Source organism: Micromonospora sp. NPDC007220, assembly GCF_040634035.1.
In the GTDB taxonomy this organism is placed as follows: Bacteria; Actinomycetota; Actinomycetes; order Mycobacteriales; family Micromonosporaceae; genus Micromonospora; species Micromonospora reichwaldensis.
The window spans coordinates 1-57671 of record NZ_JBEYEU010000001.1 but is presented as its reverse complement, the minus strand read 5'-3'; the positions used below and the strand labels follow the sequence as shown (position 1 = coordinate 57671).

The window sequence follows — 57671 nt, the reverse complement described above, 5'->3', positions numbered from 1 at the left end:
TGGCGGCCGAGGGCGACAAGTCCGGCGCCGGCACCGCCACCTTCCAGCTCGGCGTCAAGGGCCGGGCCCAGCCGTCCCAGCCGCCCCAGACGCAGACCGTCAAGTCGGTCTCCGGCAAGGTGGTCGTGCAGGCGAACGGCAAGGCCGTGCCGAACGCCGTGGTCATGCTCCAGGACGGCGCCGGCAAGAAGATCGACACGATCAGCGACGACGACGGCAACTTCCGCTTCTCCGGCAACAGCGAGAAGCCGATCGCGCCCGGCCGGCTCGCCATCGGTGCCAGTGTCGGTGAGGTCTACGCCACCAAGAGCTTCGACGCGTCCGCCGGGCAGAGCGTCACCGGCCAGCGCATCGCGCTGGCGATCAAGGTCGAGACGACCCCGAGCCCCACCCCGTCGGCCAGCGAGGAGCCGCTCCCCTCCGACGAGCCCGTCGAGGAGACGCCCGAGGAGAGCACCGAGGCGACCCCGGGCGCGGCGGCCAACGCCAGCAACGAGGACTCCGGCGGCATGGGCTCCTGGCTGATCATCCTGCTCGGCGGCCTGCTCGTCGCCGCCGGTGTCGGCACCATCGTGCTGCTCCTGATGCGGCGCAAGGACAACGGCGACGAGGCCGACGACGACGCCCCGGCGGGTGCCGCGGCCGGTGCGGTCCCGGCGGCTCGCGGGGCGTTCCGCGGCGCGGACGACCAGACCCGGGTGGTCAACCGGGTCGGCACCACGCCGGATCCGACGATGGTGGGCGGCGCCGCGCTCAGCGACGCCCCGACGATGATGCACCGCCCCGTGGTCGACGACGTGCCGCCGGACCCGTACGGCGCTCCCCCGCAGCCCTACGGCGCGGCGGGCAACCAGCAGGGCTGGGGCGGCAGCGGCTACGGCGACGAGCCGGCCGGCGCGGGTGGCTACGGCGGTGCCGGCTACGGCAACGCTCCCGCTTCCGGCGGCGGCTACGGCAGCGGCGGCTACGGCAACGCGCCCTCGTCCGGGGGCGGCTACGGCAACGCTCCCGCCTCGGGCGGCGGCTACGGCAGCAACGACTACGGCGCTCCGGCAGGTGCGGCCGGCACGGCGGGTGCCGCGGGCTACCCGCCGGCGGGCGGCGGCCGGGGCCACGGCGAGCGGTACGACGAGCCGACCGGCCGCTACACCGGCGACGCCACCCAGTACCCGGCCCCGGCCGACCCGTACGCCACCGGCGTCTACCAGCCGGAGCAGGGTCAGGGCTACGGCCAGTCCGACCCGGGCGCGTACGGCCGGGGCGGCGAGCAGACCGGCGGTTACGACCAACCGGGCGGCGGCTACGAGCGGGGCGGCTACGGCCAGCCCGGTGGCTACGGCGGCCAGGAGCCCCCGGCGCCACGCGGCGGCTACGGCCAGCCGGGCGGCTACGACCAGCCCACCTCGTACGACAACCAGGGCGGCTACGGCCAGGGCGGCTACGGTCAGGAGCCCCCGCAGCAGCGCGGCGGCTACGAGGACCGCGACGGCTACGGCCAGGGTGGCTACGGCCAGCCGGGCGGCTACGACGACCCGCAGACCGGTCGCGGTCGCCCGGACGGCCCACCGCAGCAGGACCGGGGTGGCCGCCGGCTGGACTGGCTGGACGACTGACCCGCTCGGGGGCCGGCCCCCCACGACAGCACCACGGCGAGGGCCGTCCGGATCTCCGGGCGGCCCTCGCGCCGTTCCGGCCCGCCCCGACCGGGTCGGACGCGCGGTCGCGGGGAGGTCAGGCGGCGGAGAAGACGCCCTGCCGCAGCACCGGGACCACGTCCGAGACGCCGACCCGGACGGCGACCTCCACGTCCCCGGCGAAGCCACCCTCGATGAGCTCCCGGCCGGACACGCTGCCGCAGACTGCGGCGGGCACGTCGGGGGTGCTGGCGAGCGCGGCCAGGGCCACGGCCGCCTCCACGGAGAGGCCGCCGGGCACACCCGACAGGGCGTCCAGCACGCAGGCCGCCCCGAGCTGGTCCTCCACGCAGGGGCGCAGGGAGCCGTCCGGCCAGCGCTCGCCCGAGGCGATCACGCCGATCGGCGCGTCCGTCGAGCCGTACCCCTGCTGGTCGAGCCAACGGCCGACGGCTTGCGCGTTGCGCAGGCAGGCCGCGACCACCGGCAGCCCGGTGGCGCTGGCCGCCGCGCTGATCGCCGACCCGTTCGGCGACGGCAGCACCAGGTCGGCGACGACCGGCGCGGTGGTCAGCGCCGCCGACGAGAGCGACCACGGATGTTCCGGGGTCGTCTGCCGGCGGCCCACCGCCGCGACCGCGCCGACCCGCCGCGCGTAGTCGGCGGCCTGCTCGCCCCACGGGAACGGGTGCACCCGCATGCCGCGCCCGACCGCGACGTCCACGGCGGTGGTGAACGACAGCACGTCCACCACCACCAGCACCGCGCACACCCGGCCCAGCTCGGCCGCCCCCGTCAACCCCCAGTCGAAGCGAGCGCCTGAACCGGGTTGGACGTGGACGGCCGCGGCCACCGCCTCAGCGCCGACCAGGCTCGGTGTCGCCGGGCTCGGGAGCCGACGCCCCGCCGGCCTCGGCCGGCGGGTCTGCGGCCTCGGCCGCCGGCTGCTCCGGGCCGGGCGCGACGGCCTCCGCCGGGGCTGCCGCCTCGGCCGGGGCCACCGGCTCGACGGCGCCGGTCGACGGGACCGGCCCGGCCGACGCGATCGGCTCGCTCACGACGGCCGACGGGTCCACCGGCTCCACGCCGGCCGATTCGGCGACGGGCAGCGGCACGGCCTCGACGGCACCCGCCACACCGGTGGCCGGCGCGGGCACCTCGACGACCCCCGCGCCCCCGAAGAGGCGCGGCAGCGTCTCGCCGTGCGCGGCCCGCAGCTCGTCCAGGCCGATGCGGAACTGGCCGTGCACCTCCAGTGCGCCGCCGGTCGGGTCGGTGACGCCGATCAGCTCGAACGGCACGCCGCGCTCGGCGCAGAGGGCGGTGAACGCCTTCTCGTGGCCGCGCGGCACCGACACCAGGGCCCGGCCGGCGGACTCGCTGAACAGGTAGACGAACGGCATCGAGCCGCCGTCGAACCGCTCCGGCACCGCGATCCGGGCGCCGACGCCGCGCCGCAGGCAGGACTCCACCAGGCTCTGCGCGAGGCCGCCGTCGGAGAGGTCGTGCGCGGCGCTCAGGTGCCCGACCCGCGCGGCCTCCGCCAGCAGGTCGGCCAGGAGCCGCTCGCGGGCCAGGTCGACCTGCGGGGGTACGCCGCCGAGGTGCTCGTGGGTGACCCAGGCCCACTCCGAGCCGGAGAGCTCCACGTGCGTCTCGCCGAGCAGGAAGATCTGGTCGTGGTCGCCGCTCGGCCGGGGCACGAAGCCCATCGGCACCCGGTCGGCCACGTCGTCGAGCACGCCGAGCACGCCGACCACCGGGGTCGGGTGGATCGGCGCCGCGCCCGTCTGGTTGTAGAAGCTGACGTTGCCGCCGGTGACCGGGATGCCCAGCTCGGCGCAGCCGTCGGCCAGGCCGCGGACGGCCTCGGCGAACTGCCACATCACGCCCGGGTCCTCCGGCGAGCCGAAGTTGAGGCAGTTGGTGACGGCGATCGGCTTCGCGCCGGTGACGGCCACGTTCCGGTACGCCTCGGCCAGGGCGAGCTTCGTGCCGTGGTACGGGTCGAGCCGCGCGTACCGGCCGTTGCCGTCCACCGACAGCGCCACGCCCAGCCCGGTCCGCTCGTCGATCCGGATCACGCCGGAGTCCTCCGGCTGGGCGAGCACGGTGTTGCCCAGCACGTAGCGGTCGTACTGCTCGGTGACCCAGGTCTTGTCGGCCAGGTTGGGCGACGCGATCATGCGCAGCACGGTCTCGCGCAGCGCCTCCGGGTCGGCCGGCCGGGGCAGCGTCTCCGCGCGGTCGGCCTGGAGCAGGATCAGGTCGGCCGGCTCGCGCATCGGGCGGGCGTAGACGGGACCGTCGTCGACCAGCGAGCCCGGCGGCACGTCCACCACGAGCTGGTCGTGCCAGGTGATCAGCAGCCGGCCCGGCTGGCCGTCCGGCGCCGGCGGGGTGACCTCGCCGATGGCGGTGGCCCAGACGCCCCACTTCTCGGCGGTCTTGAGCACCGCTTCGAGCTTCTCCGGCTCGACGACCAGCAGCATCCGCTCCTGGGACTCGCTGGCCAGGATCTCGTGCGGCTCCATCGAGGCCTCGCGCAGCGGCACGCGCTCCAGCCAGACCCGCATGCCGGTGCCGGCCGCCGCGGCGGTCTCGGTCAGCGCGCAGGTGAGGCCGGCGCCGCCGAGGTCCTGGATGCCGACGACCAGCCGGGCGTCGTAGAGCTCCAGGCACGCCTCGATGAGCAGCTTCTCCATGAACGGGTCGCCGACCTGCACCGACGGGCGGCGCTTCTCGCTGCCCTCGTCGAAGGTGGCGCTGGCCAGCACCGACACGCCGCCGATGCCGTCCCGGCCGGTCCTGGCGCCCATCAGCACGACGACGTTGCCCGGGCCGGCGGCGGCCTTGTTCTGGAGCCGGTCGACCGGCAGCACGCCGAGGCAGAGCGCGTTGACCAGCGGGTTGCCCTGGTAGCAGGGGTCGAAGACGACCTCGCCGCCGATGTTCGGCAGACCCAGGCAGTTGCCGTAGCCGCCGACGCCGGCGACCACGCCGGGCAGCACCCGGGCGGTGTCGGGGTGGTCGGCGGCGCCGAAGCGCAGCGGGTCCATCACCGCGACCGGGCGGGCGCCCATGGCGAGGATGTCCCGCACGATGCCGCCGACGCCGGTGGCCGCGCCCTGGTAGGGCTCGACGAAGCTCGGGTGGTTGTGCGACTCGACCTTGAAGGTCACCGCCAGCTCGTCGGAGACCTGCACGACGCCGGCGTTCTCACCGATGCCGGCGAGCAGCCGGTCGCTCGGCGGGGCCTTCTCGCCGAACTGCCGCAGGTGCACCTTGCTCGACTTGTAGGAGCAGTGCTCGCTCCACATGATCGAGTACATCGCCAGCTCGGCCTGGGTGGGCCGCCGGTCGAGGATGTGCCGGATCCGCTCGTACTCGTCGTCGCGGAGCCCCAGCTCGGCGTACGGCTGGAGTTCACCGGGGGTGTCCCCGGCGCGCGGCACGGTGTCCAGTCCGTCGGCCCAGTCGGCGGTCGCCGGCCCGGGACGCCCGGCCGGCGGCACGACGCCGGCCGGACGCGGCTCCACCGGCTGCGCCGGGGCGGCCGGGAAGGCCTCCGGGTTATCCCGTACCTCGTCCGGATGGGTGGTCATGACCTCTCCTCGCTGCGCTCGCGTCCGCCCGACGGGCGGGTGAGCCGACCGTTGATGCCGCGCACGGTCACGCCGGCGTCCCCACCAGGTGCTTGAGCACCGAGGTGAAGAAGCCGAGACCGTCCAGGGAGGGGCCCGTGAGCGCCTCCACCGCGTGCTCGGGATGCGGCATGATGCCGACCACGTTGCCGGCGGGGTTCGTGATCGCGGCGATGTCGCGCTGCGACCCGTTGGGGTTGCCGCCGACGTAGCGGGCGACCACCCGGCCCTCGGCTTCGAGCTGGTCCAGCGTCGCGGTGTCGGCGACGTAGCAGCCCTCGCCGTTCTTGACCGGGATCAGCACCTCCTGGCCGGGCTGGAACGCGTTCGTCCACGCGGTGCCGGCCGACTCGATGCGCAGGACCTGGTCGCGGTTGCGGAAGTGCAGGTGCTGGTTGCGGGTGAGCGCGCCGGGCAGCAGGTGGGCCTCGCAGAGGATCTGGAAGCCGTTGCAGATGCCGAGCACGGGCAGGCCGCCCCGGGCCGCGTCCACGATCGTCCCCATCACCGGGGCGAACCGGGCGATGGCGCCGCAGCGCAGGTAGTCGCCGTAGGAGAAGCCGCCGGGCAGGACGACGGCGTCCACCCCGTGCAGCTGCGGGTCACCGTGCCAGAGGCGGACCGGTTCGGCGCCCGCGATCCGGACGGCCCGGGCCGCGTCCCCGTCGTCGAGCGAGCCGGGGAAGGTGACCACACCCACCCGGGCGGTCACGAGCGTGCGTCCACGGTCTCGTCGGCCTCGGCCACGCGGACCGTGAAGTCCTCGATGACCGGGTTGGCGAGCAGCTTGTCGGCGATCTCCCGGGCCCGGTCCAGGTCCGGTTCACCGGTGAATTCGATCTCGATCCGCCTGCCGATCCGAACCGAGGCGACGTCGCTGACGCCGAGCCGGGGCAGCGCGTTTGCGACGGCCTGGCCCTGGGGATCGAGGATCTCGGGCTTGAGCATGACGTCGACGACGACGCGAGGCACTGGGCACTCCTGACTGTGTACGCAGTTGGGTGCCGACCCACAACGGGCGAGCGCAGCCAGCCTACCTGGCAGATACCGCCCCGGACGCACCGGCCGGACGCAGTTCAGGCGGTGATCGACATTCCCGGCGCGGGGCCCGGGGACCGATGCGGGTTCGTTGCGATCCCGATGCCCATCCGTTGCCGACCGACCCGTTTCGCCCCGCTCCGCCGGATCGTCGGGACACCGCCCGCCGCCCGGCCCGCCATACCGTCTCATCCATCATTTCCGATGGATCTCTTGTGAACGACATCTCAGGGGCCCTACCGTACATCGTCGTACGTCGATCGGTCGTCGGGCCACCCCGCCCGCCGGCCGACAGCTCGACCCGGTGAACCCGGGCCCCGTCCCCGAAGGAGCCCCCATGCGCATCCGATCCATGGTCGCGGTGCTGGCCACCGCAGCGGCCGGCCTGCTCGGCGCCAGCTCCGGCGCCCTCGCCGCCCCGGCCGGCCCACAGCCGATCATCGGCGGCAGCACCGTCTCGTCGGCCCCGTGGGCCGCCGCCGTGCTCAGCAACGGCTCGTTCACCTGCTCCGGCACGATCATCGCGCCGCAGTGGGTGCTCACCGCGCGGCACTGCGTGAACGGCACGATGTCCGTCCGGGTCGGCAGCGTCAACCGCACCTCCGGCGGCCAGACCCGCACCGTCAGCGCCAGCTACAGCCGGTACGACCTGGCCCTGCTGCGCCTGTCCAGCTCGGTGAGCACCTCGTACGTCACGCTCGCCAACAGCAACCCGCCGCTCAACTCGACCAACTCGATCTACGGCTGGGGCATGACCTGCTACAGCGGCTGCTCGGCCTCGACCCAGCTGAAGACCGCGTCGGTCCGGGTGACCAGCAACAGCGTCACCGACGCGTACGGCGGGCAGGCGATCCGGAGCACCCGGGTCAACGGCAACGCCTGGCGGGGCGACTCGGGCGGCCCGCAGTTCTACAACGGCGCGCAGGTCGGCGTCGCCTCCACCGCCGACGGCCAGAGCATCCAGAACTACGGCAGCGTCGCGTACAACCGGGCCTGGATCACCCAGACTGCCGGTGTCTGACGGTTAGCGCCGCGCCAGGCGCGGATGGTCGGCAGCGCGCCGGCCGTCCGCGCCGCGCCGTTTTGCAGCATCCGATCAGGTGAACACGGCTCACGATCGGGTGCGCGCAACCCTGAGACCATCGGAAACGTGCTGGTCGTGACGACGGAGCAACTACCCGGGTACGAAATCCGCCAGATCCTCGGCGAAGTGGTGTCATCGATGGCCAGGACGCGGAACCCGTACCGCGAGGGGGTCAAGAACCTGCGCGGTGGCGCGTACGACCCGATGGCCCCGGACAACCTCACCCGGTGGCGTACGGACTCGGTGGCCCGGCTCGGCGAGGAGGCCCGCCGCATCGGCGCGAACGCCGTGGTGGGGATGCGCTTCGACAGCCGCGACTGCGGCGAGATGTGGATGGAGATCTGCGCGTACGGCACGGCCGTGGTCGTGGCGCCCAAGATGCCCGACGTCATGCCGCCCGACCAGCCGCTGGTCGCCGCGGAGACCGCGCACGACCCCGCCTTCGCCGAGTCCCCGGGTGGCATCGCCGAACCGGCGAGCGCCCCCAACCTCCGCTCGGCCGCCGAAACCCCCACCCGAGACTGACCCGATCCACCCACCCCACCCCTCCGGGGCGCTCCGGTCGGTTGATCATGAAGTTATTGCCGGATTCATCGGCGTGTCACGACAACAACTTCATGATCAACGGCCCGCACGGCGGGCGCGGGGCGCGGGGCGCGGGAGCGGGGTGGGGTGGGGTGGGGGTTAGAGGATGGGGGGTGGGGTGTAGGTGGCGGCCTCGGGGTGGGCGTCCACTACCGTGGCTATGCGGCGGGCGACCGCCTCCACCTGGGCCGGGGCGGCGCCGACGAAGGCGGTGCGGTCGGCGACGAGGGTGTCGATCTCGGCGCGGGTCAGGCCCAGGCGGCCGTCCTCCGCCAGGCGGTCGAAGAGGTCGTTCTCGGCGGCGCCCTTCTCGCGCATGGCCAGGGCCACCGCGACCGCGTGCTCCTTGATCGCCTCGTGGGCGACCTCGCGCCCGACGCCGCGCCGGACCGCCGCCACCAGGATCTTCGTGGTGGCCAGGAACGGCAGGAAGCGCTCCAGCTCCCGGTTGACGACCGCCGGGTACGCGCCGAACTCGTCCAGCACGGTGAGGAAGGTCTGGAACAGCCCGTCGGCGGCGAAGAACGCGTCCGGCAGGGCGACCCGGCGGACCACCGAGCAGGAGACGTCCCCCTCGTTCCACTGGTCGCCGGCCAGCTCGCCGACCATCGACAGATAGCCCCGGATGATCACGGCGAAGCCGTTGACCCGCTCGCTGGAGCGGGTGTTCATCTTGTGCGGCATCGCGCTGGAACCCACCTGGCCCGGCTTGAAGCCCTCGGTGGCCAGCTCCTGGCCGACCATCAGCCGGATGGTGGTCGCCAGCGACGACGGGGCGGCGGCGATCTGGGCGAGCGCGGCGAGCACCGCCAGGTCGATCGAGCGCGGGTAGACCTGGCCGACGCTGTCGAGCACGCGGGAGAACCCGAGGTGCCCGGCCACCCGGCGCTCCAGCTCGGCCACCTTGTCGGCGTCGCCGTCGAAGAGGTCGAGCTGGTCGGCGGCGGTGCCGACGGGGCCCTTGACGCCCCGCAGCGGGTACCAGTTGATCAGGTCGTCGAGCCGCTCGTACGCGATGAGCAGCTCCTCCGCGGCCGACGCGAAGCGCTTGCCCAGCGTGGTGGCCTGCGCCGCGACGTTGTGTGAGCGGCCGGTCATGACCAGGTCGGAGTGCTCGACGGCGAGCCGGGACAGCCGGGCGAGGGTGGCGACCACCCGGTCCCGGATCAGCTCCAGCGAACGGCGTACCTGGAGCTGCTCGACGTTCTCCGTGAGGTCACGGGAGGTCATCCCCTTGTGCACGTGCTCGTGCCCGGCGAGCGCGCTGAACTCCTCGATCCGGGCCTTCACGTCGTGCCGGGTGACCCGCTCCCGCTCGGCGATCGAGGCCAGGTCGACCTGGTCGAGCACCCCCTCGTACGCCTCGACCACGCCGTCGGGCACGGGGATGCCGAGGTCCCGCTGGGCCCGGAGCACGGCGAGCCAGAGCCGCCGCTCCATCCTGATCTTCTCCTCCGGCGACCAGAGGGCGACCAGTTCGGGTGAGGCGTACCGGTTGGCGAGCACGTTCGGGATCGTCGTCACGGCGCTCATTCTCCCGGACCCGCCCGCACCGCATCGGCAGGGTTGCCGGCTGGCTATGGTGATCACCCTGCTGAGCCGACTGACGGGAATGAGGAAGAGTGTCCAGACTAACCGGCAGGGTCGCCCTGGTCACCGGTGGTAGCCGCGGTATCGGCGCCGCCGTCGTACGCCGGCTGGCCGAGGACGGAGCCCACGTCGCGTTCACCTACCGCAGCGCGGAGGAGAGCGCGAAGGCCGTCGTCGCCGACATCACGTCGTACGGCCGCACCGGCCTGGCGATCCGCGCCGACAGCACCGACGGTACGGCGATCGTCGACGCGGTCGAGCGGACCGTCGCCGAACTGGGGCGGCTGGACATCCTGGTCAACAACGCCGGGGTGTTCTCGTCCGGGCCGATCGGACAGGTCGGCCTCGACGATCTCGACCGGGCCATCGCCGTCAACGTGCGCGGGGTATACCTCGCCACCCAGGCGGCGGTACGCCACCTGCGCGACGGCGGGCGGATCGTCAACATCGGCAGCAGCTTCGCCAGCCGCGTACCGGCTCCCGGGGTGAGCGTCTATGCCATGACCAAGACCGCCGTCAACGGCCTGACCAGGGCGCTCGCCCGCGAACTCGGCCCGCGCGGGATCACCGTCAACCTGGTCCTGCCCGGTTCCACCGACACCGACATGAACCGCGCGGACAGCGCCGGCGCGGACGCCCAGCGGTCACACATCGCCCTCGGCCGCTACGGCACGCCGGAGGACGTGGCGGCGACGGTCAGCCACCTGGTGGGCGAGGGCGGCCGGCACATCACCGGCGCGTCGATCGCCATCGACGGCGGCGCCACCGCCTGACCCGGCGGGCGGATGCGAGACCCGGGCAAACGGCGTGGACCTGCCCCATCTGCCGGTCCGGCCGGATCGAGGCCGCGGCGCGCGCCTCGACCCGCGCCGGACCAGCGCGGCGCTGGATATACTCGGCAAGCGGACGGTATATAGGGGGCGCGCAATGACCAAAATCCTGGTGGACGTCGATGACGAGGCGCTCGCCGACGCGGCTGCGGCTTTCGGCACCAAGACCAAGAAGGACACGGTGAACGTCGCGCTACGGGAAGGGGCTGCCCGCCTCCGGCGCGCCCGCGCCCTCGCGGAACTCAGCGGACGGGCCCAGGCCGGGGACTTCGACGAACTGCTCGACAAGAGCACGTACCGGTCGTGAGACTCGCCGACTACCTGGTCGACACCAGTGCGCTGGTCCGGCTGCTGCGCGACCCCGACACCCAGGCCCGATGGGAGCAGCCACTCACGGCCGGCCTGCTCGCGGTCTGCCCGCTGGTCGAACTGGAGTTCCTGTATTCGGCCCGCTCGCTGGCCGACCGCAGATGGCTGGGGGACCGGCTTCGCACGGTGTTCAACTGGGTGAGCATGCCGGACCGGATCTACGAGCGGGCGGCCGAGATCCAGGAGCAGCTCACCGCTCGGGGTACCCACCGGTCTGCCGGCGCCGTCGATCTGCTGATCGCGGCGACGGCCGAGTACCAGAGCCTCTCCCTGCTGCACTACGACCGTGACTTCGACCAGATCTCCGAGGTCACCGGTCAGCCCGTGCGATGGCTCGCCCCGGCAGGCACCATCAAGTAGGTACGGGGCGGCCGGTGAGGGCCCGCCACAACCCGGCGCACGCCTCCTCCTCGGTGTCGAACACCAGCCGGACGTCGTACCGTCCGCGCTCGTAGGCGCCGATCTCCCACCGCTCCCCCGCCGAGCGGCGCAGGAACCAGAAGTCGGGCGGGACCGGCACGTGCTCGTGCACGCCTTCCAGCTCGAATGCGTCCGGTGACATCCCGGTCGCCAGCAGGGCGTCACGCACCTCGTGCCGGTCCACTCCCCGACCTCCCCTGTCCACGCGGCTCAGCAGACGGGGGTTCCGCCGCCCACTGCACCCTGCCCGCATGGTCGCCGTCAGTCGACCCCGCCGCCCGCGGCCACCATTCGCGCCGCCGCACGTCCCGCGCGGGCCCGGGTCACCAGGCGGGGCGGGCGGCCGGGTCGAGGGCGAGGTCCCGGAGCTGCTCCGGGGTGAGCACGAACCGCCCGTCACGGCTGTGCAGCCCGACCACGATCCAGGTACCGTCGGGGTACAGGACGTCGACCCGCCGGCGTTGGATTACACCCCCACCCCGCCCTTCGTGCGAGACGGCTGCGGTCTCCCGGACGCGCGCGCCGTCCGGCCCCGTCGACAGGCCGCACGAATCGACCCTCTGCTTCCCGCAGTCCATGACGTCGCGGTTCAGGCCCGGCTGCGGCTCGGCCAGGGCCCGGACGGACAACTCGTTGCCGAACGCGCCGGCGGGGTCCACCGGATAGGCGCGCACCGAGAAACCGACGTTGCGGAAGTCTTCGGACGCAATTCCGACCGGTGCGTCGCCGGCCGGTCCCGTGGGGAAGACGCCGCCGCGTACCACGGTCGGTTCCACCCACCGGGCTCCCGACGCCCGCGCGACGAGGGCCGCCGCCACCGCGTCCCGGTAGCGCTCGGCCGCCTCCGTGGGCAGCCTCTGGTTGCTCTTGCGGTACGGGGGGCGCGAGGCGGGCACCGGGCCCGCCGGCTGCATGTCCGGACGGTCGACCACCAGGCCCGCGCCCAGCACCAGCGCGAGGACCCCGCCGGCCGCCGAGGCGTACGCCCCGAGCCGGCGGGTGCGGACCAGCCGGCGCTGTCGCAGGATCAACCCGTCCAGGTCGATCGAGGAGGGCGGCGCGTCGCCGATCGCCGCGTCGAAGATCTCCCGGTACGTCACGCGAACCTCCCTGTGCTCAGGGCCGGCTGGTCAGCGGCCAGCAGGCGTAGCGATTCCAGTGCTCTGGCGGCCTGGCTCTTCACCGTGCCGGTGGTGATGCCGAGGATCTGCGCGGTCTCCTCCACGGAGAGGTCGCAGTAGTAGCGCAGCACCAGCACGGCGCGCCGCCGCTCGGGCAGCTTCCCGAGCAGGTCGAGGAGCAGCTCCCGGTCGGCCAGGTCGGGCTCGGTGTCCGGCGCGGCGTCGTCGGGGACCTCGTCGGTGCTGCGTTCACGCCGCCACGGCCGCCGTCGCTCGTCCAGCCAGGCGCGCATGAGCACCTGCCGGACGTACGCGTCGACGTTCTCCGCCGCGCGGACCCGGGTCCAGGCCCGGTAGAGCTTGCCCAGGGTGATGGAGACGAGGTCGTCGGCGGTGTGCCAGTCCCGGCAGAGCAGGTACGCCGTGCGGCGCAGATGCTCCAGCCGGGTCTCGACGAACTGCCGGTACTCGTCCTCGTCGGCCGACTTCACGCGTTCCGCCTTCGTCGCCTCATGCCCAGGGGACGGAGCGCGGGGCCGGGCGGGTTGCCCGGCCCCGCGTTTGCGGATCAGGTGCCCGGCTCAGCGCTCCAGGATCGCGGTCACGCCCTGGCCGCCGGCGGCGCAGATGGAGATCAGGCCCCGGCCGCTGCCCTTGTCGGCGAGCAGCTTCGCCAGGGTCGCCACGATCCGGCCGCCGGTGGCCGCGAACGGGTGCCCGGCCGCCAACGACGAGCCGTTGACGTTCAGCTTCTCCCGGTCGATGGCGCCGAGCGGGGCGTCCAGTCCCAGCCGGTCCTTGCAGAACTCCGGAGACTCCCAGGCGGCGAGGGTCGCCAGCACCTGCGAGGCGAACGCCTCGTGGATCTCGTAGAAGTCGAAGTCCTGGAGGGTCAGCCCGGCCCGGGTCAGCATCCGCGGCACCGCGTACGAGGGGGCCATCAGCAGCCCCTCGTCGCCGTGCACGAAGTCGACGGCGGCGGTCTCCGACCAGGAGAACCACGCCAGCACGGGCAGGCTGTGCGCGCGGGCCCACTCCTCGCTGGCCAGCAGCACCGTCGAGGCGCCGTCGGTCAGCGGTGACGAGTTGCCGGCCGTCATGGTCGCCGCCTCGGCGTCGGGCCCCTTCGCGCCGAAGACCGGCTTCAGGGCGCCGAGCCGCTCCAGGCTGGTGTCGGGGCGCAGGTTCGCGTCCCGGGTCAGCCCGAGGTACGGCGTCAGCAGGTCGTCGAAGAACCCCCGGTCGTACGCGGCGGCGAGCCGCTGGTGCGAGCGCAGCGCCAGCTCGTCCTGGGCCTGCCGGTCGATCTGCCAGCGCAGCGCCGTGCGGGCGGCGTGCTCCCCCATCGACAGCCCGGTACGCGGCTCCGCGTTGCGCGGGATCTCCGGCTTGAACGGCTGGGTGGGGCGCAGCTTCGCGGCAATCCTCAGCCGCTCGCCGAGGGTGCGGGCGCTGTTGAGCCGGAGCAGCGTGCGGCGCATCTCCTCGTTGACGGCGAGCGGCGCGTCGGAGGTGGTGTCCACGCCGCCGGCGATGCCGACGTCGATCTGCCCGAGGGCGATCTTGTTGGCGACCAGGATGGCCGCCTCCAGCCCGGTGCCGCAGGCCTGCTGGATGTCGTACGCGGGGGTGTGCGGGTCGAGCTTCGAGCCGAGCACCACCTCGCGGGTCAGGTTGAAGTCCTTCGCGTGCTTGAGCACCGCGCCGGCCACCACCTCGCCGACGCGCTGGCCGGCCAGGCCGAACCGGGCGACGAGCCCGTCCAGCGCGGCGCCCAGCATGTCGGCGTTCGACGCGCTGGCGTACCGCGAGTTGGACCGCGCGAAGGGGATGCGGTTGCCGCCGATGACCGCCACCCGCCGGATGCTCTGCACGATCCCGCCTCCTCGAAAGACTTGCCCTCAACCTACTCGCCAGTAGGCTACGCCTATGACCGACAGGTACGCGAGCTTCGTCCGATCGGGGGCCGGCCGCACGCTGGTCAAGCGCCTCGGGCTGCCCGACCCGCCGCGACTGCGCCGGCACACCCCCGGCGATCCCATCGTGCCCGGCCCCGTCCTGCTGGGCGCCGCGACCGGCGGCCGGCTCGCCGAGCGGGCCGGCAAGATCCTGACCGCCGCCGGGGTCGAGCTGCGCGATCCCGGCGCCGTGGACTCCACCGAGCGCTTCGCCGCCCTGGTGTACGACGCCACCGGCATCACCGACTCCACCGAGCTGCGCCAGCTGTACGACTTCTTCCACCCGCGCGCCCGGTCGGTGCTGCCCAGCGGTCGGGTCGTCGTGCTCGGCACCCCGCCCGACGAGTGCGGCTCCCCCCGGGAGGCGACCGCCCAGCGGGCCCTGGAGGGGCTGACCCGCAGCATCGGCAAGGAGTTCGGCCGGGGCGTCACCGCCCAGCTCGTCCACGTGACGAAGGACCCGGACGCCGGCACCTGGACCAGCGTGGAGGCGACCCTGCGGTTCCTGCTCTCGGGCCGGTCCGCGTACGTCTCCGGGCAGGTGGTCCGGGTCGGCGCCGGCACGGCCGGGGCGCCGGCCGACTGGGACCGCCCGCTGGACGGGCAGGTCGTCCTGGTCACCGGGGCGGCCCGGGGCATCGGCGCGGCGCTGGCCCGGGTGCTGGCCCGCGACGGCGCCCGGGTCGTCGCGCTGGACATTCCGGCGGCCGGGGACGAGCTGGCGGCGGTCGCCAACGAGATCGGCGGCACCGCCGTCCAGCTCGACCTGACCGCCCCCGACGCCCCGCAGCGGCTCGCCGAGCACCTGGCCGAGCGGCACGGGCGGGTCGACGTGGTCGTGCACAACGCCGGGATCACCCGCGACAAGACCCTCGGCCGGATGGACGCCGACCGGTGGGACTCGGTGCTCGACGTCAACCTCTCCAGCCAGGAGCGGATCAACGACGTGCTGCTGGAGCGGGAGCTGATCCCGGCCGGCGGCCGGATCGTCTCGGTCTCCTCGATCGCCGGCATCGCCGGCAACCGGGGCCAGACCAACTACGCCACCAGCAAGGCGGGCGTGATCGGGCTGGTCGAGTCGCTCGCCCCGGCGCTGCGTGAACGGCAGATCAGCGTCAACGCGGTCGCCCCCGGTTTCATCGAGACCCGGCTGACCGCGCGCATCCCGCTGGTGATCCGCGAGGCGGGCCGGCGGATGAACAGCCTGTCCCAGGGCGGGCTGCCGGTGGACGTCGCCGAGACCATCGGCTGGCTGGCGTGGCCGGCCTCCGGCGCGGTCAGCGGCAACGTCGTCCGGGTCTGCGGCCAGAGCCTGCTGGGGGCGTGATGGCGAGGAGAGGACAACCGGCGCCGGAGCCGGACGACCTGTCGGTGCACGAGCTGATCGACGGCCCGACCGAGATCCTGTCGCAGGACACCCTGGACGCGATCCGCGGGCCGGCGGCGTCCGGCCACGACCTGAGCCTCGAAGAGACGCACGACCTCTCCGCCTCCGCCGCCGAGGCGACGCGGGACCTCTCGGGCGGGGGCCCGGCCGTGACGGGTGCCCGGGAGCGCGTCGAGCTGCCCCGGATGCCGGCGGCCGGGGCGCTCTACCGGCGGGCGCTGCTCGGCGCGCTGCCCGGCCTCGGCGGTGGGCGGCGGTCGGCGGGCCTCCCGGCGGTCGAGCTGGCCGTCGGCGGGATCGCCGTCGACCGGACGCACCTCGCCGACTACGACCGGGTCTGCGGGTTCCGGCTCACCGACCGGCTGCCCGCGACGTTCCCGCACGTCATGGGCTTCCCACTGGCGCTGCGGCTGATGACCGCGCCGGAGTTTCCCATCCCGCTGACCGGCGTGGTGCACGTCGGCAACCGGATCACCGTGCACCGCCCGGTCATCGCCGACGAGACCCTCGACTTCCGCGCGTACGCCGAGAACCTGCGCCCGCACGACCGGGGGCGGCAGGTCGACGTGGTGCTGGTCGGCTCGGTCGACGGGACGGAGGTCTGGCGCGGCGTCTCGACGTACCTCGGCAGGGAGGGCAAGCGGGGCGGCGGCGGGCGGCGCGAGCAGGCCGGGCGGCCCACGACGCCGGCCGGCTCTGCCCGCTGGCGGGTCGATCCCCGCGTCGGTACGGACTACGCGCGGGTCTCCGGCGACCACAACCCGATCCACACCTCCCGCCTCGGCGCGCGGCTGTTCGGCTTCCCCCGGCCGATCGCGCACGGGATGTGGAGCAAGGCCCGTTGCCTGGCCGCGTTGGAGAACCGCCTGCCGGACGCCTACACGGTCGAGGTGGCCTTCAAGCTGCCCGTGCCGCTGCCGAGCACGGTGAGCTTCGGCCTGCTGCCGGACGGCGGGTTCGCCCTGCACGACTCGCGCGGCCGACCGCACCTGGCGGGCCTCGTGCGCTGAGGCGCCCCCGCCGGAGCTGAGTACGCCCCTGCCGAATCCCGTCCCGGACTTGGCAGGGGCGTTCTCGTGCGCTAAGTTCTTCTCATATCGAGATGTTCTCAGAATGAGAGAGACATGGTTGACGAGCAGGACTTCCTGGCCGCGTACGACCCCGGGGCCTACCCGGCGGTCGCCGTGACCGTCGACGTGGTGGCGCTGACCATCCGGGACGGCGCGCTGCACCTGCTGCTGATCCGGCGCGGCCAGCCGCCCTTCGAGGGGCGGTGGGCGCTGCCCGGCGGCTTCGTCCGCCCCGACGAGGACCTCACCGCCGGCGCCCGACGGGAGCTGGCCGAGGAGACCGGGCTCGGCGGCGAGGGACTGCGCCGCGTACACCTGGAGCAGTTGGGCAGCTACGGCACCCCCGACCGCGACCCGCGCATGCGCGTCGTCTCGGTCGCCCACCTCGCGTTCGCCCCCGACCTGCCCGACCCGGCCGCCGGCACCGACGCCGACGAGGCCGGCTGGCTGCCGGTGACCGCGCTGGCCAACCGGCAGCTCGCCTTCGACCACGGCCGGATCATCGAAGACGCGCTGGAGCGGGCCCGGTCCAAGCTGGAATACACCCCGCTCGCCACGCGCTTCCTCGCCGGCGAGTTCACGATCAGCGAGCTGCGCGCCGTCTACGAGACGGTCTGGGGCCACCCGCTGCACGCCGGCAACTTCCACCGCAAGGTGCTCTCGGTGCCGGGCTTCGTCGAGAGCACCGGCACCAGCACCGAGCGCGGCGGCGCCCGGGGCGGCCCCCGCGCCAAGCTCTACCGGGCCGGCGACGCCCGGCTGCTGCACCCGGCGCTGCTGCGCCCCGCCCGGGAGGAGACGGTCCGATGAGGACCGCCGAAGCCGTCCGCCTGGTCGCGGCGGCCCGCACCGACGCCGACCTGTTCGGCACGGACCAGCCGGCCCGGCGCTACCGCGAGCTGGTCGCGGCCCTGCACCCCGACCGCCTGCCGGCCGACCCGGCGGTACGCGCCGAGGCCACCGACGCGTTCGTCCAGGTCACCACCCGCTGGCGGGCCCGGCAGGTCACCATCCTCGGCGACTACCGACTCGGCACGCCGGCCTACTCGGGCCACTTGGCCGACCTCTACGACGTCGGAGCCGACCGGCTGCTCAAGCTGCCCCGGCGACCCGCCGACAACGACCTGATGGCCCGCGAGGCGCACGCCCTGCGCACCATCGCCGAGCGCGGCGACCCGCGCTACCTGCCGTACGTGCCCCGGCTGGTCGAGGACTTCCGGCACCTCGACGCCGCGACCGGCGCCGAACGGCGGATCAACGTGCTCGCCTCCGCGCCCGGTTTGCACGACCTCACCGAGGTCCGGCGCGCGTACCCGGACGGGCTCGACGCCCGCGACGTGGCCTGGATGTGGCGCCGGCTGCTGGTGGCGCTCGGCCTGGCCCACGGGGCGGGCATCGTGCACGGCGCGGTCCTGCCGCCGCACGTGCTGATCGAGCCGGACGCGCACGGCGTGGTGCTTGTCGACTGGTGCTTCTCCGCCCCCGTCGGCGGCACCGTCCCGGCGCTGGTGCCCGGCTACGACGCGAACTGGTACCCCGACGAGATCCCCCGCAAGCGGCCCTGCGGGCCGGGCACCGACATCGCCATGGCCAGCGGATGCATGAGCTGGCTGATGGGACCGCGCGCGCCCCGCGAGCTGGACGCCTTCGCGCGGGGCTGCCGCCAGCGGGCCCTGGACGCCCGGCCCGACGACGCGTGGCGGCTGCTGCGCGAACTGGACGAGGTGCTGGACCGGCTCTACGGGCCACGCACCTTCCGACCCTTCACCCTCAACCCGTAAGGAGCTGTCATGGGCAGTGGAATGTGGTCCACCGACGTGTACGACGCCGCCGACCGCTACCGCCGGAAGACCGGCAAGAGCGCGTTCTCCTACAGCGACAGCGGGGCGCGCAAGGTGCACCCCGCCCTCGACCCGCGCGACGCGATGCGCGAGAGCCGGGACTCCGACGAGCACCCCCGGTCGACGCCCATCGCGGTGCTCTTCGACGTCACCGGCTCGATGCGCAACGTGCCGCGCGTCCTGCAGACCAAGCTGCCGCAGCTGCTCGGGCTGCTGCAACGGCAGGGCTACGCCAGCGATCCGCAGATCATGTTCGGCGCGATCGGCGACGCCACCTGCGACCGGGTGCCGTTGCAGGTCGGCCAGTTCGAGTCGGACAACCGGATGGACGACGACCTCGGCCGGATCGTCCTGGAGGGCGGCGGCGGCGGGCAGATGACCGAGTCGTACGAGCTGGCCATGTACTTCATGGCCCGGCACACCGTGACCGACTCCTGGGAGAAGCGCGGCCGGCGCGGCTACCTGTTCATCATCGGCGACGAGCTGGCGTACCCACAGGTGAAGGCCCGGGAGGTGGCCGGCGTCGTCGGCGACGACGTGCGCGAGGACGTGCCGCTGCGGCAGGTCGTCGACGAGCTGACCCGCCGCTGGGACACCTACTACCTGCTCCCCGCCGGTAGCCACTACTCGGGCAACGCCAAGGTGCTCGACTTCTGGCGGGACCTGCTCGGGCAGAACGCCGTCGTGCTGGACGACCTCGACGCGGTCTGCGAGACGATCGCGCTCACTGTCGGGCTCGGCGAGCAGGCCATCGACCTGGACGAGGGCCTGCGCGACCTCGACCGGGCCGGCTCGGGCGCCAGCGGCACCGTCTCCAAGGCGCTGGCCCGCCTGCGCGGGGGGCGGCGCGCCGAGGTGTCGACGCTGCCCGCGTTCCGCGACACCGGCGGCGAGGTGACCCGGCTGTGAACCACGTGACGGCGGTCGGCGGCGGCGGCTGCGGCAGCTCCGGCTGCGGCTGCCGCTGCGGCGGCGGGGAGGTCCGGTGAGCAGGCACGTCGCGGTGGTGGACCTCGGCTACGGCGACGCCGGCAAGGGCACGGTCGTGGACTGGCTCTGCGCCACCCGGCCCGTGCACACGGTGGTCCGCTTCAACGGGGGCGCGCAGGCGGCGCACAACGTCGTGCTGCGCGACGGCCGGCACCACACGTTCGCGCAGTTCGGCGCCGGCACGTTCCACCCCGGCGTCCGTACGCACCTGTCGCGGCACGTGGTGGTGGACCCGCTGGCGCTGGCCGCCGAGGCCGACCACCTCGCCTCGGTCGGGGTGCCCGACGCGCTCGACCGTCTGACCGTCGACGGGGAGGCGCTGCTCGCCACCCCGTACCACCGGGCCGCGAACCGGGCCCGGGAGATCGCCCGGGGAGCCGACCGGCACGGCTCCTGCGGGCTCGGGGTGGGCGAGACCGTCGCGTACGGTCTCGCCCACCCCTACGAGGCGCCCCGGGTGGCCGACTGCGCCGACCCGGCGCTGCTGCGGCGGCGGCTGACCGCCCTGCGGGACCGGTTGACCGCCGAGCTCGGCCCGCTGGACGCGCCGCCCGTCGCCGACTGCCTGCCCGCGTTCACCGGCTTCGCCGGGCGGGTCGCGATCGTCGACCGGAGCTGGCTGGCCGGGGCGCTGCGGGCCGGCACCTGCGTCTTCGAGGGCGCGCAGGGGGTGCTGCTCGACGAGTGGCACGGCTTCCACCCGTACACGACGTGGAGCACCACCACCTTCGCCAGCGTGGACGGCCTGCTCGCCGAGGCGGGCCAAGCCGGCGACGTCACCCGGATCGGGGTGCTGCGCGTGGTCACCACCCGGCACGGGCCCGGCCCGCTGGTGACCGAGGACCCGGCCCTGCCGCTGGCCGACCCGCACAACCCGACGAACCCGTGGCAGGGCCGGTTCCGGTTCGGCCACTTCGACGCGGTCGCCCACCGGTACGCCCTCGCCGCGGCCGGCGGGGTCGACGGCCTGGCGCTCACCCACCTCGACCTCGCCGGTCCCGGGCTGCGGCTCTGCCGCCGCTACGACACCACCGACCGGCTCACCCCGGGCCCGCCCGGCGACCTGGACCGGCAGGCCGCGCTCACCGCCAGCCTGCTGCGCGCCCGCCCCGTGTACGACGACGCCCCGCCGCCCGACTGGGCGGCGGCGGTGCGGGAGGAGCTGGGCGCGCCCGTGGTGCTGACCTCCCGGGGCCCCACCGCCGACGACAAGACGCCGCACGGCCCGCTGCTCGCCCCGCGCCCCCTCGCGCCGGCCGGAACGCCCGCCGAGGCGTCGGCGTGACGCCGGGCCGCGCCGGAGCCCCGAGCGGGGCGATCCGGCGACTCGACCACCGGGCGGGTCGCACCCGACGAGCATGGGAGGCATGGAGTCCGTGCTCGACCTGCTCCGGCAGCTGGTCGCCTCACCGTGGGTGTACCTGCTGATCTTCGGGCTCACCGCGGTCGACGCGTTCTTCCCCGCCGTACCCGGCGAGACGGCCGTGATCACCGCCGCGGTGCTCGCCACGGGCGGCAACCCCGACCTGGGGTGGGTGATCGTCGCCGCCGCGCTCGGGGCATGCGTCGGCGACCACGTCTCGTACGCCATCGGGCGCGGCGGCGGCGCGAGCCGGCTCGCCCGCTTCCCGGCGGACAGCCGGCGCCGGGCCAGTTCCGAGTGGGCCCGGCGGGCGGTGCACCAGCGCGGCGGGCTGATCCTGACCACGTCCCGGTACGTCCCCGGTGGCCGGACGGCGGTCACCCTCACCATGGGCGCGGTCCGCTACCCGCTCCGGTCGTTCCTGCTCTTCGACGCCATCGCGGCGGTGAGCTGGGCGCTCTACTGCACCCTGCTCGGCTACTTCGGCGGGCTGGCCTTCGAACGCGACCCGGTCAAGGGCATCCTCGCCGGCGTGGGCCTCTCGCTGGCGATCACCCTGCTGCTGGAGTCCGCCCGCTGGCTGTACCACCGCCGGCGCCGCGCCACATCCCACCGCTGAACGCGCGACCGTGGAGCCGCCGCCGCTCAGCCGGGGGTGACCCGTGGGTGCCAGGTGACGCCGTGCAGGAGTTGACCGGCACCGAGCCAGGCGACGTTCATCATCCGGGTGGCGGTCTTCTCCGGGTCGGCCTCCGGGTGGTCGGCGAGCCAGTCCGCCAGCGACTCGGTCGCCCCCACCAGGGCGTACGCGACGACCTCCAGGTCGGTCTCGCCCACCTCGCGGCCCTCGGCGCGCAGCGCGTGGTCGAGCATCCCGGCGACCACCTCGACCAGCCGGGCCCGCATGCCGGCCAGCTCGCCGGCGAAGGGCTGCTCGCCCCGGGCCTGCCGGTAGAGCACCGCCCATCCGTCGCGGTGCGCCCCGACGAAGCCGAAGAAGGCGCGAAGCCCGCGCCAGAGCCGCTCGTCGGCAGGCAGCTCGGGGGCGGCCGCCCCGGCGATGGCCTGCATCATCCGGGTGCCCTCCCGGTGCAGGCAGGCGACGAAGAGTTCTTCCTTCGTGCCGAGGTACGCGTAGACCATGGGCTTGGAGATGCCGGCGTCCTCGGCGATCTCGTCCATGCTGGCCGCGTGGAAGCCCCTGCGTGAGAACATTTTCACGGCCGCGTCGAGCATCTGCTGCTCGCGTACGGCGCGGGGGAGGCGCTTGAAGGTGGGTGGGGTGGACACCTTGCGAGCATACCTACTCGCCCGTAAGGTTACGCACGAGTAGCCAATACCCGGAAGGTGCAGCCCCATGACTGACTTCGACCCGGCCAACTTCGCGAACGTCGGCCCCAAGGAGTTCGCCCAGCTGGTCAAGTCCACCCCGGACGACAAGATCGCCGAGGTGATGTCCGGCGACCTGCGCGGCAAGATCCTCGGCGAGGTCTTCGGCCGGATGCCGCAGCTCTTCCGCGCCGACCGGGCCGGCTCGACCAACGCGGTCATCCACTGGAACATCACCGGCCGTCCCGACGGGGGCACCGACACCTACGAGGTGGTCGTCGCGGACGGCGCCTGCACCGTCAACGAGACCCCGCAGCACGACCCGAAGCTCAGCCTCACGATGGGCCCGGTCGAGTTCCTGAAGATCGTCTCCGGTGGCGCGAACCCCGTCATGATGTTCATGACCGGCAAGCTCAAGGCCAAGGGCGACCTGGGCCTGGCCGCCAACATCGCCAACCTGTTCGACATCCCCAAGGCCTGACATGGCCGAGTTCTCGCTAGACCTGAACGAGGAACAGCGGGATCTGCGCGACTGGGTGCACGGCTTCGCCGCCGAGGTCGTGCGCCCGGCCGCGGCCGAGTGGGACGCCCGGGAGGAGACCCCCTGGCCGATCATCCAGGAGGCGGCGAAGGTCGGCCTCTACGGCTTCGAGTTCCTCGCCACCTGCTGGGCCGACCCCACCGGCCTCTCCCTCCCGATCGCCAGCGAGGAACTCTTCTGGGGTGACGCCGGCATCGGGCTGGGCATCTTCGGCACCTCCCTCGCGGTGGCCGCGATCTACGGCGCCGGCACCCCCGACCAGATGGTCGAATGGGTGCCGCAGTGCTTCGGCACCGTCGACGAGCCGGCCGTCGCCGCGTTCTGCACCACCGAGCCCGAGGCCGGCTCCGACGTCGGCGCGATGCGCACCCGGGCCGTCTACGACGAGGCGAGCGACGAGTGGGTGCTCAGCGGGCAGAAGGCGTACGCCACGAACGGCGGGATCGCCGGGGTGCACGTGGTCACCGCCTCGGTCGACCCGACGCTCGGCTCCCGCGGGCAGGCGGCGTTCGTCGTACCGCCGGGCACCGCCGGCCTGGCCGCGACCCGCAAGCTGCGCAAGCTGGGCCTGCGCGCGTCGCACACCGCCGACGTCTTCCTCGACGACGTACGCGTGCCGGGGCGCTGCCTGCTCGGCGGCCGGGAGGCCCTGCTCGAACGGCTCGACCGGGCCCGCTCCGGCAAGCGCGTCTCGGGCCAGGCCGCGATGCGCACCTTCGAGCTCTCCCGACCCACCGTCGGCGCGCAGGCGCTGGGCGTGGCCCGGGCCGCCTACGAGTACGCCCTGGACTACGCGAAGGAGCGGGTCCAGTTCGGCCGCCCGATCATCGAGAACCAGGCGGTCGCGTTCGCGCTGGCCGACATGAAGATGGAGATCGACGCCGCCCGGCTGCTGGTCTGGCGGGCCTCCTGGATGGGCCGCAACAACCGGCCCTTCACGGCCGGCGAGGGCTCGATGTCCAAGCTGAAGGCCGGTGAGGTGGCCGTCTCCGTCACCGACAGGGCCGTGCAACTGCTCGGCGGGGCCGGCTTCCTGCGGGACCACCCGGTCGAGCGCTGGTACCGGGACGCCAAGATCTACACCATCTTCGAGGGCACCTCCGAGATCCAGCGGCTGGTCATCTCCCGGGCCATCTCCGGCGTCCAGATCCGCTGACCGACCGCCGGCGCCGTCGCCGTCCAGGGGGCCGCACCAGGCCCGGACGTCCGCCGCGCCCGTACCGCTGCGCGCTCAATCTCCAGATCGCCCGCGTGGGGCCCCCGGCCCGGGGGCCCCACGCGCACCGCACGAGGAGGCCGCGTCATGGACCTGCCGTTCGTCGTCGCCACCCTGACCCGACGCGGGCTGCTCGCCCCCGGCCGACCGATCCGCGTCGCCTCGCAGCTCCAGGCGCTGCGCAGGTGGGGCTGGAACATCGCCGGCGAGCTGCGCCAGGCCGCCGCCCGCGACCCCGACCGGGCGGCCGTCGTCGACGAGCAGGGCACCGGCCTGACGTACGCCGAGCTGCTCGACCGGTCGGAGCAGCTGGCCCGGGGAATGCGGACGGCCCTCGGGGTGCGACCCGGGGACCGGGTCGGCGTGCTCTGCCGCAACCACCACGGCCTGGTCGAGACGATCGTGGCCGCCACCCTGCTCGGCGCGGACGCGGTGCTGGTCAACACCGGGCTCTCCGCCGGGCAGCTCGCCACCGTCGCGCAGGAGCAGCGGCTGCGGGTGCTGGCGCACGACGCCGAGTTCGCCGACCGGGTCGCCAACCTCCCCGCCGAGGTGCAGCGGCTCGACGAGCGCGCCCGGGAGGCGCTCGTCGTCGGCGCGGTCCCCGGCGAGCTGCGTCCCCCCGAGTGCGACGGCCGGATCATCGTGCTCACCTCCGGCACCACCGGCGTCCCCAAGGGCGCCCGGCGCCCCACCCCGAACGGGTTCGGCCCGCTGGTCTCCATCATCGACCGGATCCCGCTGCACGCCCGGGACACCGTCATGATCGCCGCGCCGCTCTTCCACACCTGGGGGTACGCGGCCCTCCAGGTCTGCTTCGCCCTGCGGGCCACGGTCGTGCTGCACCGCCGGTTCGAGCCGGCCGCCACGCTGGCCGCCCTCGTGGCGCAGCGCTGCGACGCGCTCTTCGCCGTGCCGGTGATGCTGCAACGGCTGCTGGAGGTGCCGCCGCCGGACCCCCGTCCCTCGCTGAAGGTGGTCGCGGCCAGCGGTTCCGCGCTGCCGGGCGGCCTCGCCCTGCGGTTCATGGACGTCTACGGCGATGTGCTGCACAACCTCTACGGCTCCACCGAGGTCTCGTGGGCGTCCATCGCCGGCCCCGCCGACCTGCGCGCGGCTCCGACCACCGCTGGCCGCCCGCCGCACGGCACCCGGCTGGAGATCCTCGACGCGGCCGGCGAGCCGGTGCCGGCCGGGCAGGTCGGCCGGATCTTCGTCGGCAACGAGATGCTCTTCGAGGGCTACACCTCCGGGGCCGTCCGGGAGCACCGCGACGGCCTGCTCGACACCGGCGACCTGGGGCGGCTCGACGCCGACGGGCTGCTCTTCGTCGACGGCCGGGCCGACGACATGATCGTCTCCGGCGGGGAGAACGTCTTCCCGGCCGAGGTGGAGGACCTGATCGCCCGGCTGCCGCAGGTACGCGAGGCCGCCGTGATCGGCGTACCGGATCAGGAGTACGGCCAGCGTCTCGCCGCGTTCCTCGCCCTGCACCCCGGCGAGACGCTCGACCCGGAGGCGGTCCGCGAATACGTCCGGCACTACCTGGCCCGGTTCTCCGTACCCCGCGACGTGGTCTTCGTGAAGTACCTGCCCCGCAACGCCACGGGCAAGGTGCTGGCCCGCGAGCTGCGCCGCTACTACGGCTGACCGTTCCCCGCCCGTTACTGCCCGGATGCCCGGCCGCCCCTAGGCTGACGGCACCATGATCGGCTCCGGACCACGCCGCCGTGCCCGTCACCGCCACCATCCCCGTCACCGCCAGCCGGGACCACGGATGGCACCGCTGCTGCTGGTCGAAGCGGCGACCCTGCTCTCCAACACCGGCAACGGGGTGGCCAACATCGCCCTGCCCTGGCTGGTGCTGGAACGTACCGGCAGCGCCACCGCGGCCGGCGTGGTCGCGGCGGCCGCCGCGCTGCCGATGCTGCTGTCCGGCCTCGTCTCCGGCACCATCGTGGACCTGCTCGGTCGGCGGCGTACGGCGCTGGTCTCCGACACGCTCTCCGCCGCCTCGGTCGCCGCGATCCCCGTGGTCGACGCCCTGCTCGGGCTGAACCTCGGCTGGATCGTGGCGCTGGCCGTGCTCGGCGCGGTGTTCGATCCGGCCGGGCTGACCGCCCGGGAGACACTGCTGCCGGCCGCCGCACAGGCCGCCCGCTGGCGGATCGAACGGGCCAACGGGGTGCACGAGGCGGTCTGGGGGCTCGCCTTCCTGATCGGGCCCGGCGTCGGCGGCATCCTCATCGCCGCGATCGGCCCCGGCCCGACGCTCTGGGTCACCGCCGCCGGGTTCGCGCTGGCCGTCGTGATGATCGCCGCCGTCCGGCTGCCCGGGGCCGGCCGCCCCGAACGCCCCCCGGAGGGCCTGTGGCAGGGCACCGCCGAGGGCCTGCGGTTCGTCTGGCGGGACAAGCTGCTGCGCACCATCGCGCTGCTCACGATGGTGCTGGCCGCGCTCTACCTGCCGGTCGAGGGCGTGCTGCTGCCGGCGTGGTTCGTGGCCCAGGGAGAGCCGGCCCGGCTCGGCGCGATCCTGATGGCGATGAGCGCCGCGGGCGTGATCGGAGCGCTCGCCTCCAGCGCGGCGGGGCGGCGGGTCCGTCGCCGTACCCTGCTGGTGGCCTCCCTGCTGGTCATCGGGGTGTCGCTGGTCGGCCTGGCCACCCTGCCCCCGTTCCCGGCCATGATCGGCTTCGCCGCCGGGATCGGGCTCGCGTACGGGCCGGTCAACCCGCTGTCCAACTACGCCATGCAGACCCGCACCCCGGAGCGCCTGCGCGGCCGGGTGGTCGGGGTGATGACCTCGTTCGCGTACGCGGCCGGCCCGGCCGGTTACCTGCTCGCCGGGCCGCTGGTGGAACGGATCGGGCTACGCCCCGCGTTCCTGGCGCTGGCCGGGGCGCTGCTGCTGGCGGTGCTGGTCGCCGCGCCGCTGCCGGTGCTGCGGGCGCTGGACGATCCACCCCGCTACCCACCCGCCCCGCCCGGCGGCCCGGGCGACCGGGCGGAGGAGCTCGTGCCCCTCAACAGCCAGTACGCCTCCGCGACGCGCCGGGACACGCCCCGCGTACAGGGGCGCGTCCGGGTCGAGGGGCTGTGGACGCCCGCCACGCACCGGGACGCGCCCGTGCGGGGGTGACGGCCCCGGGTCAGGGATGCAGCATCAGCCCGGGCCAGCGGTTCCAGCCGCGCCCCGACGTACTCGCGGTAGCCCTCGATGTCGGCAGGCGATCCCGCCGCCTCCTCGCCGCACCGCTCAGACGGAGGCGAGGCGGGTGTGGGTTGCCCGGTCAGCCCGGAATCGTGATCCGACCCTCGACGGCGGCGGAGGCGATGTCGGTGCGGTGGTGCGAGCCGGCCAGCTCCACCCCGGCGACCAGCGCGTACGCGGCGTCCCGGGCGGTGGGCAGGTCGACGCCCGTGGCGGTGGCGCAGAGCACCCGGCCGCCGGAGGAGAGCAGCGCCCCGTCGGCGCCCCGTCGGGTGCCGGCGTGGATGATCCCCGGCCCCTCGCCCCCGGTGATCACGTCGCCGGTGCGCGGGGCGGCCGGGTAGCCCTCGGCGGCCACCACGACCGTGACGCCGGCACCGTCGCGCCAGCGCAGCGGCGGGTGCCCGGCCAGCGTGCAGGTCGCGGCGGCGTGCAGCAGCCCGGCCAGCGGGGTCTCCAGCAGCGCCAGCACCACCTGCGTCTCCGGGTCACCGAAGCGGGCGTTGAACTCGATCACCCGGGGGCCCTCGGCGGTGATCGCCAGCCCGACGTAGAGCAGCCCCGCGAACGGGGTGCCCCGCCGGGCCATCTCCGCCAGGGTCGGGTGCACGACGTCGCGCATGACCTCGTCGACAAGTCCGGACGGCGCCCAGGGCAGCGGCGCGTACGCCCCCATGCCGCCGGTGTTCGGGCCGGTGTCGCCGTCGCCGACCCGCTTGAAGTCCTGCGCCGGCAGCAGCGGCACCGCCGCCTCGCCGTCGGTGACCACGAAGAGGGAGACCTCCGGGCCGGACAGGTATTCCTCGACGACGACCCGGCCGCACTCCTCGGCGTGCCGCAGCGCGGCGGCGCGGTCGTCGGTCACCACGACGCCCTTGCCGGCGGCGAGCCCGTCGTTCTTCACCACGTACGGCGCGCCGAACTCGTCCAGCGCCCTGCCGGTGCTCTCCGCGTCCGTGCAGGTGTACGCGCGGGCGGTCGGTACGCCTGCGGCAGTCATCACGTCCTTGGCGAACGTCTTCGAGCCCTCCAGCCGGGCAGCCTCGGCGGACGGCCCGAAGGCGGCGATCCCCTTGGCGCGTACGGCGTCGGCGACCCCGGCCACCAGCGGCGCCTCCGGCCCGATCACCACCAGGTCGGCCCCGGTCTCCACCGCCAGCGCGGCAACGCCCGCCGGATCGCACGGATCGACGGCCCGCACCGAGGCGACCGAGGCGATCCCGGGATTACCGGGCGCCGCGATCAACTGCTCGACGGCCGGATCCGCAGCCAACCCGAGCGCGAGCGCATGCTCCCGCCCCCCACCACCAAGAAGAAGAACCCGCACACCGGCATCCTACTGACCCCCACCCCCACCCCGTTGATCATGAAGTTTGCGTCCCATTTCCGCCCCAGGACGGGCCAGAACCTCTTGATCACGCCGAGCGGGTGGGTCAGTCGGGGCGTAGGGCCGCTTTGACCGTGTTCGGGATGTAGTCGGGACGCAGCGTGTCGGCCCAGGTGAAGCGGAGGATCCGCCAACCGGCGTTGACCAGCCGGTTCTGCCGCGCCCGGTCCTCGAAGACCGCCCCGGGCGTGTGGTGGGGGGCCTGTCCGTCCGCCTCGGCGATCACCCGCGCCGCCCGCCAACCGAGGTCGCCGATGCCGAGCAGGTAGCCGTCCCCGTCGCGGACCTCCAACTGAAGTACGTCGGGCGGTACGCCACCGTCGACGCACCGCAGCCTCGTCCGGGCCTCCAGCGGGGACTGCGCCCGCCCGTCGGCCTCAGCCATGTGACGGCGGGCCGCGACGGCTCCCCTACGGCCCACGAGAAGGGCCGGCATCCGGGCCAGGTCGGGCCCGGTGACAACCCGCCGATTCAGCGCGGAGTCGAGCACGCACACCGCCGAGTAACGGTCCACCCGGAGGATGACATCGGCCAACGTTCGCAGCGGGGTGGTCACGGGCATCCCGGCGACCTCGCCCACGGCGTGGGGATCGATGGTGAGCTGGTGCACCACGACGTCAGGGTCGGTGATCCGCTGTGGGCGTGGCCGGTTCGGCGGCAGGGACACGTGGATGGCGGACGCCGGACGGAGCCCGGCGATCCGATGCAACTCGGCGGCGGTGTCGAGAACGACGACCGAACCCGGCCCGAGGATGGCGACCGCAGCCCGGACGCGGGCTCTACGCAGTGCCGCAGGGCTCAACTCGGGGGCCGGCACGAAGCAGCCCCTCGCCACCCGGAGCCAACGGCCCGAGCGACACAGGTGCCGGATCTGGCTCCGGCTGAAGCCGGCGGACAACGCTTGGGCGGCCGTCACCACCCCGTCCTGGCGACCGGCGATGCGGCGGAGAACATCGACACTCACCCCACCACGATGACGGCCCGCCCGCGCTCCGCACCGCCCCTGTGGACAACCCCGCCCCTCCTGTGGACACGCCCACCCTCTCCACGTTGATCAAGAGGTTTGCGTCCGGATCCAGGCCGGACCAGGACACAAACCTCTTGATCAACCGCGCAGGCGGGCGGAGGGCCGGGTTGGGGGTTGGGGTTAGGGGTTAGGGGAGGAGGGGGTGGCGGAGGACGTTTTCCTCGCGGCCCGGGCCCACGCCCACGACGCTCACCCTGGTGCCGCAGAGTTCCTCGATACGGGCGACGTAGCGGCGGGCGTTCTCCGGGAGCTCGTCCTCGGTCCTCGCCTTGGTGATGTCCTCCCACCAGCCGTCGAGCTCCTCGTAGATCGGAGTCGCGTGGTGGAAGTCGGTCTGGGTCATCGGCATGTCGTCGAAGCGCTCGCCGTTGATCTCGTACCCGACGCAGATCGGCACCTTCGGCAGGCCGGTGAGCACGTCCAGCTTGGTGACGACCAGGTCGGTGACGCCGTTGAGGCGGCAGGCGTACCGGGCGACGACGGCGTCGAACCAGCCGCAGCGCCGCTCCCGGCCGGTGGTGGTGCCGTACTCGTGGCCGATCTTGCGTAGGTGCTGCCCGTTGTCGTCGAAGAGCTCCGTCGGGAACGGCCCGCTGCCGACGCGCGTGGTGTACGCCTTGCTGACCGCGATCACCTTGCTGATCGCGGTCGGCGGGATGCCGGCGCCCACGCAGGCCCCGCCTGCCGTCGGGTTCGACGAGGTCACGAAGGGGTACGTGCCGTGGTCCATGTCGAGCATGGTGGCCTGGGCGCCCTCCAGCAGGACCGTCTCGCCGCGGTCCAGCGCGTCCCAGAGCATGACCCGGGTCTCGGCGATGTACGGCTTGAGCCGCTCCGCGTACCGCAGGTATTCCTCGACGGTCTCCTCGACGTCGATCGCCTTGCGGTTGTAGATCTTGAACAGGAGCTGGTTCTTCTCGCGCAGCGCCAGTTCCAGCTTCTTGCGCAGGATGCCCGGGTCGAGCAGGTCCTGCAGCCGGATGCCCATCCGGGCGACCTTGTCCCCGTACGCGGGGCCGATGCCCCGGCCGGTGGTGCCGATGCGGGAGCTGCCGAGGTAGCGCTCGACGACCCGGTCGAGAGCCCGGTGGTGCGGCATGATCAGGTGCGCGTCGCCGGAGATCCGCAGGCGGCTGACGTCGACACCGCGCTCGGCGAGCCCGTCGATCTCGGCCAGCAGCACCTTCGGGTCGACCACGACACCGTTGCCGATGACGATCATCGCGCTCGGGGAGAGCGCACCCGACGGCATCAGGTGCAGCGCGTACTTCTGGCCGTCCGGCGTGATCACCGTGTGGCCGGCGTTGTTGCCGCCGGAGTAGCGCACGACGTAGTCGACCCGCCCACCCAGCAGGTCGGTAACCTTGCCCTTGCCCTCGTCGCCCCACTGGGCACCGAGGAGCACGATCGCTGGCATCTCTTCGCCTCCAGAAGGCTCGGGTGCCAGGTGGCGACCGGTCAGCGAGCCCGGGGTGTCAGGCTAACAAGTAGTGGCGGCGCGGCCGGCAGGGGTCGCGTCGGGAGGCAGGAGGCCTTTCCGTGTACGACGTGGTGCTGCTCACCCTCGGCTCGGACCGCGACGCGTCCGGCGGGGCCTGCGGCAGCGGCGGCTGCGGCGCGGCGCCTCAGGAGGGGGCCGTCCCGACCGCCGCCGACGCGACCGACGGCACGACGACCGACGTTGGCGCCCCCGCCAGCGGCACGACCGACGGCGGCACGACAGCCAGCCGCGCGACGGCCGACGCCTGCGCGGCCGGTGACGCGACAGCGGACGGGCGCTGCGACACCCCGCGGGTGCCGGTGCTGGCCTGCGCGGACGCGCTCACCGCCCGGGGCGCCCGGGTCGAGACGGTCACCGCCCGCTCCGACGCCGAGATCGACGAGGTGCTGGCCCGGTTCGACGGCCCGCCCCGCCCGGACGGCCTCACCTGGCCCGACCCGGACTCCAAGGCCCGGCTCGTGGTCGCCGCGGCCAGCGACGCCCAGTTGCGCGCCGTCGTGCGCCGGCTCGTCCGGCGGTACGCCCCACCGCCCAGCCGCCGTCCCGACGACCTGCCCGGCAACCGGACGGTGCCTGACCTGCCGCCGATCGGCGTACTCCCGCTCGATCCGGCACGGGGCACGACGCACCGTGACCTGGCGGCGCAGCTCGGGCTGCCCCGCGACCCGGCGGCGGTGGCCGCCGCGGTGCTGGACGGCACGCCCCGCCGGCTCGACCTGCTGCGCAACGACGGCGGCTCGGTGACCCTGGACGGTGCGCTCCTCGGCGCCGCCGACGACAGCGGCCGGCCGCTGCACTGGCGCGGGCGGGTGGAGGTGGACGACGCTGTGCTCTCGAACGGCGACGATCCGCTGCTGGCCTGCGCGATCGGCAACGCGGGCGGGTACGCCCGGCTCGACGACGTGGCCCTGCTCGGCGACCCGGACCCGACGGACGGGCTGGTCGAGGTGGCGGTCGCCGTTCCCGTGGTGACCCGCTCGGCGTTGGGCAGGAAGCGGGTCCGGCTGGAGGTACGACGCGCCCGGGGGCGGGCCGTGGCCGTGCTGCCCCGCGAGGGGAAGGTCCCGTTCCTCGACGACGGGGCCGAGGGCGAGCTGAGCCGGAAGCGGTCCTGGTGGACCGAGCCGGGTGCCTGGGCGGTCTGGGCGGGCTGACCTCGGCGTCCCCGACGCGACCGACGCGGCCGGCCCGCGACGGCCGACCCGGCGCGGTCACTGGGCCTATCCTCGGCAGGAGGAATGGGGAGGAACCGTGGTGGACGAGAACGTCGACCGGGTCCACGGGCCCGGCCAGCAGCCGATGCCGGAGCGGGACATCGAACCACTCTGGCCGCCGGAGCAGATCGACGGCACCGACACACCGCCCTGGGCGTCGACTGCCGCGCCCGCGTCCCCCGTCCCGCCCCAGGGCCGGCCGGGTCACCCACCCTCGCCGGCCGACTACCCGTCCCTGCACGGCGGGGTGCCGCTCCCCGACGCGGGGGCGACCGCCCCGCAGGGCGCGAACACCGGCTGGTCGCCCCCACCACCCGCACTCCCGAGCCACCCTCAGGCCGCAGTCCCGGGGCCCTCACCGGCCGCGATCCCCGGACCTCCACCGGCCGCGATCCCAGGGCCTCCGCCCACCGCAGCCCCGGGGCCTCCACCGGCCGTGGCCCCTGGGCCTCCACCGGCCGTGGCCCCTGGGCCTCCGCATGCCGCCGCCTCGGGCCGTCCAGCGACCGGGGCCCCGGCCCGTCCACCGGTCGAGGCCTCTGGTCCCCCACCGGCCACGGCGTCGGGATGGGGGCCGGACGCCTCGGCCTGGGCACCGCCGACGCCCACCGCGCAGGCCACACCGGCCACCCCGAACGCCCCCACGGGCCCGACGGTCCCGCCGGTCCCGATCCCAGGCCCGAGCCCGACCCCAGGCCCGAACTCGACCTCTGGCCCGACCCCGGGCCCAGGCCTCGGCGCGGTCGGTGAGCCTGCCCCCGGCTCTGCCGGCGACCGCATGGCGGTCGGGGCGGGCAGAGGTCCGTCGGTGGCCGCCGGAGGTGGCGTACCGGCTCCTCGGGCTCCGCAGACCGGGCCCGCCCGGGTCGACCTCGACATGCCCTTCAGCCTCGACCAGCCGGTCGTACCCGTTCCGGTGGCGTCCCCGCAGCCCGTGGGCACCGCCCGGACCGACACAGCGCCGGCCAACTCGACTCGTCCCAGCGGTCCGGGCGAGCCGGCCCAGGGGTTCGCCAAGCGGCAGGACGGCGCCTCGCCGGACGCCACGGCCGACGCCTTCCCGGGTGGTCGGCCGTCGTCCCACGACACGGCGCCCGGCCCCGGCGGATCCGCCGGGGCTGACGGCCTCCACCGGACCGGCGACGCCCCGACGGCCGGCTCGCCGGCTATGGGCGGGAACGGGACCGGCGGCCCGGCGAACGGGAGCATCATCAGCAGCCCTGCGAATGGGAGTAGCGGCGTCCCGACGGAGGGCAGTGCCGGCGGTTCGGCGGATGACGGTTCCGACGGCCCGGCGAAGGGCAGTGCCGGCGGTCCGACGCACGGGGGTGCCGGCGGTCCGACGCACGGGGGTGCCGGTAGTGCCGCGAATGACGGTGCCGGCGCTCCCGCGAACGGGGGTGCCGGCGGGGCGGCGACGGGCGGCGGCCAGGCCAACGGCGGCGGGGCGCGAATGCCGGCCGAGTCGCCATGGGCGCAGCCGCCGCAGCGGCCCGCCACGGCGGCCGTCGAGCCCGGACCGGGACCCGGCGCGACCGATCCCGCGCCCACGCACCAGGGCGCCGCGCTCCGACGGACCCTCCACCACCAGCAACCGGCCCAGCCAGGCCCGGCCGGCCAGGCCCTCCCCCCGCCGGATCCGGCCGACCAGGGCCCACTCCAGCAGGCCCCGCCCCTGGCGGGTGCGCCCCAGGTGCCGTTCCCACGCGATTCGGCTGGGCAGGGCGTGCCGGTCAGCCCCACGCCGAGCCCTGCGCCGAACCCCGGGCGCGAGCCGGCGACGCCACGGCAGAGCTTCGAACCCGCCCCGGCAACGACACAGCAGAACTTCGGACCCGCCCCGGCGACGACACAGCAGGGCCTGGGACCGGACCATGCGGCGGCGCAGCAGGACTTCGGGGCCGACCCGGCGGCGGCACAGCAGTCCGCGCCGCCCGGGCCCTACCCACCGCAGCAGGGCGGCCCCTACCCGGCGCAGCAGGGCGGTCCGCCGGGGCCGTACCCGCCGCAGCAGGGCGCGACGCCGCCCGGGCCGTACCCGCCCGGCTGGTATCCGCCGCCCTGGCAGCAGGCCGTCCCGGGGGGCCACGCCCCGGCTCCGCAGCAGGCGTACCAGCCGGCGGAGGGGGTCGTCGCGGTGCCGCCGGCACAGCCCGACCCGAACTGGCGCCCGGCGATCACCGACCCGCCGACGGCCGAGGACTTCGCGCGCCGCCGGCAGGTCCGGCCCGCCGACCCGGTGGCCACGATGGGCGTACGGGCGGTGGCCAACCGGATGGGGCTGCGGCTGCCGCCCGGGCGGCACGAGCAGGAGATGCGGCGGGACATCGAGACGGTACGCCGCAACTTCGGCGGGCTGCGCCAGGTGACCGTGGTGAACCCGAAGGGCGGGGCCGGCAAGACGGTGGCCATCCTGCTGCTGGCGATGACGTTCGGCCAGAAGCGCGGCGGCTACGTGCTGGCCTGGGACAACAACGAGACCCAGGGCACCCTCGGGATGCGCGCCCAGCAGGACTTCCACTCCCGTACGGTGCGGGACATGCTGCGGGACCTGGGCCAGTTCCAGGGCGCGCACGGGCGGGTGGGCGACCTGTCGCAGTACGTCCGCTCGCAGGGCGAGGGGATGTTCGACGTCCTCGCCTCGGACGAGTCGGCCACGGGTGGCGAGATGCTCACCGCCGCCGCCTTCGCCGAGATCCGCGAGGTGGTCAGCCGGTTCTACAAGTTGATCTTCGTGGACACGGGCAACAACGTCCGGGCCCAGAACTGGCAGGCCGCCATGGACGCCACCGACCAGTTGGTGGTCACCATGTCGGCCCGCAACGACTCGGCGGAGACGGCCGCCCGGATGCTGGACCACCTGGAACAGAGCGGCCGGCAGCGGCTGGTACGGCAGGCGGTCACCGTGGTCTCCATGCCGCCGTCGCGCAAGGAGATCGACCTGCCGGCGATCCAGGAGCACTTCGCGGCGCGCACCCGGGCGGTGCTGCTCGCGCCGTACGAGCGGCTCATCGACACCGGCGAGCCGATCCGGTACGGGGGGCTCTCCGCGGCCGCCCGGGACGCCTGGCTGAAGATCGCCGCCGCCGTCGCGGAGGGGCTGTAGGCCCTCGCCCGGCGCGGCGGGATGGTGGACTTGGACGAGCCGACGGCCGGCGGGACTGACGCCGTGCCGGCCGTCGGCTCGGACGTCAGTTGCTCGCGAGCGCGTCCGCGGCGGCCGGGTCGCAGTCGCGGAGGAACTGGGCGCAGCGGGCCGCCTCGTCCGCCTCGCCGATCTCGTCGGCGGCCCGGGACAGCACGTAGAGGCAGCGCAGGAAGCCCTGGTTCGGCTCGTGCGACCACGGCACCGGACCGAATCCCTTCCAGCCGCTGCGGCGCAGCTGGTCCAGGCCCCGGTGGTAGCCGGTGCGCGCGTAGGCGTACGCCGGGATGACCTGGCCGGCGGCGAAAGCCCGCGCGGCCAGCGCACCCCAGCCGGCGCTGTAGGTCGGGAAGCGCGCCGCCACCTGGGCGTACGCCTCGTCGCTGCCGGCCTGCTCGGCGGCGGCCAGGGCGGCGTCGGCCTCGTCGTGCGCGGGGAGGAGAGTGGCCGGTGGTTCCGGCAACAGGTTCTGCATCGCCCCATTCAACCCGCTTCGCCCAGGGGCGCGCGAGGGGGTTGGGCGAGCCGACTGGCTGAACGGCTGAGGAGTTGGTCACGCCTGCGGCCCATGCCCCGGGCAGATGCTTTCGACTACAACTATTGGTCGGGAGCCTCCCCAGGACCCGGTACCGCGGAAGCCCGGTGGTCACGGCCGCCGGGCTCCCGTCGGTCCAGCGCGGGTGCGGTGCCGCGCGGGTCGGGCGACCTCCGGCGGCAGGATCGCCGGAGCGCGGAGGGCTCCCAGGTTTGGCCGGTTGACCCGGCGGGGCAGGATGGCCAGGGTGCCGACCCCACCTCCCGCGGACGTCATCGAGCCGCACACCTGCACCGACGAGATCGAGACCCGCGCCGAGTTCGACCGGCGGCTGACCACCGGCAGCCTCGTCGGGCTGACCGTGCAGGGGCTACGGCTCGACCTCGATCCCGTCCCCGACCTCACCGCCGTCGAGGTGACCGGCACCCTCTTCGTGGGCTGCCGCTTCGCCTCCCGGGAGGTCGGCGCCGACCTGGTCCGGCGCGGCGCGAACGTGGTGCCGCCGTTCTCCGGGCTGCCCTACCCGACCCAGCCGTCCCACCTCTACACCCCGGAGGAGCTGGCCGCCGGCTTCGCCGAGGGCGGGTTCGCCGGGATGTACGACACCCGCGTCTACGAGCACTTCCGGGCGCACGGCGGGGCGCTGCCGGACGTCCGGGAGGCGCTCGGTCAACGGCTGCACGACCACGGCGTGGACAACGCGCTGGCCGACGCCACCCGCGCCTGGCTGGCCACCCACGGGCCGCAGTCGGTGGTCGGCATCATGGGCGGCCACGCGGTGCCGCGCGGCAGCGCGCCGTACCGGATGGCGGCGGTGCTGGGCTGGGAGCTGGCGCGGGCCGACCGGCTGGTGGTGACCGGCGGCGGCCCCGGGGTGATGGAGGCCGCCAACCTCGGCGCCCACCTCGCGCTGCGGCCGGTCGAGGACCTGGACGCCGCGATCGACCTGCTGGCCGGGGCGCCGGACTTCACCGACCACGACCGCTACACGGCGGCGGCGCTGCAAGTCCGGGAGCGCTACGGCCAGCCGGTGGTGCCGCCCCGGCCCCGGGCCGCCGACCCCGGCAGCGCGTCCCGCGCCGACTCGGCCGCACTGGCCGGCGGCGACGTGGACTGGGCGCGTGCCGGCGGGCTGGCCATCCCGACCTGGCTGTACGGGCACGAGCCGGCGAACCTGTTCGCCGGCCGGATCGCCAAGTACTTCTCCAACGCCATCCGCGAGGACACCATCCTGCGGCTGGCCCGGGGCGGGATCGTCTTCGCCCCCGGCCGGGCGGGCACCGTGCAGGAGGTGTTCCAGGCCGCCACGAAGACCTACTACGGCACCGACGGGGCCAGCGGCGCGTACGTCTTCCTGGACCGCGCGTACTGGACGGACGAGCTTCCGGTGGAGTCGCTGCTGCGGCCGCTGCTGGGCGCCTCGCCGTTCGGCGACCTGTCGTCCTCCGTGCACCTCACGGACGACGTCCACGAGGCGGTCCGGGTGCTCACCGCCGGCTAGGACGGGCACCTTCCTGTCGCATTCCGATGTGCGAGGTGCCCTTCCTGACCGAAGCGACGGCCGGCTCCCCGGGTGGGGAGCCGGCCGTCGGCGGTACGCGTCAGTGCGTCACTGTGCTGAGTGGAGGCCGCTCAGCGCGTCACTTGGCCAGCGTGGTGCCGGACGAGCGCAGGTGCTCGCAGGCCTCCGCCACGCGGGCGGCCATGCCGGCCTCGGCGGCCTTGCCCCAGACCCGCGGGTCGTACAGCTTCTTGCTGCCGACCTCGCCGTCCACCTTGAGCACGCCGTCGTAGTTGCGGAACATGTGGTCCGCGACCGGCCGGGTGAAGGTGTACTGGGTGTCGGTGTCGATGTTCATCTTCACCACGCCGTAGTCCAGCGCCTCGCGGATCTCCGAGAGCAGCGAGCCGGACCCGCCGTGGAAGACCAGGCTGAGCGGCTTCTCCTTGCCGTACTTGGCGCCGACCGCCTCCTGGATCTGGTTGAGGATCTCGGGGCGGAGCTTGACGTTGCCCGGCTTGTAGACGCCGTGCACGTTGCCGAAGGTCAGCGCCGCCATGTAGCGGCCCTTCTCGCCCAGGCCGAGCGCCTCGACCATGGCCAGGCCGTCCTCGACCGTGGTGTAGAGCTTGTCGTTGATGGCGTTCTCGACGCCATCCTCCTCGCCGCCGACCACGCCGACCTCGATCTCAAGGACGATCTTGGCCTCGGCGGCCCGGTCGAGCAGCTCGGCCGCGATCTCCAGGTTCTCCGCCACGGGCACGGCCGAGCCGTCCCACATGTGCGACTGGAACAGCGGCTCCTGGCCGGCGGCCACCCGCTCCTTGGAGATCTGCATGAGCGGCCGGACGAACTTGTCCAGCTTCTCCTGCGGGCAGTGGTCGGTGTGCAGGGCGATGTTGACCGGGTACTTCTTGGCCACCTCGTGCGCGTACGCGGCGAACGCCACCGCGCCGGTGACCATGTCCTTGACGGAGGAGCCGGAAAGGTATTCCGCGCCACCGGTCGAGACCTGGATGATGCCGTCGCTCTCCGCGTCGGCGAAGCCCTTCAGCGCCGCGTTCAGGGTCTGCGAGGACGTCACGTTGATCGCGGGGTACGCGTACCGGCCGGCCTTGGCGCGGTCCAGCATCTCCGCGTAGGTCTCGGGGGAAGCGATGGGCATGTCGAACGCTCCTTACTTACCGCTGTCGGCCGTCACCGGCCGCTGTTGTCCCTGGGTGCGCCGGACCGCGCTGTCCACCGTCGGCAGTATCCCGTAGAAGACCGGTGCCGGCACAACCGACCCGGTACGCGCCCGGTCCCTGGCCACCGCCCCACCGCCCCTCCCACCTGTCGGGCGCGGAAGACGCCGATCAGCCAGGTCGCCACGGCCAGCACGACGGCACCCCGGGACGCGGCCGCGCGACGGCGGCGGCCGACCGGATCAGGAAGCCCACCGTCCCATCCTGGCACCGGGGGCGGCGGCCGGTGGGTCGATTCGGTCGACTCGGCTTCCGAGCGGCGGGCGGGCGCAACCCGTACGGTGTGTGGGGAACTGTCCGCTGAGATCCCGGGAGGGACTGATATGGGTCAGCCCGAAGAGGACTTCGCACCCAGCGACCACCTCAGCCCCGAGGAACGCGACATGGAGGCGGAGCCGGCCGACGCGATCGAGCAGGCCGCCGCGATCGACCCCGGCGACGCCGACACCGAGCCGCACCGTGGCCTGGAGGTCGACGACTGGGACGCGATGGAGCAGGCCCGGGTGGTCGCCCCCGACGAGGAGGACTACCGCTGAGTCGTACGCGGGCCGGCCGCCTCCGGACGATCCCGGTGACGGCCGGCCCGCGCGTCAGCGGATGCGGTTGACCCGTTCCGGATGCTGCGCCACCCACTGCGCCAGCCGGTCCTCCCGCAGCGCGGCCAGGAACGCGGGGGCTTCCTCCGGGTCCGGTGACAGTCGCCAGCCGAGGCCCTCGGGCGGCCCGACCGGAAGACTGAGCCCGATCGGGTCGACGGACCTCAGATCCGGAAGCACCTTCAGCAGATCCACCAGCGGCGAGCCGTCACTGCCCACGACCAGCTCCGCGCCGACGGTGCCGACCAGGGCGAGGAGCCTGACCGGGTCGGTCAGCACCCCCTGCTCGCCGGCCCGCCGGATCAGCCCGGCGGCGAAGAGCTGCGCGTGCCGGTCCCGGTCGAGCCCGCCCTCGGGCAGTTCCCGCCGCTGCCGCAGCAGGTCGACCGAGGCGGCGCCGTCGAGCCGTTGGCAGCCGCTCGGGAAGACCCGCTTCGTGTGCATGGATGGCACCTCGCGCGGCAGGCAGACCTCCACGCCATCGACCTCGTCGGTGAGCCGGCGCAGCACCGGGTAGGTGAGCACCGCGCCGGCGTTCACGCGTACGCCGGTCAGGTCGGCGACCACCTGGCGGGTCAGCAGGTAGCCGCCTCCCAGGTCGGGCCGGCCCTTGCCGGCGCCGTACAGGAAGGCGGCGTTGAGCTTGTCGATCCCGCGACCGGGAATCGGCACCGCCAGGTCGCGGGGCAGCGAGATGAGGTACGGCCGGCTGCGGTCCGCCGGTATGTGCACCAGCAGGACGGAGTCCGCCAGCCGGGTGGGCTCCTTCGCCGTACCGTCCACGCCGAGCAGCAGGATGTTCAGCGCGCCCGTCGGTGCCGGTCCGGCGGGCTCGGCGAGCAGGGTGGCGTCCTCGGCGACCCGGTCCGGCGTGAGCTGTGGCACCCCGATGCCCAGCACGCCGAGCAGGGCCAGCGCGACACCGCCGGCCCGGAGCCGCAGCCGGCGACGGCGGCGGGCAGCCGCGAGCCGGTCGATGGCGGACCGCAGCGGGCCGGCGGGCGGGGTCAGGGCCTCGTGCCGGGCGAAGGCGGCCCGCAGTTCGTCCTCGATCATGAGCAGGCCTCCACGTGTTCGGCGCGCAGCGTGGCCAGGGCGCGGGAGATGGACGAGCGGACGGTCCCGACGGCGCAGCCGAGGATGTCGGCGATCTCCGCGTCGGGCAGGTCCTCGTAGTAGCGCAGCACCAGCGTGGCCCGCTGCCGGCGCGGCAGTCCGGACAGCCAGGACCAGACCTGGTCCCGGTCGACGGCGTGCTGGGCGTGGTCGGCCCGCACCGGCACCGCGTCGTCGGGCTCGGCGCGTAGCAGCACCCGCCGCATCCAGGAACCCCGCCGCCAGTCGACGTACTGGTTGGTCAGCATCCGGCGGACGTAGCGCTCGGGCGAGTCGGCGCGGGCCACCCGGCGCCAGTTGAGCTGGACCCGGACCATGGTGTCCTGCACCAGGTCCTGCGCCTGGTGCGGGTCGCCGGTCAGCATGACCGCGTACCGCAGCAGCGCGGCCAGCCGTGAGTCGGCGAACTCCTCGTACGTCACTGCACCTCCCGGACTCCTGCTCCTGATGACGGATGCGGGCGGCCGGAACGTTGCGGCGATCCTGTTCAGCCGTTCGGTCGATGTTTGCCCGCCGGAGGCCGAGCGGGCAGCGGCGGTTCTTAAGGAGTCCTTAAGATCCGCTGGCCACTCCTGGCATTCCCACGGGAGGAACCCCCCACATGCTCAAGCACTCCACTCGGCGCTGGCTGGCCGGGCTGGGCGTCGCAGGCGCGCTCGTCGCCGCCTCCGCCTCCCCCGCCGCCGCCGAGGACACCGATGTCGAGCTCGGCGTCTACTTCAGCGACCTGACCGTCGCGGCGGGATCCGAGGGCAAGTACGAATCGCCCCTCATGTTCGCCTCCGAGCCCGTCACCGTGTTCGGCCTGACGGCCCGGTTCGACTACCGCGACTTCGCGGACAAGGTGCAGATCAAGTCGGAGTTCGAGTCCGAGTGCACGTCGCCGGAGGCGGGCGTCCTGGTGTGCACGGACCTCTTCGAGCACGACCTGTACGACTGGGCCTCCGGCTACTTCAACGTGGCCGTCGTGCCCACGGCGGAGGCGAAGGACGGTGACGCCGGCAAGGTCAAGGTCACGGTGAGCGCCGACGGCCTGGCGCCGACGAGCCACACGTCGCAGATCCGGATCGGTGAGGGCGTCGACTTGGCCGGCGGCACGGAGACGGAGGTCTCGGTGGCACCGGGCAGCCGGTTCACCGCGCCGATCGTGCTCGGCAACGCCGGTCAGACCACCGCGAAGGGCGCGGTCGCCGTCTTCGACAACGACCACGCCATCCGTGCCGACAAGCGGCACAGCAACTGCACCTACGAGGGCGACTACCTCCGCACCTGCCGCTTCTCGGCCGACGTGGCCCCGGGGGCCGTCCACTCGGGTTCCCTGGCGTACCAGCTGGGCGCGGACACCTACGCCCCGGGTAGGGACTACGGCTACTACAACTGGATGACTGTCGCCGAGTTCGAGGACTTCAGCAAGTACCTGACCGACAACGGCGTCTCCGTCGGCAAGCCGGGTGACGGCGAGCCCCTGAGCCTCTCGGCTCCGAACGTCCGGGCCCGCTCGTCCCAGGTCGACATCAACCCGGAGAACAACTGGTCGAGCCTGGAGGTCACCGCCACCGGCACGAACGGCACCGACCTCGAAGCCGTCGGCGACTCGGTGACGGCGAAGGCGGGCGAGCGGGTCACCGCGACCGTAGGTTTCCGCAACAACGGTCCTGCCACCCTCGACTACCAGCGCGGCGGGTCCTCCGTGACCTACATGGAGGTCGCGATTCCCGAGGGCACCACCGCGGTCGACGCCCCCGACGAGTGCATGCCCGTGAAGGGCGAGGACCAGGGCGAGCCGGGCGAGCCGGGCGCCCGCACCTACTTCTGCTACGCCCAGCCGCTCCTCAAGGCCGGCGACGCGGAGACCTTCGAGTTCGGACTCCGGATCGACAAGGTCGTCGCCAACGCGACCGGCACCGTCGACATCAACATCCCGTGCCAGTGCGACGGGGGCTTCTCCAAGGACCTGAAGCCGGCCAACGACACCGCCAAGCTCCTGGTGAACGCGGCCGGCAACGGCGGCGGCAGCGGAGGCGGTGACGGTGACGGTGACGGCGGCACGCTGCCGATCACCGGTGAGTCCACCGGCCTGATCGCCGGCATCGGCGGGCTGCTGCTCGTCGCCGGCGTCGGCGGCTACGTGGTCACCAAGCGCCGCAAGACCCACTTCGTCGCCTGACCCACCCGCACCCCCGGTGCCCCGCCGCCCCCAGGCCGGCGGGGCACCACCATTTCCACCCACCCCACCCCACTCCCAGCCACCCACCCCGACGCCACGCCCCACCCCCAGCCACCCACCCCGACGCGGCACGCGCCGCCCACCCACAGACACCCACCGACGGCACGCGCCCCCGCCCGAGCGGCCGACGAACCGCAACCACGACGGGTTTCCGGGGGAGCCCCGCCCGCGCAGGGATCAAGCCTGACCGCCCGGAGCGGGCGGGGCTCCCCCGGAAACCCCACCAGCGGACCCCCCGGAACCCACCGACCCACGAGCAACCAAAAACGGGACGACGCAAGATCGGCGCGACTGACACCATTGGGCGCGTGCTGCTCACCCTGACCACCACGCACCGCCCGGCCACCGACCTCGGACACCTGCTGATCAAGCACCCCGACCGCGCGCACGCCTTCGACGTGCCGGTCGGCACCGCGCACGTGTTCTACCCGGAGGCGGACGAGCAGCGTTGCACCGCCGCCCTGCTGCTCGACGTCGACCCGCTGCGGCTGGCCGGCGCGCGCGGCCGTGGCCGGCAGCAGGCGCCGACCCCGGACAGCTTCACCCTCGGGCGGTACGTCAACGACCGGCCCTACGCGGCGTCCAGCCTGCTCTCCTCCGCGCTGTCCAAGGTGTACCGCTCGGCCCTGCGCGGCGAGTCCCGCGAGCGCCCCGAGCTGGCCCGTACGCCGATCCCGCTGGAGGTGCGGGTGCCGGTGCTGCGCTGCCGGGGCGGCGCGGACGTGGCGGTCCGGATGTTCGGCCCGCTCGGCTGGGCGGTGACCGCCGCCCCGATCCCGCTCGACGAGCGGCACCCGGAGTGGGGCGACAGCCGGTACGTCGACCTGACGCTGACCGGCACGCTGCGCGTCGCCGACGCACTCAACCACCTCTACGTCCTGCTGCCGGTGCTGGACGACGCCAAGCACTACTGGGTCGCCCCGGACGAGGTCGACAAGCTGCTGCGGGCCGGCGCGGGCTGGCTGGCCGACCACCCGGAACGCGACATGATCACCCGCCGCTACCTGGCGCACCGGCGGGCGCTGGCCGGGTTGGCCCTGGCCCGCCTGGCCGAGCGACGCCCGACCGACGAGCCGGCCGCCGACGAGGCGACTGCGGACGAGGCGACCGGGGACGGCACGACCACGGACGGGGCGACCGGGGAGGGCGGGCGGGTCTCGGCCCGCCGGGCGTCACTGGCCGCGCGCCGGCGTGAGGCGGTGCTCGGCGCGCTGGCCGGTGCGGGTGCGAACCGGGTGCTGGATCTCGGCTGCGGCGGCGGTGCCCTGCTCGCCGCGCTGGTCGGCGACCGCCGGTTCACCGAGATCGTGGGCACCGACGTGTCCACGCACGCGCTGACCCTGGCCGCCCGGCGGCTGCGGCTGGACCGGCTGCCCGAGCGGCAGCGGGACCGCATCCGGCTCTGGCAGTCCGCGCTGACCTACCGGGACGACCGGCTGCGCGGGTACGACGCGGCGGTCCTGATGGAGGTGATCGAGCACGTCGATCCGCCCCGGCTGCCGGCGCTGGAGGACGCCGTGCTCGGTCACGCCAACCCGGCGACCGTCGTGGTGACCACGCCGAACGCCGAGTACAACGTCCGCTACGAGGGGCTGCCCGCCGGGCGGTTCCGGCACGCCGACCACCGCTTCGAGTGGACCCGCGCGGAGTTCGCCGCCTGGGTCGACCGGGTGTCCACCACGTACGGCTACACCGCCGCGATCGGCGGGGTCGGCGACGACGATCCCGAGGTCGGCGCCCCCACCCAGCTCGTCGTGCTGACCCGGAAGGAGAACCCGTGACCACCCTCGACATCCCCGAGCTGGCCCTGGTCGCACTCGTCGGCGTCTCCGGCTCCGGCAAGTCCACCTTCGCCCGCCGGCACTTCGCGCCCAGCCAGGTGCTCTCCTCGGACACGTTCCGGGCGATGGTCGCCGACGACGAGAACGACCAGTCCGCCTCCGCCGACGCCTTCGACGCGCTGCACCACGTCGCCGCCACGCGGCTGCGCCGGGGCCGGCTCACGGTGGTCGACGCGACCAACCTCCAGCCGCACGCCCGGGCGGGCCTGGTGCGGGTGGCCCGCGAGCACGACGTGCTGCCGGTGGCCGTCGTGCTGGACGTGCCCGAGGCGCTGGCGTGGGAACGCACCGAGGGCCGCGCCGACCGCACCTTCAACCGGCACGTGCTCGCCCGGATGCAGCGCGACCTGCGCCGCTCGTACAAGCTGCTGGCCCGGGAGGGCTTCCGCAAGGTGCACGTGCTGCGGGGCGTCGAGGAGATCGACGCCGCCGAGATCCGCTACGAGAAGCTGTTCAACGACCGGCGCGAGCTGACCGGGCCGTTCGACATCGTCGGGGACGTGCACGGCTGCCGCGCCGAGCTGGAGGCGCTGCTCGTCCGGCTCGGCTGGGAGCTGCGCCGCGACGAGCGGGGCAGGCCGGTGGACGCGACGCACCCGTCGGGGCGTACCGCCGTCTTCGTCGGTGACCTGGTGGACCGCGGCCCGGACTCCCCCGGCGTGCTCCGCTTGGTGATGGGCATGGTCGCCGCCGGGCACGCGATCTGCGTGCCCGGCAACCACGAGCAGAAGCTGCTGCGCCGGCTGCGCGGCCGCGAGGTGCGGCTCACCCACGGGCTGGCCGAGACGATGGAGCAGCTGGCGGCGGAGCCGGACGCCTTCGTGGCCGAGGTGGCGGGCTTCATCGACGGCCTGACCAGCCACTTCGTGCTCGACAGCGGCCGGCTGGTGGTCGCGCACGCCGGGCTGAAGGAGGCGTACCAGGGCCGCGCGTCGGGCCGGGTGCGTTCCTTCGCGCTGTACGGCGAGACCACCGGCGAGACCGACGAGTACGGGATGCCGGTGCGTTACCCGTGGGCGCGGGAGTACCGGGGTTCGGCGATGGTGGTCTACGGGCACACACCGGCCGCCGTCCCGGAGTGGGTGAACAACACCATCTGCGTCGACACCGGCTGCGTCTTCGGCGGCCGGCTCACCGCGCTGCGCTACCCGGAGAAGGAACTGGTCTCCGTGCCGGCGGAGCGGGAGTGGTACGCGCCGACCCGCCCGCTGGCCGCCGCGCCGGCCCGACCCGACCAGGTGCTGGAGCTGACCGACGTGACCGGCCGGCGGCACGTCGAGCACCCGTACGGGTCGCTGACCGTGCCGGCGGAGAACGCGGCCGCCGCGCTGGAGGTGATGAGCCGCTTCGCGGTCGACCCGCGCTGGCTGGCCTGGCTGCCGCCGACGATGGCGCCCTGCTCGACGGCGACGGCGGGCGGCTTCCTGGAGCACCCGGCGCAGGCGTTCGCCGACTACCGCGCGGCGGGCGTGGACCGGGTGGTCTGCGAGGAGAAGCACATGGGCTCGCGGGCCGTGGTGCTGGTCTGCCGGGAGCCCGACGGCGGGCCCTTCGGTCCTGGCGGCGGGGTGGTGCACACCCGCACCGGCCGCCCGTTCTTCGGCGCGCCGCTCGACACCGAGCTGCTCGACCGGGTGCGCGCGGCGGTCGGCGCGGCGGGGCTGTGGGACGAGCTGGGGACGGACTGGCTGCTGCTCGACTGCGAGCTGCTGCCCTGGTCGGCGAAGGCGGGCGGCCTGATCCGCGAGCAGTACGCCGGGGTCGGTGCCGCCGGCCGGGCCGCCCTGCCGGCGGCGCTGGCCGCGCTGGAGGCGGCGGCTGGGCGAGGGCTGCCCGTGGGTGAGCTGCGTGACCGGATGGCCCGTCGCCGCGACGAGATCATGGCCTACTCGGACGCCTACCGGGCGTACGTGGGGCCGACCGACGGGCTGCGCGGGGTGACCCTGGCCCCGTTCGCGGTGCTGGCCGGCGCGAAGGCCAGCTACGCCGACCGGGACCACGGCTGGCACCTCGGGCTGGCCGACCGGCTCTGCGCCGCCGACCCGGAGTTCTTCACGCCGACGCGCCGCCAGGTCGTCGACCTGGCCGATCCGGCCGCCGAGGCGGCGGCCACCGAGTGGTGGCTGGCGCTGACGGCGGCCGGCGGCGAGGGCATGGTGGTGAAGCCGTACGCCGGCCCGGCCGCCCGCACCGAGCGGGGTTCGCTGCTCCAGCCGGGCATCAAGTGCCGGGGCCGGGAGTACCTGCGGATCATCTACGGTCCCGGCTACGACGAGCCGGAGCAGTTGGCCGCGCTGCGCCGCCGGTCGCTGGGGCGCAAGCGGGGGCTGGCGCTGCGCGAGCACGGGCTGGGGCTGGCGGCGCTGGACGCGCTGGTCGCCGGTGCTCCGCTGTGGCGCCGGCACGAGCTGGTCTTCGCGATCCTGGCCTGCGAGTCCGAGCCGGTCGACCCCCGGCTGTGACGAGGCGTGACGGGTGACGGCGGTCGACGGCGGCCGTCACCCGTGACCGCCGGTCCGCGGCTGTCGGTGACCGCGGGTATGGTCGCCGGCCATGACGTACGAGGCGTTCTACGAGCCGGCCGGCGGTGGTCGGTTCGGGTCGACGCCGGCGACCGCCGGCCCGTGGGATCCGGCCGCCCAGCACGCCGGCCCGCCGTCGGCCCTGCTCGCCCGGGCGCTCGCCGGTCACGACCCGGTCGACGGCCAGCTCCTCACCCGCGTGTCGGTGGACATCCTGCGTCCGGTGCCGGTGGCGGAGTTGACGCTGCGGGTCCGTACGGTCCGGGCCGGCCGCCGGATCACGCTGGTGGAGGGGATCGCGGAGGCCGGCGGGCAGGAGGTGCTGCACGCCCGGGGCTGGCGCGTCCTGGCCCCGGCCGAGGCGACACCCGCGACGGCCGACGACGGGCCGCCGGTGCCGGGGCCGGACGCGGGCGCCGAGCCGGAGCACTGGGCCGCCGCGCACTCCGCCGGCTACCTGTCGGCCATGCAGTGGCGTTTCGTCTCCGGCGCGTTCGTCGAGCCGGGCCCGGCCCGGGTGTGGGTACGGCCCCGGATCCCGTTGCTGCCCGGCGAGCCCGTCCGCCCGGCGGAGCTGGCGCTGCTGGTGGCGGACTCGGGCAGCGGGGTGAGTGCCCGCCTGGACCTGGCCCGGTGGCTGTTCGTGAACGTCGACCTGACGGTGACCCTGCACCGGCCGCCGCGCGGCGAGTGGCTCCTGCTCGACTCGGCCACCACGATCGGGCCGCACGGTTCGGGCGTGGCGGCGAGCCGACTGGCCGACGCCGACGGCACCGTGGGTGGTGCCGTGCAGACGCTCGTCGTCGCACCCCGCTGAGGCGGCGCGGCGGGCGGGGGCCGGTGCCGGATGTGCCTGCCCGACCGGGCTGGCACCGCCTCGCGCGCTGTGACGTCGAGCACCGGGCCGGCCGGCGGCCACCTAGACTACGGACGTTCCGTCACCGACCGGCATACATCGGAGGTCACCTCGTGCCGACGCCCACCACCACCCTGGCCCTGGGGCCGAGCTGGCTCGATCCAGAGGTGTTGATCTCGACGTTCGGGCTGATCGGCATCCTGGTGATCGTCTTCGCCGAGTCCGGCCTGCTGATCGGGTTCTTCCTGCCGGGCGACTCGCTGCTGTTCACCGCGGGGCTGCTCACTGCGGACGGGAAGTACATCACCTACCCGCTGTGGCTGGTCTGCCTGCTCATCACCATCGCGGCGATCGCCGGCGACCAGGTCGGGTACGCGTTCGGCCGCAAGGTCGGCCCGGCGCTGTTCCGCCGGCCGAACTCGAAGCTGTTCAAGCAGGAGAACGTGCTCAAGGCGCACGAGTTCTTCGAGAAGTACGGCGCGCGCTCCATCGTGCTGGCCCGCTTCGTGCCGATCGTGCGGACGTTCACGCCGATCGTGGCCGGGGTCAGCCGGATGAACTACCGCACGTTCGTGATCTACAACGTGATCGGCGGCGTGCTCTGGGGCACGGGCGTGACCGTGCTCGGCTACTTCCTCGGCCAGATCCCGTTCGTCAAGGCGAACATCGAGATGATCCTGATCGCCATCGTGTTGATCTCGGTGGTCCCGATCGCCGTCGAGCTGCTGCGGGCGCGGATGGCCGCCAAGCGTGGCACCAGCGCGCAGGAACGGGCCGCCGCCGAGGAGGCGATCCGGGAGACCCGCGAGCACTACGGCAAGCACTGACCGACCGGCCGTCCGGTGCCGCCCCCGGTGGGGGATGGCACCGGACGATCGGTGAAGGTCAGCGCGCCTTCTTGGTGGCGCGCTTGCGCGGCGGGGTCAGCAGATCAGCGATCGTGGCGATCGCCGACGGCACCAGCCGGTAGTACGCCCAGACACCGCGCTTCTCCCGCTCCAGCAAGCCGGCCTCGGTGAGGATACGCAGGTGGTGACTGACCGTCGGCTGCGAGAGGCCGAGGGGTGCGGTCAGATCGCACACGCACGCCTCCCCCTCGGGCGCCGACTGGATCAGGCTGAGCAGCCGAAGTCGAGCAGGGTCGGCGAGGGCCTTGAGGACCCCCGCCAGACGCTCGGCATCGGCACGTTCGATCGGCTCGCCGGCAAGCGGCGAGATCTGAGGCATAGTCATTTCGGCCAACGCAGTTCCCACGTATTCCATCCTTCCACCAGCAGCATCGATCCGCCTGCATATCGGCGGATCCGAATCGGCAGACTTTTACGCCACAAGGCCGAGGTCAGCCAACGTATAGGCCGCTCGATACGGCAATCCGGCGGCTCGCACCGCGTCGCCGGCGCCTCGATCAACAATAACCGCCACACCCACGATCTCGGCCCCGACCTCGCGAAGGGCCTCGACCGCCGTCAACACACTTCCCCCGGTAGTGGAAGTGTCCTCCACCGCCAACACCCGCCGGCCGGCCACGTCCGGCCCTTCGATCCGACGCTGGAGACCGTGCGTCTTACCCGCCTTGCGGACCACGAACGCGTCCACCGGACGGTCGGTCCCGGACGCGGCGTGCACCATCGACAGCGCCACCGGGTCGGCACCCAGGGTCAGCCCGCCCACCGCGTCGTACTCCCAGTCGGCCGTCAGGTCACGCATCACGCGCCCCACCAACGGAGCGGCCTCGTGATGGAGCGTGACGCGACGTAGATCGACGTACCAGTCGGCCTCGCGGCCTGAGGAGAGCACCACCCGGCCGTGGACCACCGCCAGGTCAGTGATGAATTTACGCAGGTCGTCGTGGTCCCCCATGCCGATAGAGGGTACTGCTCAAGTCTGGGAGTCGTGTGCGGGGTCCACCGGGATCAGCCCTGGGGACGACCGACGGGTGGCGATGGCCGGCTACGCTGAGCGACCGTTCAGCCGGACATATCGGACGATCGACGGAGGTCGACGGGGCAAGCCCGCCCCGACCCGCCGCTCAGCCGCCGTCGCGGCCGATCCGGCCCCGGGTGTCCCGGGACACCGCCTCCAGCAGCCGCCGGGGCGCGTGCCGCAGCCCCGCCACGGCGAGCTTGTACTTCCACGCGGGAACGCTGACCAGCTTGCCTTTCCGCAGGTCACGCAGGGCTTCGTCGACCACGTCGTCGGCCCGCAGCCACATCCACTCCGGCGTCTTCGACATGTTGATGCCGGCGCGCTCGTGGAACTCCGTACGCGTGTAGCCGGGGCAGAGCGCCATCACGCGCACGTCGAAGGGCCGGGCGGACTGGCCGACGGACTCGCTGAAGTTGGTGACCCACGCCTTGCTGGCGGAGTATGTCGAACCCGGCATGACCGCGCCGAACCCCGCCACCGAAGAGACATTTATCACTGCCCCACGGCGCCGCTCGGTCATCGGACGCAGGGCCGCGAGGGTCAGCCGCATCACGGCGTGCACGTTGAGCCGCAGCAGCCGCGCCTCGTCCTCAGCGGACGAACGCAGGAACGGGGTGTTCAGGCTGATCCCGGCGTTGTTGACCAGCAACTCGATCGGCGACCCCTCGGCCAGCCGCCGCTCCACCGTCGCGCAACCGTCGTCGGTGGACAGGTCGGCCGGGATCGTCTCGACCTCCCGGCCGTGCCGCCCGGTCAGCTCGGCGGCCGTCGCCGCCAGCCGGTTCGCGTCCCGGGCCACCAGCACCAGGTGCCAACCGTCGGCGGCCAGCCGGCGGGCGAACGCGGCACCGATGCCGGCGGTCGCTCCGGTGATCAGGGCCCGCCGCTCGTTGGCCGACTGGTCGAGCGTCACGGGCGGTCCTCACTCGGCGGGTACGGGGGCGCGGGCGGCGCCCCGGGCGGCTGGTGCGGGGGCTGGACGGGTGGCGGCGCGGGCGACGCCGGAGGGTGGTGCGGGGCGGACGACGCGGGCCGCGGACGGAACCAGGCGCCCGCCGCCGGCAGTGCCAGCAGCACGGCTACCACAAGGTAACCGAGCACCTGGCCGACGGAAAGCCCCGCGCCCAGCGGAATCCACCAGGACGGGTAGGCGTCGGCGAGGAGGCCGAGGAGTTCCGCCGTCGGCCGCTCGTCCTCGCCCGACCCGAGCGGAGTGGCGCGCTGCCCGACCAGCAGCGCGAGCCCGCAGCACCCGGCGATCAGCCCCAGCCCCGAGACCACCCAGGTCGCGGTGCGGGCGCCGTCCCGGCCGGCCCGCAGGCCGAGGGCGAGACCGGCGAGGAGCAGCCCCGCGAGCAGGCTCACCACCGCCGTCAGCACGGTGGAGACGCTCAGCAGGGTGACCGTCCCGTCGATCTGGTCCGGGAGTGCCGAGGTGTCCGTCGCGGCGGCGCGGAACCGGTCGACGGTGCCGCCCCGGATCGCCACACCGGCGGCGGCGTACGCGAGGGCGGCGACCGCCATCAGCGCCAGCAGCGCCACGGCCGCCGTGACGACGGCCGGGCGGCGGGCCGGTGCCCGATCGGGGTGCGACACGACGAGTCCCTCCGGTAGGCGTCGGGTTGCAACCTACTCGGAGGGACTGTCGGCGTCGCTGTTATCGACCCGTCAACTCACCGGCGGCGGGGTCGGTCCGGGACGGTCCGACCCGGGCTGCTCGCCACCCGGGTTCGACCCCGGCTGGCCCGGCTGGTCCCCGCCGTACGGCGTGGACGGCGGTTGGTCACCCGGAGCCGGCGGGTAGCCCGGCTGGTCGGAGGCCTGCGGCTGGCCCGGCGTCGGCGGGTACCCCGGCGTGGGCGGGTAGCCGGGCTGGCCGGACTGCGGGTAACCGGGCTGGCCACCGGACTGCGGGTAGGCCGCACCCGGGACCGGCGGCTCCCAGCCCTGCTTCGGCTTGCGGAAGAACTCGTTGGCCTTCGGCAGCGCCAGCAGGATCAGCGCGGCGAGCAGCGCGAGCAGCCCGAGCACGCTGAGCAGCGTGGTGACCGGGGTGAACCAGCCGGGCAGCGCCTCGTCGAGGCGGCGCTGGATCTCCTCCGGGCTCGGCGCGTCGCCGGTCGTCTGACCGGTGCCGATGCCGCCGCCCACTCCGCTGACCAGTCCGCCACCCATGCAGCAGACCATGATGCCGCCGAGCACCCAGGTGGTGATCCGCGATCCGTTGCTGCCCTTGTTGTTGAACACCCCGAGCACGGCCAGCACGACCGCGAGCAGGAGCACGAAGACGGCGCCACCGATGGTGATCATCGTGGTGATGTCGGCCAGGTTCTGCGTGCCGTTGGCGTCGGTGCCCCTGTACGCCTCGTCGAGCACCTCCGAGATGGTGCCGACGGTGGAGAGCGTGATGATGAGGCCGATCAGCTGGGTGAGCGCGAACAGCCACAGCAGATACGTGGATATGGTCACCACACCCGGCCGGGTGCGGGCCGGCGTGTTGTGGGAATCGACCATGATTCTCCTTCCCTAGATCGCGGTCACACCGTATCCAGGTCGAGCCAGTCCGGCACGTCAGACGGGCATTGACCCGCCGGGACGGCGGCGATCGCGGGCCACGGGCGGCACCTCAGTAGCCGCGCCACTCCGCGCGGGCGTACTCCAGCACGTGGGGCTGGAGCAGGGTGGAGGCCGGCACGTCCACCCGGCCCCGGTCGGCGGGGAAGGACCCGGCGGCGGAGAGCGTCGCCGCGTCGAGGAAGCGCAGCGCGGGCGCGTCCGGCGGCAGGGCCAGGGCGGGCGCGGTCGGGCCGGGGGCCGCCAGCAGGAAACCCCAGTCGCCGAAGGACGGCACGTCCACGTGGTACGGCGTGGTGGCGAAGCCCGCCTCGCGCAGCGACGCCTCGATCGACCAGTACGACCGGGGCGCGAAGTACGGCGAGCCGGACTGCACCACCAGCCGCCCGCCCTCGGCGAGCACCGCCCGTACCAGCGCGTAGAACTCGACCGTGTAGAGCTTGGCGGTGGCCGTCTCGTCGGGGTCGGGCAGGTCCGCCACCACCGCGTCGAACCGTTCGGGGGCGGTACGCAGCCAGGCGAACGCGTCGGCGTGCACCACCCGGACCCGGGGGTCGTCGAGCGCCCCGCCGTTGAGCCGGCGCAGCTGCGGCTCGCTGCGGGCCAGCGCCACCACCGCCGGGTCCAGGTCCACCACCGTGATCCGCCGGACGTCGGGATAGCGCAGCAGCTCGCGTACGGCGAGACCGTCCCCGGCGCCCAGCACCAGCACCTCGCCGCGCGGGCCGTTCAGCACCGGATGCACCAGCGCCTCGTGGTAGCGGTACTCGTCGACCGAACTGAACTGGAGGTCGCCGTTGAGGAAGAGCCGCAGGTCGGTGCCGGCGCGGCCGGTCTCGGCGACCGAGCGGGTCAGCACGATCTCCTGGTAGCGGCTGCGCTCGGAGTGCACCACCGGATCCCGGTAGAGCTGCTGGCGGGCGGTCAGCTCGAAGTCGTGCGCGGTCACCCACGCGTACCCGAGGCTGAGGAAGACCACGACGCTGCCGGCGCCGAGCGCGACGCGCGCCCGGCGGCTCAGCTCCCGCCGGAAGACCGTGCAGACCAGTGCGAGCCCGGCGACGGCGTTCACCGCCCCGACCACCAGCGCGCCCTTGAGCAGGCCGAAGACCGGCAGCAGCAGGAACGGGAAGGCCAGCCCGCCGAGCAGCGCGCCGACGTAGTCGGCGGCGAACAGGTCCGCCACCGCGCTGCCGGCCGCCTGCTCCCGGATGCGTTGCAGCAGCACCATCAGCAGCGGGATCTCCGCGCCGATCAGCAGGCCGAGCACGAAGGCGGTGGCGACCAGCGCCGGGCCGTAGAGGTCCAGCCACGCGAAGGCCGCGTAGAGGCCGAGCACGGAGAGGCCACCGAGCAGGGCCAGGGCCAGCTCGATCGCGGCGAACGCGGGAGCGGACCGGGGCTGCAGGGGCTTGGCGGCGAGCGCGCCCACGCCCATCGCGAACACCATCACGCCGAGCACGATCGACGCCTGCCCGACCGTGTCCCCGATCAGGTAGCTGCCCAGGGCGACGAGGGCCAGCTCGTAGACCAGGCCGCAGGCGGCACAGACGAAGACCGCGACGAGCACCGCCGCGCGGGACAGCCGCCACCGCGCGGGCGGTGCCGGCGCGTCGACGGTCACCGGCCCTCCGGCGTACGCCTGGGGTCCCGCGCGGCGGCCTGCCGGGCGACCCTGAAGTCCCGCATCCCGGCCCCCGCCTGTGCCTGCCGCTGGGCCTCCTCGCGGCGTTGCCGGCCGCGCTGCCAGAAGCCGGCGGCGAACAGCAGCGCGGTGAACAGCAGCAGGCCGACCGCGGCGAGCAGGTAGCCCCAGCGGTCACGCCAGAGGTCGCTACCGGCGTCCGGCAGCGGTGGCGCGTCGGCCGTCGCAGCCGCCGGGGTCGCAGCCGGCTCCACCAGGCCCGCCTCGGCGGCGAGCAACGGCAGCGAGACGGCGGCCCGGGTGACCGCCCAGCCGGGCTCGTCGACGAAGGCGTCCTCGGTCAGCCCGAGCCGTTCCAGCCCGCTCTCCATCCGCAGCTGGGCGGTGGCGGAGACGTCGTCGGAGGCTTCCACCGTGATGCGGGCGAAGTCGTTGCTCTCGCTGCTCTCCGAGGTGTACGCGACCTGGGCGACCACCTGCACCCAGCGCGGGCAGGCCGCGTTCTCCTCGACCGCCACCCCCTCGCCGAGGTTCGAGCCGACGCTGAGGTCCGTGTACTCGTAGAAGTCCCGCAGCACCCAGCCGTAGCAGATGCCCTGGCTGGCGCTGGAGCGTTGCAGGATCGGCACGGTGTCGCCGCGTTCCTGCGAGGTCGGCGGCAGCACGTCGTCCCCGCCGCCGCTGCGGTTGACCACGCCGATGCCCACGCAGCACAGGACGGCCACCCCGACGACCACCCAGACGATCCAGGTGCCCTGGTTCGCCTTCGCGACCGCCGCCTGCTGCCCGCCGGGCTTCTTCGCCGTCGCCATCAACTGATCGCGGCGGCGATGATCGCGCCGGTGGCGAGGTGCACGACGGCGGAGACCCAGACCGCCGGGTGCGGCTGCTGGTCGACCAGGATCTCGCCGAGCTTGCCCGGCGTGGCGACGTCGAGCAGCACGAAGGCCGCCGCCATGATCACCAGGCCGAGGATCCCGTACGCGGACGCGCCCACGATGCCGAGCGCGAAGTCGTCGTCGCTGGCGGCGATCGCGGCGACCACGATGATGCCGACGCCGGCCAGGTTGGAGGCGAGCAGCAGCGCCGCGTTGCGGTTGCGCTCGGTCCAGATCAGCTGGTTGAGCTTGCCGGGGGTGGCGAGGTCCACCAGGACGTAGCCGATGCCCATCAGCAGGACACCGACCGCCCCGTAGGCGAGGGTGACCAGCAGATCGGTGACGAGGGTCTGCACAGGAGGCTCCAGGGTGAGGGGGTCGGTGCGGTCACTTGCCGCTGCCGGGGCCGCCGCCCCGGACGGTGCTGCCACGGCCCCAGCCCCAGTGGGAGCCGACCGTGGAGTGGTAGCGGGGATAGGCGGTGCTCATGCGCTCCAGCAGGATCACCGAGCCGGCGGCGATCGGCAGGATCACCACCGAGTCGTCGTCGTAGCGCAGGTAGACGCCGCTGCCGTCGACGTACTGGTCGGCGGGCTGCCACGCGTCGGTGACCTCCTTCGCCACCTGGCTCGGCGAACGGGGCGAGGTGTAGGCGACGGCGTTGCGGCCGATGTCCCGGCTCGCCGCCCGCTTGTACTTGTCCTCGACGTAGCCGCGCGGCGAGAAGCTGCCGTAGAAGATCGCGAAGGCGGCGACCAGGGCGCCGATGACGGCGAACGCCACCCCCACCACGAACCAGCGTCGGTACGTCATCGCAGTGCCACCACCGTCTCGGTCAGGACCAGCTCGTTGGTCTGGGGATACGCGTGCCAGGTGCGCCAGGCGAGGGTGCCGGCCGGCGGGTCGGGGCGGACCGCCAGCGCGGTCACCGCGTCGACGTCACCGGGGAACACGCCCACCAGCGCGTACGGGTCGTCGGCCAGGTCGGCGCGGAGGGCGGCGACCTGCTCGCTCAGCCCGGCGCCGGCGGGGCGCAGCACGGTCGCCGTGAAGTGGTAGCCGCTCGCCTCGTCCCGTACCGCACCGGGCAGCTCCGGCGGGCGGCCGGGCAGGCAGGCGACCGTCTCGGTCAGCGCGGCGCCGGGCGCGTGCAGGACCACCTGGTGCGAGGCGCCGAGCAGCCGCAGCCGCAGCCGGACGCCGTCGGGCAGGTCGAGGTCGAGCACGTGCAGCGCGGGCCGCTCGACGTCGTCGAGCGCCAGGCTGAGGTCGGCGGCACTGGTGTCGACGTACGGGGCGTCGAGGGTGACGAGCATCAGCCCACCTCGGACTGCGGATAGATCATCACGTCGCCGCGGTGCAGCAGCTCACCGAGCGCCACCTCCCAGCCCGCCTCGCCGTACGCCTCGAAGGAGAGCCGGGCGCCGCCGGGCGCCTGGTAGTCGTGGTAGCGCATCGTGCCGGTCGGGTCGAGCCCGGTGTTGCCGACGGCGGTGAAGCGGGCCTGGCCGGACTCGTTCCAGTTGTAACGGCGGCCGGCGAAGTCGATGGTCGGGGCGCCGGGGGTGACGGTGGCGCCCTGCTCGGCTCCCCAGAGCACCAGTTCCAGCTCCGGGTCCTCCTCGACGGAGAGCCAGCGCCGCACGCCGCCGGCGTCGTCGAGCAGGTGCTCGGCCCAGCTCCAGCCGCCCTCGACCAGGCGGATCGAGCCGCGCACCGCGTACGACACGCCCCGGATCTCGACGATGTCGCCGGGCTTCAGCCGGCGCGGGTCACCGCGCAGCGCGTCGGCGTCCCGGTCCCGCAGCGGGTCACCCGGCCCCTTGGCCCGTCGTTGCGGGCGGGAACGCGTCCGGTTCCAGGCGACCGCGGCCACCACCAGGCCCGCCACTCCGACCAGACAACCCATCGCCGCGAGCACGTACGCGAGCGTTCCGCTCAACCCGACCACCTCCCCAGGTACGTCGGCGCAGACGGTAACAACCCCGCGCACCTGGGGAAAATGCCTGGTCGGGGAGTGAGAGGCCGGTTACCCCACGTGCCCGGCGACTGCCCTCCCCCGGGCCCGCTCTTCGAGCCTCTACGGCCCGTCGGGGCGGTCCGTGGCGTACTCGCGCAGGGTGGTGCGGCCCATGACGCAGCCCGTGAAGGTGCCGAACTCGGCCGGGTCGTCGCGCAACGCCGTCCAGGCGGCGCGCCCGGCGGTCGGGTCCACGCTCTCCAGCAGCGTGGCGGCGTAGACGCGCCCCGCCGGGGTGCCCTCGGCGAGCAGCCGGTCGAGCTGTCCCCGCAGATCCTCGGGATCGTCGCCCAGCGCGGCCTCGACCCGCCGGTACGCCTCGGTCACCGGCAGCAGCGTCCCGGCGATCCCCACCCCGCCGAACGCCACCGTCTCGGCCCGCCGAAGCTCGTCGAAGGCCGCCTCGACCTCCCGATCCTTATTCCGCCCCATCCCGAACATCCTCCACCCCTCCCCCTACCGCCTCCCCACCCCCTTCCCCACCCACCCCCGCCCCACCCCGTTGATCATGAAGTTGTTGCCCGCCGAATCGGCGTGTCGCGACAACAACTTCATGATCAACGCGACGGTGAAGGGGTGGGGGGTGGGGGGGTGGGGGGTGTCCCTATGGGTTTCGTCAAGCGGGGACCGGGCTGGTGGGGCGTGGCTGGTAGGGGATCTTGTCGCGGAGCATGGCGTATAGGACGTCGCAG

54 protein-coding genes and 1 pseudogene (1 of these 55 running past the window's edge) are annotated in these 57671 nt (G+C 74.0%); 26 read left to right on the top strand and 29 right to left on the bottom strand.

Features of this window, described 5'->3' with window-relative positions; genetic code table 11:
* A protein-coding gene (locus ABZ573_RS00275) for a hypothetical protein (RefSeq protein ID WP_358114218.1) crosses the window boundary here: on the top strand, positions 1-1613 show its 3' portion. Its footprint begins 343 nt before the window's first position; the window shows 1613 of its 1956 coding nt (coding positions 344-1956); its start codon lies off the left edge, out of view; it ends in the stop codon at positions 1611-1613.
* A gap of 118 nt (positions 1614-1731) precedes the next feature.
* On the opposite strand, the gene ABZ573_RS00270 is transcribed toward ABZ573_RS00275, so the two are convergent.
* The 4 genes from ABZ573_RS00270 to purS form a co-directional block, all read right to left on the bottom strand.
* Complete coding sequence (locus tag ABZ573_RS00270; RefSeq protein WP_151457116.1) at positions 1732-2487, bottom strand: 2-phosphosulfolactate phosphatase; 756 nt, start codon at positions 2485-2487, stop codon at positions 1732-1734.
* Between the two features lie 4 nt (positions 2488-2491).
* Entirely contained in the window at positions 2492-5239 is a 2748-nt protein-coding gene (gene purL / locus ABZ573_RS00265) for a phosphoribosylformylglycinamidine synthase subunit PurL (protein WP_358114216.1), read from the bottom strand.
* Between the two features lie 67 nt (positions 5240-5306).
* A complete protein-coding gene (purQ, locus tag ABZ573_RS00260; protein WP_151457114.1) occupies positions 5307-5990 on the bottom strand; it encodes a phosphoribosylformylglycinamidine synthase subunit PurQ in 684 nt (227 codons plus the stop codon).
* Complete coding sequence (purS, locus tag ABZ573_RS00255) at positions 5987-6250, bottom strand: phosphoribosylformylglycinamidine synthase subunit PurS (protein WP_121397234.1); 264 nt, start codon at positions 6248-6250, stop codon at positions 5987-5989. The genes purQ and purS overlap by 4 nt, the downstream gene beginning before the upstream one ends.
* A gap of 403 nt (positions 6251-6653) precedes the next feature.
* On the opposite strand from purS, the gene ABZ573_RS00250 reads away from it, so the two are divergent.
* Positions 6654-7337, top strand: coding sequence for a trypsin-like serine protease (locus ABZ573_RS00250; RefSeq protein WP_151457113.1), 684 nt, complete (start codon positions 6654-6656; stop codon positions 7335-7337).
* Between the two features lie 24 nt (positions 7338-7361).
* The gene (locus ABZ573_RS00245) at positions 7362-7925 is read left to right on the top strand and encodes a YbjQ family protein (protein WP_311412114.1); all 564 of its coding nucleotides are present in this window, start codon (positions 7362-7364) and stop codon (positions 7923-7925) included.
* Positions 7926-8084: 159 nt separating this feature from the next.
* Here the strand turns inward: ABZ573_RS00245 and purB are convergent, their stop codons facing one another.
* Positions 8085-9509, bottom strand: a complete 1425-nt coding sequence (gene purB, locus ABZ573_RS00240) for an adenylosuccinate lyase (protein WP_327030154.1) — start codon at positions 9507-9509, stop codon at positions 8085-8087.
* A 98-nt stretch (positions 9510-9607) separates the two neighbouring features.
* On the opposite strand from purB, the gene ABZ573_RS00235 reads away from it, so the two are divergent.
* From ABZ573_RS00235 to ABZ573_RS00225, 3 genes are read left to right on the top strand one after another with little or no spacing between them, the layout of a single operon-like run.
* Positions 9608-10348 (top strand): 3-oxoacyl-ACP reductase family protein, encoded by a 741-nt coding sequence (locus ABZ573_RS00235; RefSeq protein ID WP_151455567.1) that lies wholly within the window; start codon positions 9608-9610, stop codon positions 10346-10348.
* Between the two features lie 34 nt (positions 10349-10382).
* Complete coding sequence (locus tag ABZ573_RS00230; RefSeq protein WP_358114210.1) at positions 10383-10712, top strand: type II toxin-antitoxin system VapB family antitoxin; 330 nt, start codon at positions 10383-10385, stop codon at positions 10710-10712.
* On the top strand, positions 10709-11134 hold the full coding sequence (locus ABZ573_RS00225) for a PIN domain nuclease (RefSeq protein ID WP_327030152.1): 426 nt from the start codon (positions 10709-10711) through the stop codon (positions 11132-11134). The genes ABZ573_RS00230 and ABZ573_RS00225 overlap by 4 nt, the downstream gene beginning before the upstream one ends.
* Here ABZ573_RS00225 and ABZ573_RS00220 read toward each other — a convergent pair.
* The 4 genes from ABZ573_RS00220 to ABZ573_RS00205 all read right to left on the bottom strand — a co-directional run bounded on the left by ABZ573_RS00220 (position 11127) and on the right by ABZ573_RS00205 (position 14189).
* On the bottom strand, positions 11127-11378 hold the full coding sequence (locus ABZ573_RS00220; RefSeq protein WP_327030151.1) for a hypothetical protein: 252 nt from the start codon (positions 11376-11378) through the stop codon (positions 11127-11129). The two genes, ABZ573_RS00225 and ABZ573_RS00220, sit on opposite strands and share 8 nt — an antisense overlap.
* Before the next feature lie 139 nt (positions 11379-11517).
* Positions 11518-12294 (bottom strand): hypothetical protein, encoded by a 777-nt coding sequence (locus tag ABZ573_RS00215; RefSeq protein ID WP_358114206.1) that lies wholly within the window; start codon positions 12292-12294, stop codon positions 11518-11520.
* Positions 12291-12806 carry a SigE family RNA polymerase sigma factor gene (locus ABZ573_RS00210; RefSeq protein WP_358114203.1) on the bottom strand — a complete coding sequence of 172 codons (516 nt, stop codon included), beginning with the start codon at positions 12804-12806 and terminating at the stop codon, positions 12291-12293. Before ABZ573_RS00210 ends, ABZ573_RS00215 begins: the two co-directional genes overlap by 4 nt.
* Before the next feature lie 90 nt (positions 12807-12896).
* Entirely contained in the window at positions 12897-14189 is a 1293-nt protein-coding gene (locus ABZ573_RS00205) for an acetyl-CoA C-acetyltransferase (RefSeq protein WP_358114200.1), read from the bottom strand.
* Between the two features lie 55 nt (positions 14190-14244).
* Between ABZ573_RS00205 and ABZ573_RS00200 the strand changes: the two genes are divergently transcribed.
* The 7 genes from ABZ573_RS00200 (at position 14245) to ABZ573_RS00170 (ending at position 21543) form a co-directional block, all read left to right on the top strand.
* Positions 14245-15600 (top strand): 3-oxoacyl-ACP reductase, encoded by a 1356-nt coding sequence (locus ABZ573_RS00200; RefSeq protein WP_151455563.1) that lies wholly within the window; start codon positions 14245-14247, stop codon positions 15598-15600.
* Between the two features lie 245 nt (positions 15601-15845).
* On the top strand, positions 15846-16670 hold the full coding sequence (locus tag ABZ573_RS00195; protein WP_358116040.1) for a MaoC/PaaZ C-terminal domain-containing protein: 825 nt from the start codon (positions 15846-15848) through the stop codon (positions 16668-16670).
* Between the two features lie 114 nt (positions 16671-16784).
* Positions 16785-17540: an NUDIX domain-containing protein gene (locus ABZ573_RS00190; RefSeq protein ID WP_358114197.1), complete on the top strand. Its 756-nt coding sequence runs from the start codon at positions 16785-16787 to the stop codon at positions 17538-17540.
* Positions 17537-18511 carry a J domain-containing protein gene (locus ABZ573_RS00185; RefSeq protein ID WP_358114194.1) on the top strand — a complete coding sequence of 325 codons (975 nt, stop codon included), beginning with the start codon at positions 17537-17539 and terminating at the stop codon, positions 18509-18511. Before ABZ573_RS00190 ends, ABZ573_RS00185 begins: the two co-directional genes overlap by 4 nt.
* Before the next feature lie 9 nt (positions 18512-18520).
* Positions 18521-19480 (top strand): hypothetical protein, encoded by a 960-nt coding sequence (locus ABZ573_RS00180; protein ID WP_358114191.1) that lies wholly within the window; start codon positions 18521-18523, stop codon positions 19478-19480.
* 76 nt (positions 19481-19556) lie between these two features.
* Entirely contained in the window at positions 19557-20846 is a 1290-nt protein-coding gene (locus ABZ573_RS00175) for an adenylosuccinate synthetase (RefSeq protein ID WP_358114188.1), read from the top strand.
* 82 nt (positions 20847-20928) lie between these two features.
* Positions 20929-21543 carry a DedA family protein gene (locus tag ABZ573_RS00170; RefSeq protein ID WP_151455557.1) on the top strand — a complete coding sequence of 205 codons (615 nt, stop codon included), beginning with the start codon at positions 20929-20931 and terminating at the stop codon, positions 21541-21543.
* A 26-nt stretch (positions 21544-21569) separates the two neighbouring features.
* Here the strand turns inward: ABZ573_RS00170 and ABZ573_RS00165 are convergent, their stop codons facing one another.
* Complete coding sequence (locus ABZ573_RS00165) at positions 21570-22214, bottom strand: TetR/AcrR family transcriptional regulator (RefSeq protein ID WP_358114184.1); 645 nt, start codon at positions 22212-22214, stop codon at positions 21570-21572.
* 67 nt (positions 22215-22281) lie between these two features.
* Here ABZ573_RS00165 and ABZ573_RS00160 point away from each other — a divergent pair, with 67 nt between their 5' ends.
* The 4 genes from ABZ573_RS00160 to ABZ573_RS00145 all read left to right on the top strand — a co-directional run bounded on the left by ABZ573_RS00160 (position 22282) and on the right by ABZ573_RS00145 (position 27152).
* Positions 22282-22734, top strand: a complete 453-nt coding sequence (locus ABZ573_RS00160) for an SCP2 sterol-binding domain-containing protein (RefSeq protein ID WP_151455555.1) — start codon at positions 22282-22284, stop codon at positions 22732-22734.
* A gap of 1 nt (position 22735) precedes the next feature.
* Positions 22736-23950, top strand: a complete 1215-nt coding sequence (locus tag ABZ573_RS00155; protein ID WP_151455554.1) for an acyl-CoA dehydrogenase family protein — start codon at positions 22736-22738, stop codon at positions 23948-23950.
* A gap of 147 nt (positions 23951-24097) precedes the next feature.
* Positions 24098-25660, top strand: coding sequence for an AMP-binding protein (locus ABZ573_RS00150; RefSeq protein WP_358114180.1), 1563 nt, complete (start codon positions 24098-24100; stop codon positions 25658-25660).
* Between the two features lie 127 nt (positions 25661-25787).
* Positions 25788-27152 (top strand): MFS transporter, encoded by a 1365-nt coding sequence (locus tag ABZ573_RS00145; RefSeq protein WP_358114177.1) that lies wholly within the window; start codon positions 25788-25790, stop codon positions 27150-27152.
* A gap of 151 nt (positions 27153-27303) precedes the next feature.
* On the opposite strand, the gene purD is transcribed toward ABZ573_RS00145, so the two are convergent.
* The 3 genes from purD to ABZ573_RS00130 form a co-directional block, all read right to left on the bottom strand.
* Positions 27304-28551 (bottom strand): phosphoribosylamine--glycine ligase, encoded by a 1248-nt coding sequence (purD, locus tag ABZ573_RS00140; RefSeq protein ID WP_151457823.1) that lies wholly within the window; start codon positions 28549-28551, stop codon positions 27304-27306.
* A 106-nt stretch (positions 28552-28657) separates the two neighbouring features.
* Positions 28658-29575 (bottom strand): type IV toxin-antitoxin system AbiEi family antitoxin domain-containing protein, encoded by a 918-nt coding sequence (locus ABZ573_RS00135; RefSeq protein ID WP_358114173.1) that lies wholly within the window; start codon positions 29573-29575, stop codon positions 28658-28660.
* 190 nt (positions 29576-29765) lie between these two features.
* Positions 29766-31055: an adenylosuccinate synthase gene (locus ABZ573_RS00130; protein ID WP_327030141.1), complete on the bottom strand. Its 1290-nt coding sequence runs from the start codon at positions 31053-31055 to the stop codon at positions 29766-29768.
* Positions 31056-31177: 122 nt separating this feature from the next.
* Between ABZ573_RS00130 and ABZ573_RS00125 the strand changes: the two genes are divergently transcribed.
* Positions 31178-32293: a hypothetical protein gene (locus ABZ573_RS00125; protein ID WP_358114170.1), complete on the top strand. Its 1116-nt coding sequence runs from the start codon at positions 31178-31180 to the stop codon at positions 32291-32293.
* 2152 nt (positions 32294-34445) lie between these two features.
* Positions 34446-35459: pseudogene (locus ABZ573_RS00120) on the top strand (ParA family protein); the annotation flags it as partial.
* Positions 35460-35544: 85 nt separating this feature from the next.
* Here the strand turns inward: ABZ573_RS00120 and ABZ573_RS00115 are convergent.
* Entirely contained in the window at positions 35545-35973 is a 429-nt protein-coding gene (locus ABZ573_RS00115; protein ID WP_132235196.1) for a DUF3151 domain-containing protein, read from the bottom strand.
* 298 nt (positions 35974-36271) lie between these two features.
* Here ABZ573_RS00115 and ABZ573_RS00110 point away from each other — a divergent pair, with 298 nt between their 5' ends.
* Entirely contained in the window at positions 36272-37534 is a 1263-nt protein-coding gene (locus ABZ573_RS00110) for a hypothetical protein (protein ID WP_358114167.1), read from the top strand.
* Between the two features lie 139 nt (positions 37535-37673).
* Here ABZ573_RS00110 and fbaA read toward each other — a convergent pair whose 3' ends face one another.
* A complete protein-coding gene (fbaA, locus tag ABZ573_RS00105) occupies positions 37674-38699 on the bottom strand; it encodes a class II fructose-bisphosphate aldolase (protein WP_327030138.1) in 1026 nt (341 codons plus the stop codon).
* Positions 38700-39101: 402 nt separating this feature from the next.
* Here fbaA and ABZ573_RS00100 point away from each other — a divergent pair, with 402 nt between their 5' ends.
* Complete coding sequence (locus ABZ573_RS00100; RefSeq protein ID WP_151456894.1) at positions 39102-39314, top strand: hypothetical protein; 213 nt, start codon at positions 39102-39104, stop codon at positions 39312-39314.
* A 54-nt stretch (positions 39315-39368) separates the two neighbouring features.
* Here the strand turns inward: ABZ573_RS00100 and ABZ573_RS00095 are convergent, their stop codons facing one another.
* Together ABZ573_RS00095 and ABZ573_RS00090 are read right to left on the bottom strand one after the other, a co-directional pair.
* On the bottom strand, positions 39369-40430 hold the full coding sequence (locus ABZ573_RS00095) for an LCP family protein (protein WP_358114163.1): 1062 nt from the start codon (positions 40428-40430) through the stop codon (positions 39369-39371).
* A complete protein-coding gene (locus tag ABZ573_RS00090) occupies positions 40427-40912 on the bottom strand; it encodes a SigE family RNA polymerase sigma factor (protein ID WP_151456896.1) in 486 nt (161 codons plus the stop codon). The genes ABZ573_RS00095 and ABZ573_RS00090 overlap by 4 nt, the downstream gene beginning before the upstream one ends.
* Before the next feature lie 179 nt (positions 40913-41091).
* Between ABZ573_RS00090 and ABZ573_RS00085 the strand changes: the two genes are divergently transcribed.
* From ABZ573_RS00085 to ABZ573_RS00065, 5 genes are all read left to right on the top strand, one after another.
* Complete coding sequence (locus tag ABZ573_RS00085) at positions 41092-42657, top strand: LPXTG cell wall anchor domain-containing protein (RefSeq protein ID WP_358114159.1); 1566 nt, start codon at positions 41092-41094, stop codon at positions 42655-42657.
* Between the two features lie 368 nt (positions 42658-43025).
* Positions 43026-44498, top strand: a complete 1473-nt coding sequence (locus ABZ573_RS00080; protein WP_358114156.1) for a 3' terminal RNA ribose 2'-O-methyltransferase Hen1 — start codon at positions 43026-43028, stop codon at positions 44496-44498.
* Positions 44495-47020, top strand: a complete 2526-nt coding sequence (locus tag ABZ573_RS00075) for a polynucleotide kinase-phosphatase (RefSeq protein WP_358114153.1) — start codon at positions 44495-44497, stop codon at positions 47018-47020. The genes ABZ573_RS00080 and ABZ573_RS00075 overlap by 4 nt, the downstream gene beginning before the upstream one ends.
* A 91-nt stretch (positions 47021-47111) precedes the next feature.
* Positions 47112-47897, top strand: coding sequence for a thioesterase family protein (locus ABZ573_RS00070; protein WP_358114150.1), 786 nt, complete (start codon positions 47112-47114; stop codon positions 47895-47897).
* 152 nt (positions 47898-48049) lie between these two features.
* On the top strand, positions 48050-48763 hold the full coding sequence (locus ABZ573_RS00065) for a VTT domain-containing protein (RefSeq protein ID WP_151457172.1): 714 nt from the start codon (positions 48050-48052) through the stop codon (positions 48761-48763).
* Between the two features lie 58 nt (positions 48764-48821).
* Here ABZ573_RS00065 and ABZ573_RS00060 read toward each other — a convergent pair whose 3' ends face one another.
* The 12 genes from ABZ573_RS00060 to ABZ573_RS00005 form a co-directional block, all read right to left on the bottom strand.
* Complete coding sequence (locus tag ABZ573_RS00060; RefSeq protein ID WP_007454255.1) at positions 48822-49199, bottom strand: metalloregulator ArsR/SmtB family transcription factor; 378 nt, start codon at positions 49197-49199, stop codon at positions 48822-48824.
* Between the two features lie 57 nt (positions 49200-49256).
* Complete coding sequence (gene pyrE, locus ABZ573_RS00055) at positions 49257-49796, bottom strand: orotate phosphoribosyltransferase (protein WP_151457173.1); 540 nt, start codon at positions 49794-49796, stop codon at positions 49257-49259.
* Positions 49797-49965: 169 nt separating this feature from the next.
* Positions 49966-50775 (bottom strand): SDR family oxidoreductase, encoded by an 810-nt coding sequence (locus ABZ573_RS00050; protein WP_358114146.1) that lies wholly within the window; start codon positions 50773-50775, stop codon positions 49966-49968.
* Positions 50772-51458: a hypothetical protein gene (locus ABZ573_RS00045; protein ID WP_358114143.1), complete on the bottom strand. Its 687-nt coding sequence runs from the start codon at positions 51456-51458 to the stop codon at positions 50772-50774. Before ABZ573_RS00045 ends, ABZ573_RS00050 begins: the two co-directional genes overlap by 4 nt.
* Positions 51459-51530: 72 nt before the next feature.
* Positions 51531-52376 (bottom strand): hypothetical protein, encoded by an 846-nt coding sequence (locus ABZ573_RS00040; RefSeq protein WP_327030129.1) that lies wholly within the window; start codon positions 52374-52376, stop codon positions 51531-51533.
* A 112-nt stretch (positions 52377-52488) separates the two neighbouring features.
* Positions 52489-54060, bottom strand: coding sequence for a polyamine aminopropyltransferase (locus tag ABZ573_RS00035; protein WP_327030128.1), 1572 nt, complete (start codon positions 54058-54060; stop codon positions 52489-52491).
* Positions 54057-54893: a hypothetical protein gene (locus ABZ573_RS00030; protein WP_327030127.1), complete on the bottom strand. Its 837-nt coding sequence runs from the start codon at positions 54891-54893 to the stop codon at positions 54057-54059. Before ABZ573_RS00030 ends, ABZ573_RS00035 begins: the two co-directional genes overlap by 4 nt.
* A complete protein-coding gene (locus ABZ573_RS00025) occupies positions 54893-55315 on the bottom strand; it encodes a DUF350 domain-containing protein (protein ID WP_101413564.1) in 423 nt (140 codons plus the stop codon). The genes ABZ573_RS00030 and ABZ573_RS00025 overlap by 1 nt, the downstream gene beginning before the upstream one ends.
* 31 nt (positions 55316-55346) lie before the next feature.
* Positions 55347-55772: a DUF4247 domain-containing protein gene (locus ABZ573_RS00020; RefSeq protein ID WP_151457283.1), complete on the bottom strand. Its 426-nt coding sequence runs from the start codon at positions 55770-55772 to the stop codon at positions 55347-55349.
* Positions 55769-56275, bottom strand: a complete 507-nt coding sequence (locus tag ABZ573_RS00015; RefSeq protein WP_327030126.1) for a DUF2617 family protein — start codon at positions 56273-56275, stop codon at positions 55769-55771. Before ABZ573_RS00015 ends, ABZ573_RS00020 begins: the two co-directional genes overlap by 4 nt.
* On the bottom strand, positions 56275-56901 hold the full coding sequence (locus ABZ573_RS00010; RefSeq protein WP_327030125.1) for a DUF4178 domain-containing protein: 627 nt from the start codon (positions 56899-56901) through the stop codon (positions 56275-56277). Before ABZ573_RS00010 ends, ABZ573_RS00015 begins: the two co-directional genes overlap by 1 nt.
* Before the next feature lie 138 nt (positions 56902-57039).
* Complete coding sequence (locus tag ABZ573_RS00005; RefSeq protein ID WP_327030124.1) at positions 57040-57411, bottom strand: hypothetical protein; 372 nt, start codon at positions 57409-57411, stop codon at positions 57040-57042.
* Between the last annotated feature and the right edge of the window lie 260 nt (positions 57412-57671).

Coding starts and splice junctions, on each gene's coding strand:
- ABZ573_RS00085 (WP_358114159.1), top strand. CDS start 41,092: ATGCTCAAGCACTCCACTCGGCGCTGGCTGGCCGGGCTGGGCGTCGCA.
- ABZ573_RS00250 (WP_151457113.1), top strand. CDS start 6,654: ATGCGCATCCGATCCATGGTCGCGGTGCTGGCCACCGCAGCGGCCGGC.
- ABZ573_RS00100 (WP_151456894.1), top strand. CDS start 39,102: ATGGGTCAGCCCGAAGAGGACTTCGCACCCAGCGACCACCTCAGCCCC.
- ABZ573_RS00155 (WP_151455554.1), top strand. CDS start 22,736: ATGGCCGAGTTCTCGCTAGACCTGAACGAGGAACAGCGGGATCTGCGC.
- fbaA (WP_327030138.1), bottom strand. CDS start 38,699: ATGCCCATCGCTTCCCCCGAGACCTACGCGGAGATGCTGGACCGCGCC.
- ABZ573_RS00160 (WP_151455555.1), top strand. CDS start 22,282: ATGACTGACTTCGACCCGGCCAACTTCGCGAACGTCGGCCCCAAGGAG.
- ABZ573_RS00195 (WP_358116040.1), top strand. CDS start 15,846: ATGCCGGCGGCCGGGGCGCTCTACCGGCGGGCGCTGCTCGGCGCGCTG.
- ABZ573_RS00185 (WP_358114194.1), top strand. CDS start 17,537: ATGAGGACCGCCGAAGCCGTCCGCCTGGTCGCGGCGGCCCGCACCGAC.
- ABZ573_RS00095 (WP_358114163.1), bottom strand. CDS start 40,430: ATGATCGAGGACGAACTGCGGGCCGCCTTCGCCCGGCACGAGGCCCTG.
- ABZ573_RS00130 (WP_327030141.1), bottom strand. CDS start 31,055: ATGCCAGCGATCGTGCTCCTCGGTGCCCAGTGGGGCGACGAGGGCAAG.
- ABZ573_RS00245 (WP_311412114.1), top strand. CDS start 7,362: ATGGTCGGCAGCGCGCCGGCCGTCCGCGCCGCGCCGTTTTGCAGCATC.
- purL (WP_358114216.1), bottom strand. CDS start 5,239: ATGACCACCCATCCGGACGAGGTACGGGATAACCCGGAGGCCTTCCCG.
- ABZ573_RS00110 (WP_358114167.1), top strand. CDS start 36,272: ATGGCCAGGGTGCCGACCCCACCTCCCGCGGACGTCATCGAGCCGCAC.
- pyrE (WP_151457173.1), bottom strand. CDS start 49,796: ATGGGGGACCACGACGACCTGCGTAAATTCATCACTGACCTGGCGGTG.
- ABZ573_RS00115 (WP_132235196.1), bottom strand. CDS start 35,973: ATGCAGAACCTGTTGCCGGAACCACCGGCCACTCTCCTCCCCGCGCAC.
- ABZ573_RS00145 (WP_358114177.1), top strand. CDS start 25,788: ATGGCACCGCTGCTGCTGGTCGAAGCGGCGACCCTGCTCTCCAACACC.
- ABZ573_RS00170 (WP_151455557.1), top strand. CDS start 20,929: ATGGAGTCCGTGCTCGACCTGCTCCGGCAGCTGGTCGCCTCACCGTGG.
- ABZ573_RS00180 (WP_358114191.1), top strand. CDS start 18,521: ATGGGCAGTGGAATGTGGTCCACCGACGTGTACGACGCCGCCGACCGC.
- ABZ573_RS00020 (WP_151457283.1), bottom strand. CDS start 55,772: ATGACGTACCGACGCTGGTTCGTGGTGGGGGTGGCGTTCGCCGTCATC.
- ABZ573_RS00150 (WP_358114180.1), top strand. CDS start 24,098: ATGGACCTGCCGTTCGTCGTCGCCACCCTGACCCGACGCGGGCTGCTC.
- ABZ573_RS00015 (WP_327030126.1), bottom strand. CDS start 56,275: ATGCTCGTCACCCTCGACGCCCCGTACGTCGACACCAGTGCCGCCGAC.
- ABZ573_RS00030 (WP_327030127.1), bottom strand. CDS start 54,893: ATGGCGACGGCGAAGAAGCCCGGCGGGCAGCAGGCGGCGGTCGCGAAG.
- ABZ573_RS00060 (WP_007454255.1), bottom strand. CDS start 49,199: ATGGAATACGTGGGAACTGCGTTGGCCGAAATGACTATGCCTCAGATC.
- ABZ573_RS00190 (WP_358114197.1), top strand. CDS start 16,785: ATGGTTGACGAGCAGGACTTCCTGGCCGCGTACGACCCCGGGGCCTAC.
- ABZ573_RS00005 (WP_327030124.1), bottom strand. CDS start 57,411: ATGGGGCGGAATAAGGATCGGGAGGTCGAGGCGGCCTTCGACGAGCTT.
- ABZ573_RS00070 (WP_358114150.1), top strand. CDS start 47,112: ATGACGTACGAGGCGTTCTACGAGCCGGCCGGCGGTGGTCGGTTCGGG.
- ABZ573_RS00200 (WP_151455563.1), top strand. CDS start 14,245: ATGACCGACAGGTACGCGAGCTTCGTCCGATCGGGGGCCGGCCGCACG.
- ABZ573_RS00040 (WP_327030129.1), bottom strand. CDS start 52,376: ATGGTCGATTCCCACAACACGCCGGCCCGCACCCGGCCGGGTGTGGTG.